Source organism: Kitasatospora sp. NPDC043950 (genome assembly GCF_056435345.1).
Map to the genome: position 1 here is coordinate 41,754 of NZ_JBWKER010000040.1, position 44,003 is coordinate 85,756.

Consider the following 44,003-nt stretch of genomic DNA (forward strand, 5'->3'; position numbering starts at 1 on the left):
GGTGGGGTTCTTTTTTGTTGGGTGCCAGGGGGGGGGGTTCCACCCCCCCTGGAACCAAGGCGACCGTCAACGGCCGAAGAGGGGGCCCCCGGGAAACGGCCCCCCCCCCCGCGGTCGATTTCGGCCCCGAACATCACAACTGATGATCTATTGAACGTGCCCCGTCAGAATTTCTGTTGACTGTTAGACAAACGCAGCTCAGAGTATGAGCACAGGCAGACGCCGTGCCCACCGCCCCCACGCGGCCAGACACGGCGCCTGCTGTGCGACCCGGCAGTGTTGCCAGGCCATCCTCCCAGTCATCCCCTGCGCACCGGGGTGCGTCGGCCGGTCCCGGCCCACGAGGGGCCGGCAGTCGCCGGGAGGCTGGCGTCGACGCCGAGAGCGACTCGGCGGCGACACCGTTTGCTCGGGACCCGCACGCCCCCACGCGGCGGCGTCCCGAGCAAGATCCGCGGGAGCGACGGGCCGGGGCCCCGCGGATCTGGCTTGTGGTGATGGAACTGTTGGCTTGTGTGCTGTGCTGTGTGCGACGACGAAGCTGGGTGCTCGGCAGTTCGGCACGACAATGTGCACAGTGAGGGAAACGCGTGTAGGGCCGCGTTGCGACATGCCGTCCCCCCGGAGGGTGAAACCCAGAACGGCTGTCGTGCTGAACCGAACGTAGCCCGGACGGTTGCTCAGAGTCAACATTGGTCTCTGAGCGTCGATCTCCCGACGGTGCCCCACCCACCTCGCGAGCGTGGTGTGCCGGGCACGTACGATGTTCCCATGTCTTTTCTCCGCCGTCGCTCCGGACAGCCCGCCGGCCCGGACTTCGACGTGCTCGCGATGGACCCGGGTGACTGGCCCGGCGACTTCGGTGCGGCCATGATGACCGGCCCGGACGGCTCCTGCCAGGGGATCTTCCTGCGCTACGACCTGTTCGGCGGCAGAGGCCCGGCGATGTTCATCGGCAACCTCCCCGAGGGCTCGCCCGCCCGGGAGACCGGCGACAGCGTGCCCTTCGAGGTGCGGCAGCTGCTCGCGGCGCTGGAGAACGACGAGCCGGTCGACTTCGTCTCGGCCGAGGACTTCCCGGTGATGCTCGGGGACGACCTGCTGATCGTGAAGAAGGTCAAGGTCAGCGAGGAGCGGGTGTTCTGCGCCCAGTTCGGGCGCAGCGACGGCGTCCAGGTCACCATCGCGTCCTGGGACCGACCGATTTCGGACGACCTGTATCAGCTGTTGAAGCCGCTCCCGGCCGACATGTTCCAGCAGGGCTGACCGGCCTCGACCAGGGCTCGGACGTAGCTTGACGGTTTCGATCACGGGTTCGTACAGTCGCGAACATGTCGTGCCGTCTCCCGCTGCTGACCCGTCGCAGCTATCTGGACCTGCGGCGCACCGCCAGCGCGGTGTGTCCGGGCCGCTGAGGGGGAATTCGTCCCCGAGGCGGCGGGCGGCCGGCCGTTCGTGGCCGGCGCCGAATCCGGGGGGCGGGCCGTGAACCGACCTCCGAGGCCGCCCGTCCGGTACCGCGCGCCCGTCCGGCGTGCCGCCCGCATCTGCCGCGCCCACGCTGCCGCCCGGAGGCCCCAGCACCATGACGACCACCGCCGCTGACCGTTCGCCCGCGGACCGCCCGTCCGACACCGCGGCCGCCGCCGTGCCCGGTGCCGCCGCGGGAGCGTCGGATTCCGGCCACCCCGCGCCCGATCCCGCGCCCGACCGCTCGGCCGTCGTCGCCGCCCTCGCCGGACTGCCCCGGGTGGTCGACCTGCTCTCCGCCCGCGCCGAGGAGCACGACCGCGACGCCACCTTCCCCTACCAGGGCATCGAGGCGGTGCACGAGGCCGGACTGCTCACCCTGACCGTCTCCCAGCGGTACGGCGGACCGGGCGGCACGCTCGCCGACACCGTCCGGGTGCTGGCCCAACTCGGGCGCGGGGACGCCTCGGTGGCCGTGGTCACCGCCTTCACGCTGCTCCAGCACGCCGAGCAGGCCCGCCGGGCGGCCTGGCCGACGGCGGGCTACCGGCGGCTGCTCACCGAGTCCCGGCGCGGGCCCGCCCTGGTCAACACGCTGCGCGCGGAGCCCGGCGGCCGGCCCGGAGCGCTGCCGGACACGGTGGCCCGGCGGGACGGCGAGGGCTGGTCGCTGACGGGCCGGAAGACGTACTGCACCGGCGCCGAGGCGCTGGCCTGGATGGCGGTGACCGCGCGGACCGACGAGGCGGAGCCGAGGGTCGGGACGTTCCTGGTCCGCGGCGAGAGCGAGGGCCTGGAGATCGACCCGACCTGGGACCAGGTCGGCCTGCGGGCCAGCGCCAGCCACGACGTGGTGCTGGAGCAGGTCCGGGTGCCGACCGAGCTCGCGCTCGGCCTCACCGCTCCCAAGGGCGGCGCGGCGGACGCGGCTGGGGCCGCCGAACTCTCCCTCGCCTGGCACGATCTGGCGCTCTCCGCGGTGGCGATCGGGGTGGCTCGCGCCGCCCAGTCCTGGCTGATCCGTTTCCTCAACCAGCGCACTCCGGCCAATCTGACCGAGCCGCTCGGCACCCTGCCCCGCTACCGCTGTGCCCTCGGCGAGATCGAGGCCCAGCTGATCGGCGCCGAGGAACTGGTCGAGGGGCTGGCCCCCCGGGTGGACCGGGGAGAGCCGAACGCGGTCGCGCGGACCGGCCCGGCCCACCTGCTGGCCACCCGGGCCGCGACGACGGCGGTCCAGCAGGCGGTCTCGCTCACCGGCAACCCCGGCCTGAGCCGGCGTCACCCGCTGGAGCGCTACCTGCGGGACGTCCTGAGCAGCCGGGTGCACCTCGCCCCGGACGAGGCCGTCCTGGAGGCCGCCGGCCGGGCCGCCCTGGAGCGCGGCGGCCGGCCGTAGCGGATTCCGGGCCCCGGGGGCTCGGGGCCCGGAGCCTCAGCGGGTGCCGACCGCGGCCCGGACGGCCCGGCGGGCGAGCGCGGCGTCGTCGTAGAGCCGGCGGATCATGATCCGCTGCTCCTCGCCGGCGCCCGGCACGTCGTACAGCCGGATCTCCCGCATCAGCACCAGCACCAGGTTGACCAGGAACGCGTCCCGGGCCAGCGTGCCGCCGCTCTGGGCGAGTTGGCTGATCTGGCGGCGCGCCGCGGTGTCGCCGGACAGCACGCTCCACAGCACCGCCAGGTCGTAGCCGGGCAGGTACCAGCCGGCCTGCTCCCAGTCGACCAGCACCGGGCCGGACGGCGCCAGCAGCATGTTGCTGAGCAGGGCGTCGCCGTGGCAGAGCTGGAGCGGGGTGTGGCCGAGGCCGTGCAGCAGGCCGCGCAGGTCGCCGGCGTCCCGGTCGGTGAGCTGGCCCACCGAGTGGTAACGGGCGATCTCCATCGGGTAGTCCATGCGTGGCTGGAACACGTCGGTCGGCGGCCGCCACAGGTTGAGCGTCCGGACGGCGGTCAGCAGCGCCCGCACCTCGCCCGGGGTGGGCGCGTTGACCGGGTGGCGCTCCCGCGCCGCCGGGCGCCCGGGAACGCGCTCCATGACGAGCACGCAGCGGTCGTGGTCGGCGGCGACCAGCCGGGGCAGCCGCACCGGCGGGCGGTGCCGGACGAACGCCCGGTAGACCGCGACCTCGTGGTGGAAGTCGGCCACCAACTGCTCGAAGTACCCACTCCGCACCGCCTGCGGCGCCAGGCACTTGGCGACCACCGGGGCCCGCCCGATGGTGCCCGCCACCAGGATGTGGCGGCTGCCCTCGCGCAGCACCTGGCGCGGGGTGAACGCGGGACATATCCGCGCGACACTCGCCAGCGCGGCCCGCACCGCCGGGGTCTGCAGCGCCGACGGGTCGATCCGTTCGGGGCCGGCGCCGACCTGGCCGGGCCGGTGCGGCGGGCGCAGCACCCGGCCGTCGGCCTGGCGGGCGAGCGGGAGCCGGCCGCCGACGGGCGGGGCCGCTTCGGGGCCGCGGAGCCCCAGCGCCGTACGGCCGGACGGGACCCGGGCGTCCGTGGACCGGCCGTCGGTGCCGTGCGGAGCCACCGGGCGGCTCGACGGGGGCACCTGCTTCGGCCCGGGGCGCCCGGCGGCTGCGGTGGGGGGGCGCAGCGCGGTGCGGGTCGCGGTCGGCGAGGGGGTCGTCGCTGAGGAGTACATGGGGTGAGGGTGGTCCCTTTCTGTCCGTCGGCAGGTGCGCCCCGCGGTGCGGGGAGGGCCGGTGCCGCGTGCTTCCTGGCGTGACGGCGGCCCTGACTCGGTGCGGTGGGTGGTGCGCGGGCGCCGGGCACGGACGCGGGGTCGATGAGACCCGGACGACGGCGGTGCTCCGGCCGTCCGCACCCTGGGGAGTACGGTCGGCCGGACTGCCGTGGCCGTGCCCGGCGCCCCCGCGCCACCCGGCCGCGCCACCCCCTCGGGTGAGGACCGGGAGCGTCCCGTGCCACGGTCGGGGGACTGCCCCGACGCCGGTGGGACGCCGCCCGACCCGGGGGCGAGGTGGCGCACCCCTACAACACACCCGCGGCGCACTGGCTTAGTAGTCTGGCGGGCCCTGGCGAACGGTGGCGAATGCTCGCCTGGCACTTGCCGGAGCCTCTAGCCTCGAATCAGCCGAGGAACCTGGGGGCTTCGTTGAGCAGGGAACCCAACACCCGACTCGCTGACTTGTTCGTCCTGACCGGTTGGTCGAAGGGCGAACTCGCGCGGCTGGTCAACCGTCGGGGTGCCGCGATGGGACAGCAGCAGCTGTCCACCGACACGTCGAGGGTACGGCGCTGGATCGAGCAGGGGGAGATCCCCCGGGATCCGGTGCCGAGGGTGCTGGCGGCCGTGTTCACGGAGCGGCTCGGCCGTGTCGTCACCACTGAGGACCTCGGTCTGGAACGACACCGGCCCACCAGGTCCGGAGCGGCGCAGTCCGCAGCAGTGCCATGGTCGCCGGATCGAACGGCCGCGGTCCTCACCGAGTTCACGGGAATGGACCTCATGCTGAACCGACGTGGATTGGTGGGCGCGGGTGCCGCGCTCACGGCCGGAACGGTCATCGCCGATTCGTTGAAGGGCTGGCTCGGGGGGGACGCGGTCGCGTACGCGGCCTCGGTCCCCGGGCCGCGCCAGGTGATCACCCAGGGCGGGGTGCGCCCCGCGGTGGACGTGTACGACGCGGGCCCGGTCGGGCTCGACGAGGTGGAGTCGCTGGAGCGCTCGGTCCTGGTGTTCCGCGCCTGGGACGCGGCGCGCGGCGGCGGGCTCCAGCGCAAGGCGGTGGTCGGTCAACTGAACGAGGTGGGAGGCCTGCTGACGCACCGACATGCCCCGGCGGTGGAGCAGCGGCTGTGGCTGGTCGCGGCCAACCTGGCGGTGCTGGCGGGCTGGATGTCGCACGACGTGGGCCTGGAGCCCACCGCCCAGCGGTACTTCATGATCGCGGCGGAGTCGGCCAAGGAGGCCGGCGACCGGCCGCGGGCCGGCGAGGCGATCTCCCGGGCCGCACGGCAGATGGTCCACCTGGGCCGGGCCGACGACGCGATCGACCTGATGTCGGCGGCCAAGGCGGCCGGCGGCCGGGTGCTGCCGAGAACGCGCGCGATGCTGAACACCGTCGAGGCCTGGGCGCACGCCTCGATCGGGCACTCCCAGGACACCTGGCGGCTGCTCGGCGAGGCCGAGGACCTGTTCGCCGAGGGCGCGCCGGAGCCGCCGCCGTCCTGGATGCAGGTGTTCGACGAGGCCGAACTGCGCGGCATGCAGGCGCTGGTGCTGCGCACGCTGGCGGAGCACGACCCCTCGGCGGCGGCGCAGGCACAGCGGCACGCGGAGCGGGTGATCACCCTGCGGGAGGGCACCGGGCAGCTGCGCTCGGCGCTGTTCGACCGGATCACCCTGGCCTCGGTGCACTGGCTGAGCGGCGAGCCGGACGCGGCGGAGTTCCAGGCCAAGATGGTGATGAACCTGATCGGCCAGAACTCCTCGCACCGGACCTGGGACCGGTTGCGCGAGATGTACCGGCTGACCGCGCGCTACCGGGGCCTGCCGGTGGTGGACGAGCTGCGGGCCGAGCTGGGGCGGGAGTTGCGGGCGGCGGACGCGAAGAAGCGGCCGAAGCGGTCCTGAGGCCCGGAGGCCCGGAGGCCCGGAGGCCTGAGCCTTGGGTGTCCTGAGCCTTGGGGGTCCCGAGGCCCGGAGGTTCTGAGGCCCCGGCGGGCCCCGGTCAGTTCGGGGGTGCCGGCCGCAGCAGCATGCGCAGGGCGGTGACGGTGCCGTCCGTGCCGAGGACGGGCTCGCCCGCGCACTCGACGCTGGCGTGCGGGGCGCCGTCGCGGCGGATCCGCAGGGTGCCGGCGGAGGTGCGGCCGTGGACCAGGGCGTCGGTCATCATCCGGCGCAGCACGGGCCGGTCGGCCTCGGGGAGGCGGTCGGGCAGCCGGTCGAGGCTGAGCGGGCCGTTGCCCGGGTCGCAGCCGAGGAGCTGGTAGGTGTCCGCGTTCCAGTGGACGCGGTCGGTGAGGAGGTCCCATTCGGCTGAGCCGATGAGGTGGTCGCGGACGCCGCCGGCGTCGGGTCCGTCGCCGAGGTCGGGGTTCTTGGACGGCTCCTGCGCCGTGCCGTCCACTCTGCCGTCCGTTCCGCTGTCGGCGTCGCCGCTCGGCTCGCCGCGCGCGCCGTCGTCCGTCGCGCTCGCCGGGGCGCCGTCCACCGTGGCGGTGTCCGGCGGGCGGGCGGCGCCTGTGGGCATCTTCATGGCGGGTCCATCGCTCGGGGGTGGCCCGCCGCGTGCGGGCCGTCGGTGGTGAGAAGACTGTGGCACAGCGCCCTCGCCCCTGCGGGCGATTTGGACATAACGCAGGCAAAATTCCCCTGGCATATGCCACTGTGGCAGCAGCCGTCGTCGCCCTGTGTGCGGAAGGTGGCGCGAGGCGGTAACCTTCGGTGATTCCGGCGCCCGGGCGCCCACCGCAGTACCGACCAGAGACCCCGGCGACGGAAATCCCGTTGCCACTACGACCGCCGCAACGGATGCTGACCTCATGTTCGAGCCAGTGATAGCACCCAGTGCCAGCCTCCTCGGCCTCCTGCAGCGAGGCCGCGGTGACGGGCAGCTCCACGCGCTGGCCGCCGACCGTACCGAGGCCATCGCCGCGCTGGAGGAGTGCGTCACCAGGGATCCGCGAGCCGACTGGCAGGTCGAGAGCCGCTCCCTCTACTACGCCCGTCTCTACATGGAGCTGGAAGCGCCCCTCGACGGCATCGAGGACCACCTCCACTCCGCCGAGGACCTCGTCAGCGACGACGAGAACCGCACCGGCCTCGCCCTCTCCGTCCTGGGCCACCTCGCCGCGTACGGCCGGCGCGACGCGCTGCTGATGCTGCGCGAGTACACCGCCACCGGTGCCAACTGGGCCTGGGCCCTCGACGAGCTCGCCCTGCGCGACGACGACCGCGGCCTGCTGCTGCTCGGCACCGCCGTCCTGGACCGCTTCGCCCCGGGCCCCGAGGGCGACGCCGAGCTGCGCGAGTTCATCCGCAACGCCTACGAGCCCCGGCCCTGGCGGCTGTGGGCGGCCTACCACCCGAGAGTGGCGGCGGCCAGCGAGCAGTCACCCTTCGACCTCTGGCAGCGCCAGCTCAACCGCGGCGGCGTCACCCCGGGCTGGTCCACCGCCGACGTCCTGGCCTGGGCCGACCAGGGGAGCCTGGGCGCCCTCGGGGCCGGCGCCTTCCTCGGCGGAGCCGACAGCCGGCCCGAGCCCGCGCCCGAACCCGCCGATCCGGCCGCGCCCGACGCCGTGGACCGCCGGGCCGCCGCCGCCGCCCGCTGCCTGACCGCCGTCGTCCGGCCCGAGGACCGCCCCGTTGTGCTGGAGGCCGCCCGCGGCGGCCTGCCCGGCGCCCGCCGGGCGGCACTGCGCTACCTGGTCGACCAGCGGGACCCGGCCGCCGTCGAGCTGATCGAGGCCGCCGCCGTCGACGTCGACGACCGGATCGTGCGCGCGGCCCTGGAACTGGTCGGCCGGATGCGCGGCCCCGAGGTCCTGGCGCAGGCCCGCCGCTGGGCCGACCCGGCCACCGGGGGCGCGGACAGCGCGCTCGGCGAGGCCGCCGTCAAACTGCTCGCCGACGCCGGGGAGCCGGCCGACGCGCCGTTCGTCGTCGACGGCCTGCGCCGCTGGGTGTCCGTCCGCGGGGTCAGCGGTACCGGGCTCGGCTCGCTGGTCGACGGTGCGGGGCGGCTGGTCGCCGCCGACGCCGTCCCCGTGCTGCGCCACATCTACGGGGAGGCCGCCTCCTCCGAACTGCGCGGCCGTGCCGCCCGGGCGCTCGCCGTGACCGATGTGCACTTCCCCGAGGGCCCCGCCGTCGAGTGCCTCTGGGACTGCGAGGAGGCCACGCGGGAGCTCGCCGCGCGCCATGTCGCCACCACGGGTGACGCGCGCGTGCTGGAGCGCCTGCGCCGGCTCGCCGCCGATCCGGCCGAGGAGGCCGAGGTCCACGCCGCCGTCCGCGGCCGGCTGACCGCCGCCCGGGAGTTCGGGCGGTAGGTCCCGGCAGTCCGGTGGCTGCCTCCCCGCTTCTGGCGAACGACGGGCCGGGACACCCCCCCGGGTGTCCCGGCCCACTGCTGTTCCGGGGGCGTGCTGGAACGCGGTCCTGGTGGAACGCGGTTCTACTTCACGACGCCCGCGTCCGGGGCCAGCACGCCGCCGGCCACCAGTCCGATGATCAGGACGCCGAGCAGCACCCGGTAGACCACGAACGGCAGAAAGCTGTGGTGCGAGATGTACTTGAGGAACCAGGCGATCGCCGCATAGCCGACCGCGAAGGCGATCGCGGTGGCCAGGATGGTCGGCCCCCAGGCCGGTGCCGGGCCCTCGCCGATCTTGAACAGCTCCAGCGCCCCCGAGGCGAGCACCGCCGGGATCGCCAGCAGGAAGGAGTAGCGGGCCGCCGCCTCCCGGCTGTAGCCGAGCAGCAGGCCCGCGCTGATCGTGCCGCCGGAGCGGGACACCCCCGGGATCAGTGCGAGCGCCTGGGCGAGGCCGTAGGCGCCCGCGTGCGGCAGGGTGAGGTCGGTGATCGGCCGGGCGTGCCGGACCGCGCGGGTGCGGTCGGCGAAGGCCAGCAGCAGGCCGAAGACGATCAGCGTGGTGCCGATGATCCGCAGATCGCGCAGATGGGTCTCGATGGTGTCCTGGAACAGCTTGCCGAGGATGCCGATCGGCAGCGTGCCGATGATCACGAACCAGCCCATCCGGGCGTCCGGGTCCGAGCGCAGCGCCGGGCGGAACAGTGACAGCGTCCAGGTCCGCACGATCGAGACGATGTCCCGGCGGAAGTAGATCAGCACCGCGGTCTCGGTGCCGAGCTGGGTCACGGCGGTGAAGGCCGCGCCCGGGTCGTCCCAGCCCAGCAGGGCGGAGAAGACCCGCAGGTGGGCACTGGAGGAGACGGGCAGGAACTCGGTGAGTCCCTGGATCAGGCCGAGGACGGCCCCGTGGAACCAGTCGATCACCAGACACCCACCGGGGGTATCCGTGGGTCGTCGTACATGTGCGGTCCTCGCAGGTCGGAGCGGGCGTGCGGGCAGGCGGGCAGGCCGCGACCCGCACGGCCCTCGGGCCGCGCACGGGCGGGCGCGCGGCCGATGGTACGGGGTGAAGATGACTATTCTTTGTTCACCTTTTGACCCGGCTTTGCCCGCCGGCGCTTCCGTGCCCCGCCGACTCGTCCGCCTGCCCTTCCACCTGCCCTTTCGCCGCTCAGCCGGCGGGTCGGACGCGGACCCAGGTGCGGTCCTCCGTCAGGTAGCTCTCGACCGTCAGACCGGCGTCCGCCAGCGCCCGGTCGAACGCGGCGGTGGTGAGCGGCCGGGAGCGGAAGGTGTGCGTCCAGCGGCCGTCCGGGAACTCGTACTCGGCGTGGACGGAGTTCACGCCGTCCCCAACCGGCGTCGAGGAGACGATGCGCGACACGCCGTCGGTGCCGAGCCTGCCCTCGCGCGGCACGTTGAGGTGCCAGTCCTCGCCCTCCCGCTGCATCAGCACGCAGCCGTCCGCGGCGACGTGGCGGCGGCAGGTCTCCAGCAGGCCCTGGCGGACCGCCTCGTCGCCCGCGTGGATCAGGAAGGAGGCGAGCAGGACGACGTCGAAGCGCTCGCCGAGGTCCAGCCGCTCGATCGGGCTGCGCACGGTGCGGATGCCCGCGCGCACCCTGGCCAGCATCTCGGCGGACTCGTCCACCGCCGTCACGGTGAAGCCGCGGTCGGTCAGCGGGTGCGTCATCCGGCCGACGCCGCAGCCCAGTTCGAGGATGGTGGCGCCGGCCGGCACCGCGGCCTCGATCACGTCCGGGGCGTCGCCGACGGGGAGCCGGGCCCAGAGCTCGACGGCGCAGCCGTCCGGGGTGATCGCGCCCGGGCCCGTTCCGTCGTGTCCCTCGCGTCGTACGTTGCCGGTGTGCGTGTCGTTACCCATGGGCGTCATCGGAACACGGGCAGGGCGGGGAGGGAAGGCACCGCAGCGGGTTTTCGGTCAGTCCGTCAGTCCGTGAGTCCGTCAGCCCGTGAGTCCGTCAGCCCGTGGGTCTCGTTGGCCCGTGGGTCCGTCAGGCCGTCGGTACGTCCTCCAGTTCGGTCAGGGTCGAGTGCAGCCAGGCGAGTTCGGCCTCGCTGGTGGCGCGGGCGATCAGCAGCAGGCCGCGGCGGAACGGGTCGGCGAACTCCTCGGCGCCGACCGGGCGGTCGCCGTCGTAGAAGAAGCTCGCCGGCTCGGAGAGGAAGGCCAGTCGGCGGCGGAGCACGGCGGCCTGGGCGGCGGGGTCGGCGAGGTGGCGCAGGAAGGCGAGCAGGGTGAACCAGCGGTTCTCGTCGCTGATGTCCAGCGGCTCGGGCGCGCGCAGCTGGTCGAGCAGTGCGGCGCGGCCGGCCTCGGTGAGGTGGAGGGTGTGCCGGGGTGCGGCGGCGCTGCCGGGCTCGGTCTCGCGGACCAGCAGGCCGTCGGTCTCCAGGCGCTTGATCGCCGGGTAGAGCGTGCCGTCGCTGATCGGGCGGACGTGCCCGGTGAGTGCGGCGAGGTGGCGGCGCAGCTGGTAGCCGTGCAGCGGGCGGTCGTAGAGGAATCCGAGGATCGCGAGCTTCAGCATGGGGCCACTCTCGCAGATTCGTCCCTCGAAGCCTCGGTATATCGGTTCCGTGATACCTCGATGTCGAGGTATGGTCTGGGCGTTCCCAGCCCCTGATGTCTCAGCCCTTGATGTCCCAGCCCCCGCTGGAGGAGGAGTCCCCGTGCTGCGCCACGCCCCCGTCACCCCGAACGGCGACCGGATCCGATGGGTCGAGCTGCCCGGAGTCGAGCCCGCCCGGCTCTACCTGCACGGCCTCGGCGCCAGCTCGCCCGCCTACTTCGCGGCCGCTGCCGCCCACCCGGGGCTCGCCGGGCGCCGCTCGCTGCTGCTCGACCTGCTCGGCTTCGGCCTCAGCGACCGACCCGCCGACTTCGGATACACCCTGGAGGGGCACGCCGACGCCGTCGCCGCGGCCCTGGCGGAGGCCGGGCTCGCCGGAGTCGAGGTGATCGGCCACAGCATGGGCGGCGCGATCGCCGTCGTCCTCGCCCACCGGCATCCGGCGTTGGTCTCCCGGCTCGTCCTGGTCGACGCCAACCTGGACCCGGTCACCCCCGGCCGCGGCCCCGGCAGCAGCGGTATCGCGAGCTTCACCGAGGAGGAGTTCCTGGCCGGCGGCCGGGACGAGGTCGCCACGTGGGTCGGCCCGTCCTGGTGGTCCACGATGCGCCTCGCCGGGCCCGAGGCGCTGTACCGCAGCGCCGTGCACCTGGCCCGGGCGACGGTGCCGACGATGCGCGAACTGCTGCTCGGCCTCGACCTCCCGCGCACCTTCCTGTACCCGGAGGCGGGCGGCGAGCCGCGCGGCGCCGACCAACTCCGGGAGGCGGGCGTCCGGTTGGCGGCCGTCTCGGACTGCGGGCACAACATCATGCTCGACAACCTCGACGGCTTCGTTTCGGCGGCCGGCCTCGAACCTCGACCGTAGGCTGGGGGAGTCGGAGAGGAGCCCGCACAATGCCCTTTGAAGTCCCGCCTGTTGAGGTCCCGCCCGGGCTGGCCGCGTCGCTGGAGCAGTCCCTCGGCCCGGACGGTCGCGCCTGGGTGGCCCGACTCCCCGCTCTGGCAGACGAGTTGCTCGACCACTGGGAGCTGCGCCTGGACGGCCCGCCCGCGCACGGCATCCACGCGCTGGTGCTGCCCGTGCGGCGCGCCGACGGCACGCCCGCGGCGCTCAAACTCCAGCCGGTGGACGAGGAGACGGAGGGCGAGCCGGTCGCCCTCCGGGCCTGGGGTGGGCGAGGGGCCGTTCGACTCCTCGGCCACGAACCGGCCTCGGGCTCGATGCTGCTGGAGCGCCTCGACCCGGGGCGTTCACTGCTGGATGTCGCGGACGACCGGGAGGCGCTGCACGTCCTTGCAGGCCTGCTCGGGGAATTGACTGAACGTCAGGTCGAAGTCCCGGACCTGCGCCGGCTGGCGGACCTCGCCGACGATCTGCTCGCGCGGGCCCCGGCAGCGGCAGCGGCCCTCGCCGACCCGGCCGAGCGGCGCTTGCTCGCCGACTGCGCCGCGGCCCTGCGCGAGGCCCGCACCGAGCCCGGCGACCGGCTGCTGCACTGGGACCTGCACTACGGCAACGTCCTCGCCCCGCCCGAAAGCGGCGGCCGCGCCCCCTGGCTCGCCATCGACCCCAAACCGCTCGTCGGGCACCCCGGCTTCGAACTCCTCCCGGCGCTGCGCAACCGCTGGGCCGACGTCCTGGCCACCGGCGACGTCGCCCGGGCGCTGCGGTGGCGGTTCGACGTCCTGGTGGAGGCACTGGAACTGGACCGCGAGGCGGCGCTCGCCTGGACGCTCGCCCGGGTGCTGCAGAACGCCGTATGGGCGGCGGAGGACGGGGAGTCGGCGCTCGACCCGGGGCAGCGGGCGGTGGCGGAACTGCTGTCGGGGCGTTGAGCGGAGCGCACGCAGCGAGCGGAAAACAGCGACCGGCAAACAGCGACCGGCAAACAATGACCAGCAAACAATGACCGGAAACAACGAAGGCAAGGAGGTCGTCGACTCTCCTTGCCACTCTCAAGGTATAGCGCGCCGGGGGGCTTGCCGCAAGGCCCCGGTCGTGCCGCAGAATGACCGGCCGAAGCCGGGATCTGCGGGCATACCTGGGGGTTTGTGATGATTGACGTGATCGTGGTCGGTGCCGGGCCGACCGGGTTGATGCTGGCCGGCGAGTTGCGGTTGCACGGCGTGCAGGTGCTCGTGCTGGAGAAGGAGACGGTGCCGCCCCTGCCGGCCCGGGCGCGCGGACTGCACGCGCGCAGTCTTGAGGTGATGGACCAGCGCGGCCTGCTGGAGCGGTTCCTCCCGCTCGGCCGGAAGTTCGCGGTCGGCGGCTTCTTCGCCGGCATCGGCAAGGAGTGGCCGGAGCGGCTGGACACCACCCAGGCGTACGTCCTGGCCATCCCGCAGGCGGTCACCGAGCGGCTGCTGACCGAGCACGCCACCGAGCTCGGCGCCGAGCTCCGGCGCGGCTGCGAACTGGTCGGGCTGAGCCAGGACGAGGACGGGGTGAGCGCCGAACTGGCCGACGGCACACGGCTGCGCTCGCGCTACCTCGTCGGCTGCGACGGAGGCCGCAGTGCGGTGCGCAAGCTGCTCGGCGTCGGCTTCCCCGGCGAGCCCTCCAGGGTGGAGACGCTGCTGGGCGACATGGAGCTGGCTGAGGAGCCGGAGACGATCGCCGCCGTCATCGCGGAGGTCCGCAAGACCCAGCTGCGGTTCGGCGCCGTTCGCGAGGGGGATGGGGGGTACCGCGTCATCGTGCCCGCAGAGGGGGTGGCCGAGGACCGTACGGCCGCTCCGACCTTCGAGGAGTTCAAGCAGCAGCTGCGGGCCGTCGCGGGCACCGACTTCGGGGCGCACTCACCGCGCTGGCTGTCGCGCTTCGGCGACGCCACCCGGCTGGCCGAGCGCTACCGGGTCGGCCGGGTGCTGCTGGCCGGCGACGCGGCGCACATCCACCCGCCGACCGGCGGGCAGGGGCTCAACCTTGGTGTCCAGGACGCGTTCAACCTCGGCTGGAAGCTGGCCGCCGAGGTCGATGGCTGGGCGCCGGAGGGGCTGCTGGACAGCTATCACGCGGAACGGCACCCGGTGGCCGCCGACGTGCTGGACAACACCCGCGCGCAGATCCACCTGATGTCCCTGGAGCCCGGCGCCCGGGCGGTGCGCCGACTGCTGGCGGAACTGGCGGAATTCGAGGAGGTGAACCGGTACCTGATCGAGAAGATCATCGCGATCGGGGTCCGCTACGACCTCGGCGAAGGGCATGAACTGCTCGGCCGCCGGCTGCGCGACGTGGAGCTGAAGCGCGGCCGGCTCTACGGGCTGATGCACGGCGGCCGCGGGCTGCTGCTCGACCAGACCGGCGGGCTCTCGGTGGCGGGCTGGGCGGACCGGGTCGACCATGTCGTCGACGTCAGCGACGAGTTGGACGTGCCCGCGGTGCTGCTGCGCCCGGACGGCCACGTGGCGTGGGTCGGCGAGGACCAGCAGGGCCTGCGCGGCCACCTGTCCAGGTGGTTCGGCGCCCCCGCCGTCTGAGTGCACCGCCGCGGCCTCGGCGGCGTGCGAACAGCCGTCGCGCCGGGAGCACCGGGCGGCGTGCGAACAGCCGTCGCGCCGGGAGCGCCGGAAGGCGTGCGGGCGGGCGCTCAGCGCTCCCGCAGCGGTACGAAGCGCACCGGCGTGCCCGGGCGTGCCTGGGCGGCCGCCGCGAGGTCGGCGGCGGGGACGACGCCGATCACCGGGTAGCCGCCGGTGGTCGGGTGGTCGGCCAGGAAGACCACCGGCCGCCCGTCCGGCGGGATCTGCACCGCGCCCAACACCATGCCCTCACTGGGTAGTTCACCCGCCCGGGCGCGGGTGACCGGCGGGCCCTCGGTGCGCAGCCCGATCCGGTTGCCGGCCGGGGAGACCAGGTACCCGTCGCGGGCCAGCCGGGTCAGCGCCGAAGGCTTGAACCAGTCCGCGTGCGGGCCCAGCCGCAGCCGCAGCACCAGTTCGGCCGGGGGAGCGGGCAGCGGCACCAGGTCGGGCCGGGGGCGGTCGGGCGGAGGCGGGCCGATCGGCAGCCGGTCGCCGGCGGCGAGCGGGGCCGGTCCGAGGCCGGAGAGCAGGTCCGTCGAGCGGCTGCCCAGGACCGGCGGGACGGCGATCGCACCCGCGACCGACAGGTAGCCGCGCACCCCGGCGGTCGCCGCCCCCACCTCCAGCACCGCCCCGGCCGGCACCGCGACCGGCGCACCCCACGCGGCCGCCCGTCCGTCCACCCGGACGGGCGAGGGTGCTCCGGTGACGGCCACGACCACCGGCCCGAGGGCGCGCAGGGCGACCCCGCCGAGCGTGGTCTCCAGCCCGGCGGCGCCCGGCTCGTTGCCGACGAGCCGGTTCGCGGCCCGCAGCGCGGGCTCGTCCAGCGCCCCGGCCCTGGGCACTCCGAGGTGGGCGACGCCGCGCCGTCCGAGGTCCTGGACGGTGGTCAACGGTCCGGGCCGCACCACCAGCAAACCGCTCAACGCCCCCACCCCGTCCACCCCGTCCCCCGCCGTCCGGGGCCCGCGCGCCGCCCGTCGTGGGCCCGCACCCCCGCTACGCCCGTTCCGCCGTGAACCGCACCCGCACCCCGGGCGCCAGCAGCGCCGCCGGCTCGCGCCCGGTGTCCCAGAGCGCGAGCCCGGTGCGCCCGATCAGCTGCCAGCCGCCGGGGGAGGAGCCCGGGTAGACGCCGGTGTACGGGCCGGCCAGGGCGACCGAGCCGACCGGGACGCTGCTGCGCGGGGTGGCCCGGCGCGGGACCTCGTAGCGGGGCGGCAGCCCGGTCAGGTAACCGAAGCCGGGCGCGAACCCGCAGAAGGCGACCACGTACTCGGGCCCGGTGTGGATCCGTACGGCGGCCTCCTCGGACACCCCCCACAGCGCGGCGACCTCGGCGAGGTCGGCGCCGTCGTACACCGTCGGCACCTCCACCAGCGGCCCGGTCGCCGCCGCGGCCGCCGACGGACGGGCCGTGCGCAGCAGGGCCGCCAGCGCGTCGACGTCCGCGACGCCGTCCAGCAGCACCGTGCGCGCGGCCGGCACGATCTCCTCGACCGCGCCGAGCGCCCCGCTCTCCTGCCGCTCGCGCAGCCATCCGTACAGCGCGGCGACCTGCGCCGTGTCGTCGAGTTCGACCAGCAGTGCCCGCTCGCCGACCCGCCGGACGGCGGCGGGCGTCACGTGAACGCCTCCACCCGGACCCCGGCGGAGGCGAGGGCGCCGCGGATCCGCCAGGCGAGCTGGGCGGCGCCGGGGGTGTCGCCGTGGACGCACAGGGAGCGGGCCTCGACGGCGATCTGTTCGCCGCCGACGGCCTCCACCGAGGCGTCCCGGGCGATGCCGACGGCGCGGGTGATCACCGATTCGGGGTCGTGCACCACGGCGTCCGGGTCGCGGCGCGGGACGAGGGTGCCGGCCCAGGTGTACGCGCGGTCGGCGAAGGCCTCGGCGACGACCGCGAGGCCGACGCCCTCGGCGACGGCGAGCAGCCGGGAGCCGGGCAGTCCGAGCACCGGCAGCGGTCCGTCGCAGACCGCCCCGGCCCGCAGCACGCCGGCCACCACGGCCTCGGCCTGTTCGGAGTCGGTGACCACCCGGTTGTAGAGGGCGCCGTGCGGTTTGACGTAGGAGACCCGGGAGCCGGCCGCGCGGGCGAAGACCTGGAGGGCGCCGATCTGGTACGCGATCTCGTCGGCGAGCTCCTCCGGGGGGACGTCCATGGCCCGGCGGCCGAAGCCGGCCAGGTCGCGGTAGGAGACCTGGGCGCCGATCCGGACGCCGCGTTCGGCGGCCAGCGCGCAGACCCGGCGCATCGTCGACGGATCTCCCGCGTGGAAGCCGCAGGCGACGTTGGCACTGGTCACCACGGACAGCAGGGCCTCGTCGTCGGTCAGCGTCCAGCGTCCGAACCCCTCACCGAGGTCCGCATTGAGATCGATCACCGCATCGGCCACGCCCGTCCGCCTTCCAGCAGCTGTTGAGCCAGATGGTAGGGCCTGCGGATGAAGGCCGTTGCCCGTGACCCGGGCCCGGGGGGCCCACCGGCGTGCGACCCCTGGTCACACGCCCTGGGGCGGCGCCGGGCGGCTCCGGCTCAGGGCGCGGCCACCGGCCCCTGGAAGGAACGTTCCAGCGGGCGCAGCGCCCGCAGCACGATCAGCAGCGGGACGACGCCGACGATTCCGAACGACATGTCGATGAATCGCCAGCTCAGGGGAATCCCCCGCAGCGGTCCGCAGACCAGGGCCAGGGGGATGACGGCGCCGCAGGCGAGCACCGCCCAGCGGATCACCCAGATGTTGCGGACCGGGTCCTTGATCGGGCCCCAGAAGGCGGCGGCGATCACCAGGTGGGCGAAGGCGAGCCAGTCGGTGCCGTAGGCCAGGAAGGGGTAGCGGTCATTGGTCTCCGCGACGCCGGTGCGGACGCGTTCGATCCAGTCCAGTGCGGCTGGGAAGCGGTCGGCCAGCGGCGCGGCCGGCCCGGTCGCGAGGTCGGCCAGCCAGCGGGTCTCGGTCTCCAGCGGGAAGGCCGTCAGGCCGCTCAGCACCAGGCAGACCACGAAGATCCAGAGCCAGTGCCGGACTCTGCGCAGTACCGCCGCGGGACCGGTGCCCGGATTGGTGTCCATGGTGCGAACCTCCATGCCGAAGAGCAGGCGGGGTCTTGTCCCGTCTGTACGGAACCGACTCTAGACCCTGCTTTTGAACGCGTTCAACTAGCCCCTGACGTGCGGGCACGCCCCGGACGCCGGGCGGGCGCGCACCCCCGGACGCCGGGCCGGCACGCGCCCCCCGGACACGCCGATGCCCGGGTGCCGGAGCACCCGGGCATCGGAACCGCCGGGACCGCGCGGTGTACGTCGGGACTACGCGGTGTACGTGAAGGTCACCGGGGCACTGGTGCCGCCCGCCGTGGTCACCGTGACGTCCACCGGGCCGGGGCCCACCGCCGCCGGGGAGGTGGCCGAGCAGAAGGACGGGCCGCAGGAGACGTGCGCGGCCGGCACCCCGCCGAACGCGACCGTCCCGTACGTCAGGTTGGTGCCCTGGAGGTACACCTGGGTGCCGCCGGCGGCCGGGCCGCCGGCGTTGGTCAGATTGCCGACCGTCGGCGCGGGCGGCGGCGGGGGCGGGGCGCCCGTGTAGTCGAAGGCGGCCGGCGCCGCGACCGTGCCGCCGGGGGTCACCACGGAGACGGGTGCGCTGCCCGAGCCGCCGGGCGTGGTCACCGTGCAGGCGGTGTCGGTGCAGGTGCCGGCCGCCGGGACGCCGCCGACCAGCACCATGCCGTGCGCCAGGTTGCCACCGCTGACGGCCACCGCAGTGCCGCCCGCGCCCGGGCCGGTGGTGGTGTCGAGGCCGTCGACCGTGGGCGGCGCCTGGACGACCGGCGCCGGGGTGGTCCCGTCGACCGACAGGGCCGTCACGTGGCCGGTCGGGTCGGTGTCGTTCGGATTGGACACGGTCACGACGATCTGGCCGGTCAGCTGCTGGGTGTAGTCGCGGCCCACGTTCAGCTTCATGAACTCGTAGCGCCCGGGCCTGCGGGTGCCGATGAGGACGGCGTCCAGGTGGCGCCCGTCGGGCGAGACGGACTCGGTGAAGGTGTAGTCGTACGGGGTGGAGAAGAACATGCCGAGCTCGGTGGTGAGCCCGGGCGGCAGGTCGACGGTGATGTGGGTCGGCCCGGTGAGGTCCTGGGTGCCGGCGGAGGTCCAGCCGACCGATAGCTTGCCCGGTCCGGGAGGGGTGGTGCCCGGCAGGAAGCCGTTCAGGGCCGCGGTCACGTGCTGCCCCTGCACGGCGGGGGCGTCGGCGGGGGCGGCCGACGAGGCGGCGGCACCGGTGGCGAGGGTGGTCACGGACAGCGCGGCGGCGAAGCCTGCTTTGACCAGTCGAGTGATCATAGGCCGATCATCACGGTGGCGACGCGCCACCTTCACGGGTTTCCCGAATATCGGTTCGGGAATGGCGGAATCCCGTCGAAACCCCGTTCTGAATTCACCCCCGACACGCCCTCCGGCCTGCCGCGCAGCCCGCCCACAAGGCCCGTTTCGGTCGATGTCGGTGCGAACCTCTAATCTTGTCCACCGTGACCGCCATCGCTGACCTGCCCACCCTGCCCGGCCCCCGGCCGCCCGCCGGGTCCGTCGCGGCGAGGCCCGCGCCCGGCCCCGCCGCCGACGAGGGCCTGGCCCGCCGGCTCAAGGCGCTGGCCTGCACCGCCCCCCTGCACGACCTGGACAACCGCAAGGTCAACCTGGCGGGCGAGTACGGCGGCTACGCGATGGCCGAGGTCGGTCTCGCCGCGATCGACCTGGTCACCCTGCACATGGACTTCGACACCGGCGCCGACCGCGACATAGTGCTCGCCCGCCTGCTGCCCCGGGTCGCCGCCCAGGCCGCCGACCGCCCCGCCGCCGAGCACGAGCGGGTCGCCCGCTGGGTGCTGGAGTCGCTGATCAACGTCGGCAGCGTCGACCGGGGCTTCCGCGCCGTCTACGGCACCTTCGGCGCGGACGGCGCGTACGTCCGGCGCGACTACGACTTCAAGCTGATCGAGGAGGTCCCCGGCCCCGACGGCGGCGTCTACCTGCGCACCACCGACGAGGCGGTCAACGTCCTGGTCGGCGCGCTCGACACCGACGTCACCTCGGCCCAGATCGCCGCCGAGGTCAAGCTGGAGGTGCTGATCCGCCGCGGCCGCCTGGCCGACGCCCAGCTCGCCGCCGAGCAGGCCCGCTACCGCACCGTCCAGTACGCCGAGACGCTGCGCCGCGCCCTCGACGCGACCCGGCGCAACGTCCGCGCCGTCGACTGGATGCGCGCCATCCCCGACCTCATCGACGAGGCGCTGGACCACATCGCCGACCGCTACCGGCACGAGAACGCGATTCTCACCAACATCCGCAAGGCCCGCGACGAGGCCGAGCCCCACACCCCCGAAGGGGCCGAGCACAAGCGCCGCGCCGCCGAGCTGCTCGACATCGTCAAGGACTGCATCCGCCGGCACACGAAGCTGCAGACCCGCCTGCTGGAGGCCGGCCCGCTGTTCCGCGCCGAGCAGGACCGGCAGGCCTTCGCCACCCCCGGCGCCCGCAGCGGCATCGACCTCTACGGCCAGCTGCTCGCCCCCGTGCTGCGGCTGCCGGTCGAGCAGGCCGTCGGCCCCACCGGTGCCTTCTTCGCCCGCGGCGCCGGCCTGCGCACCCCCGTCTCCGTCCGGGTCGTCGACCTGGTCGACCTGCTGCTCACCCCGCCGGTCGAGCGCGAGCACCTCGGCGCCGAACTGCCCGACCCGGACCTGGTCGCCACCCCGGACGACAGCCGCTTCTCCGAAGCCCAGCTGGAGGCCGCGCTGCTCCTGCTCGACCTGCCCGCCGACGCCCCCCGCCGGCTCTCCGGCCTGCTCGCCGAGGCCCGCGAGCAGGACCCGGAGCTGCCGTACCTCGTCGCCCTGCTGGCCGTCCACGCGGCCAGCCCGCCGGTCGGCACCGCCTACCGGCAGGGCGAGGAGCGGCTGCTGTTCGCCGTGGACGACGGCACCCCGCTGCGCGACCCGCAGTTCGGCGGCGCCGACCTGATCGTCGGCAGCGCCCTGCTCGACGCGGCCGGCATGGCCGCCGACCGCAAGGACGCCGGCTGACCAAGCCGCCGTCTTGACGCACCACCAGATCGCCCGTACCAGCAACAGCCCCGAGGAGCACCGCCCGTGACGACCCACCACGACGCGTCCTGGGCGGCCGAGACCGAACCCGCGGCCCCCGCCCCGATCACCCCCGGCGACGTCGCCGACGCAGCCCGGCTGGTCTCCTTCGGCCTCCAGGCCAAGCTGCTCCCCGCCCGCGACGCCGAGTACGCCGAACTCGTCCGCCGCCACCGCGAGGACCCGCCGTTCGCCCGGCTCGCCGACGCTGTCGCCACCGGCATGGGCCTGGTCGTCCTGGAGGTCTCGCCGCGCGCCGGCATGGCCGTCGCCGCCGCCGAGGACTCGGTGTTCGCCGTCCGGATGGGGGACTACTCGCGCCGCGCCGCCACCGAGTCCACCGACCGCTTCCTGCACGGCCTGGCCCACCTCGCCGTCGCCGCGATGGCCTTCCCCCGGCCCGAGGACCTCGCCGACGACGGCTACCTCGGCCGGATCACCGTCAACGGCGTCGACGCCTTCGTCCGCCAGGCCTGCCGCCGCCTGGAGGAGCAGGCCGCGACCGAGGGCGACAACACCGACCCGCAGTCCGACGCCCCCGGCCTGGAGGCCGCCTGGCGGGTGTGGGCCCGGCGCACCGCCACCGGCGCCACCAAGGACGCCCGCCGGCTCTCCGGCTCCACCATCGGCATCGTCGCCAAGGCCGTGCTGTTCCTGGTCGACTCCGGCTTCCTGCAGAAGGTCTCCGACGACGCCGGCGGCACCTACCGCACCACCGCCCGCTACCAGCTCCAGGTCCGCGACCTGGCCGGCAGCGCGGCCATGGCCGAACTGCTCGACCTCGGCATCGTCCCGGTCTCCGACGGCACCGCCAGCCTGCTGCCGCCGGACACCGGCGACGAACTGGTGGCCGACGCAGGCCTGCCGTTCCACTCGCTCTGAGCCCGAGTCCCGACCACCCCCCAGCCACGGAGAACCGCCGCACATGTACGAGCTCAACCGGGTCCGCCTCTACTCGATCGGCCCGGCCGGCGCCCGCTACGCCGACACGGTGCTCGACCTGCGCGGCGTCGGCGAGCCCGTCGCCGACCCGGCCCCGCAGCAGATCGGCCTGTTCGGCGAGGACGCCGAGGGCCCGGTCCGCCGCCCCGCCCCGGCCGGCGTGCTCTTCCTGGAGAACGGCGGCGGCAAGTCCGTCCTGCTCAAGCTGATCTTCTCGGTGATGCTCCCCGGCCACCGCAACACCCTCGGCGGCGCCAGCTCCGGCGTGCTGCGCAAGTTCCTGCTCGCCGACGACTGCGGCCACGTCGCGCTGGAGTGGCAGCACACCGTCACCGGCGAGCTGATCGTGGTCGGCAAGGTCAGCGAGTGGCGCGGCCGCCAGGTCTCCTCCGACCCGCGCAAGTTCGCCGAGACCTGGTACTCCTTCCGCCCCGGCCCCGGCCTCACCCTGGACTCGCTGCCGGTCGCCGAACGGATCAGCCTGGCCGGCGACCAGAAGGCCCGCGGCCGCCGCCGCACCATGAAGGGCTTCCGCGACGCCCTCACCGAGGCAGGCAAGGCCCACCCGCACCTCGACCTGGTCTTCGAGGACGGCCACGACCGCTGGACCGAGCACCTCGGCGAACTCGGCCTCGACCCCGAACTCTTCCGCTACCAGCGTGAGATGAACGCCGACGAGGGCGAGGCCGCCGGCCTCTTCGCGGTCAAGCACGACAGTGACTTCACCGACCTGCTGCTGCGCGCCGTCACCGACACCCGGGACACCGACGGCCTCGCCGACCTCGTCCACGGCTTCGCCGCCAAGCTCGGCCGCCGCGCCGAACTCACCGCCGAACGCGACTTCACCGCCGGCTCCCTCGACCTGCTGGAACGCATCGTCGAGGCCACCGGCGCCCGCGAGAGCGTCCGCGAGGCCCACCGCACCGCCGAACGCCGCACCCGCCGCCTCGCCCACGCCCTCACCTCCCGCGCCGCCGCCGAACGCGACCGCGCCCAGGACCTCGCCATCGAGGTCGCCGCCGCCGCGGGCGCCGTCACCGCCGCCGAGGCCGACCGCACCCGGCACACCCTCATCACCGCCGAACTCACCCACCGGCACGCCACCCTGGGCCTCGCGGCGGCCACCGCCGAGGCCGCCGCGCTGCGCCGCGAACTCATCGACGCCCGCACCCTGCACGCTGCCTGGCAGGCCGCCGAGACCGTCCTGCGCCAGCGCGCCGCCGCCGACCGGGTCACCCGGGTCGCCGCCGCCATCCGCGAGGCCGAACTCGACGCCGCCCCCGCGCTCGCCGCCCGCGCCCGCGCCGCCACCGCCCTGGCCCGCGCCCTGGAGGGCGCCGCCGCGGCCGCCGAGGCCCGCGCCGACACCGAGGAGCAGCGCGCCGGCGAGCTCCAGGACGACGGCGCCAAGGCCCAGTCCGACGCCACCGAGGCCGCCACCGCCGCCCAGAAGGCCCGCAGCGAGGTCGACCACCTGCGCCAGCGCCTCGCCGAGGTCGAGCAGGAGACCGCCGCCGCCGTCGAGGCCGGCTTCATCGACGCCGACGGCGACGTCGACCCGGCCCGCGCCGCCCTGCACGCCGCCGACGTCGAGAAGGCCGCCGGCGCCGCCCTCGCCCAGGCCCGTACGACCGCCGAGGCCTGCGCCGCCCGGCTGCGCGAGGCCGCCGCCGCCACCGGCCGCGCCGAACTCGCCGCCGAACGCGCCGGCGACGCCCGCACGGCCGCCGCCCGGGCCCTCGCCGCCGAGCAGCGCACCGCCGCCCTGCTCGCCACCGAGCAGCGCCTCTCCGACCTGCTCTCCCTGACCCCCGCACCCACCGACTGGAGCGACGACGGGTCAGGGGCCGAGGAGGACGCCGGCTTCCTCACCCCCTCCGTCCTCGACCGCAACGCCGAGTACCTGCGCGAACTCCTCGACGAGTCCATCGCCACCGCCGAACGCACCCTGTTCGACCTGCGCACCGCAGCCGCCGACGACTCCCGCATCCTCGCCGCCCTCGGCGACGGCGGACTGCTGCCGCCCGGCCCGGACGTCCTGGCCACCGTCGAGTACCTCGCCGAGCACGGCATCCCCGCCCTGCCGGGCTGGCGCTACCTCGCCCAGTCCGTCGACCCGGCCGACCACGAGGCGATCCTCGCCGCCCGCCCCGAACTCGTCGACGGCGTCGTCGTCACCGACCCCGCCTCGCTGGAGCGGGCCCGCGAGGCCTTGCAGGCCGCCGCCCTGCTGCCCCGCTCCACCGTCGCCGTCGGCGCCGCCGCCTCCCTGATCGCCCCGATCACCGACCAGCCCGCGTTCTTCCTGGTGCCGCCGAACCCGGCCATGCACGACGAGTCCGCCGCCGACGACGAGCGCCGCGAACTGCGCGCCCGGGCGGGCGCCCGCGAGGAGCACATCCGCGAACTCGCCGCCCGCCTCGGTGCCGACCGCGCCCTCGCCGCCCGCCTCGCCTCCTGGCACGCCAGCTGCCCGCCCGGCACCCTCGCCGAACTCGCCGCCGCCGCCGAGGCCGCCCGCGAGCACGCCGAGCAGGCCGCCGCCGCCCTGGCCACCCTGCGCGCCGACCACGACGAGGCCGAGACCGACCACGCCGCCGCGGCCGCCGCCCACGAGGAGCACCGCGAGGCCGCCCAGCGCGCCCGCCGCCGCGCCGACGCCCTCTCCGGCCTCGCCTTCCGGCTGCGCGAGCGCGCCAACTGGGCCCGCCGCCAGCGCGAACTCGCCGAGGACGCCGCCGAGTGCGACCGCCGCCAGGCCGTCTGCGCCGAACGCGCCCGCACCTGCGACGAGGACCGCCGCGCCGCCCAGCGCGCCGCCGACGACGCCCGCCGCACCGCCCGTACCGTGCGCGCCGAACGCGCCGAGATCCCCGCCGCCGAGCAGGCCGACGAGCCCTCCGAGACCGCCCCCGCCGCACTGCCCGCCCTGCGCGAGGCCTACCGCGCCGCCTCCCAGCTGTACGAGAAGGTCGGCGTCGGCGCCGACCTGCGCGCCGAGCAGGCCCGCGCCGAGGGTGACGAGGCCGCCGCCGCGACCGAACTCGACCGCCTCACCAACAAGGTCCGCACCCGCGCCGAGGAACTCCTCGGCAGTCCCGACGGCGCCGACGGCCCGGCCCGCCAGGCCGCGGCCGCCCGCGCCGAGGACCTGGTCGCCACCATCGAGGCCCGCTCCGCCGCCGCCAGCGAGCAGCTCGGACGCCTGCGCGGCGAGGCCGAGCGCTCCGCCCCCGCCGACGGCGAGGCGCACACCGAACTGCCCGAGGACCTCGTCCCCGCCGACCCCGAGCACGCCCAGGTCCTGCTGCGCACCGCCACCAGCCGGCTCGCCGAGCGCCGGGAGGCTTTGGACGCCGCCCGCACCGCGCACGCCGACCTGCAACGCACCTTCGACGCCGCCCAGTCGGCCGCCGCCGACTTCGACGAAATCGCCGGCCAGCTGCGCGACGGCCTGCGCGAGCAGCAGGAGGACGACGGCCAGTCCGTCGAGCCCTACCTCGGCTCGCTGCCGGAGGCACGCGGCACCGCCGCCGAGGCCCGCCGCGCCCTGCGCACCGCCGCCGGCGAGCTGTCCTCCGCCGAACTCGCCGTCCGCGACGCCTCCGACGCCCTCGTCCGGCACGCCAACGCCGCCCGCTACGAGGCCGTCCGCACTCCCGCCCGCCAGCAGATCCGCGAACTGCCCGCCGCCGCGCTGCCCGAGCACGCCGCTGCCTGGGCCGCCGCCTTCGCGCCCCGGCTGCGCGTGCTGACCGACGAACTCGCCCAGCTGGAGCGCAACCGCGGCTCGATCGTCGACCGGCTGCGCGGCCTGGTCGAGTCCTCGCTCACCACCCTGCGCGCCGCCCAGCGGCTCTCCCGGCTGCCCGAGGGCCTGGGGGAGTGGTCCGGCCAGGAGTTCCTGAGGATCCGCTTCGAGGACCCGGACCACGCCACCCTGGTCGAGCGCCTCGGCGAGGTCATCGACGAGGCCACCCGCGCCGCCGTCCGCAAGAACAGCGACCTGCGCCGCGACGGCATGTCCCTGCTGCTGCGCGGGGTCGCCGCCGCGATCGGCCCGAAGGGCGTCAGCGTCGAGATCCTCAAGCCGGACGCGGTGCTGCGCGCCGAGCGGGTCGGCGTCGGCCAGATGTCCGACGTCTTCTCCGGCGGCCAGCTGCTCACCGCCGCCATCGCGCTGTACTGCACGATGGCCGCGCTGCGCGCCAACGACCGCGGCCAGTCCCAGCTGCGGCACGCCGGCACGCTGTTCCTGGACAACCCGATCGGCCGCGCGAACGCCACCTACCTGCTGGAGCTCCAGCGGGCCGTGGCCGATGCGCTCGGCGTCCAACTGATCTACACCACCGGTCTGTTCGACACCACCGCGCTCGCCGAGTTCCCGCTGGTCATCCGGCTGCGCAACGATGCCGACCTGCGGGCGGGCCTCAAGTACATCTCGGTCGAGGAGCACCTGCGCCCCGGCCTGCCCGCCCCGCAGGACCCGGACGGCCCGGCCATCCACGGCGAGATCACCGCCACCCGGATGTTCAAGCGTCCGGCCGAGGTTCCGGTGCAGTCCGCAACTGACTAGCGTGGCGTCCATGCTGACGATCGCGCACTTCAGTGACATCCACCTCGGGCAGGAGCACCGCCGGGACGGCGGCAGGCGCGCCCTGCGGCGGGCCGGGCAGGTGATGGCGTACCTCGACGCCCTGCCCGGCCCGCTGGACGCCGTGCTCGTCACCGGGGACCTCGCCGACCACGGCCTGGCCGCCGAGTACGAGCAGGTGGCCAAGGTGCTGGACTCCCGGTACCCGGTGCTCACTTGCCCCGGCAACCACGACCGCCGGGCGCCCTACCGGGAGGTGCTGCTCGGCGAGGCCCCCGCGGACGGCCCGGTCAACCGGCTGCACCAACTGCCCGGCGCCGACGTGCTGATGCTGGACTCCTCGATCCCGGGCCGCGACGACGGCCTGCTGGACGAGGAGACGCTGGCCTGGCTGGACGCCGAACTGGCGGCCGGCCGCGCCGACCTGCCCGCGCTGGTGGCCTTCCACCACCCGCCGGCCGTCCTGCACCTGCCGAACGTCGACCCGATCCGCCAGTTCGGCGAGGAGGCGCTCGGCGCGGTGCTGGCCCGGCACCCGCGGGTGGCCGGCCTGCTCTGCGGCCACTCCCACACCGGCGCCGCCACCACCTTCGCCGGACTGCCCCTGCTGGTCGCCCCGGGTGTGGTCTCCACCGTCACGCTGCCCTGCGAGGGCGGGCCCGGCATCTCCTTCACCCAGCCGCCGATGCTCGCCTTCCACGTCCTGGACGACACGGGCCGGCTCACCACCCACTACCGGGCCGTCCCGGAGGACTGACCCGCGGCGCCGGCCGCGGGTGTCCTACGCGGCCGGCAGCCGCGGCTGACGCTGCGGCCCGCCGGGGCGGGGGAGCGGCCGGGCGGCCAGCGGGTCGGGCGCCCGGCTGCCCGCCATCGGGTGCGCGGAGCCGGGCGCGCGCTGCCGCTGGGCGGCGACCTGGCGCGAGATCAGGATCTCCAGCAGGCACCACATCGTGCCGAACACCCCGAGCCCCATCGCCATCAGCGCCGGAGTCATCAGCCAACTGTCCGCGTACGAGGCGAGCGTGGCGACGACCACGCCGACCAGCGTGAAGGACAGGCAGAGCACCGCCCGGACGGCGGCGGCGCGCACCTCGTCGGGCAGGCGGCGACGGCGGCGTGGCACGGACATCGATCGACCCCCAGGCGCGGACTCGGCGGCGGACACGGGACGGGCGCACGCGAAAAGCGCCCCCTCGCCTCACTCTGCCCCGTCGAACCAGGACTATGCGTCCGAATCCACCGAACTGCCGTCAAAGCGCGTGATCCGGGCAGCCGGCAGCGGGCGGCCCGCTGCCGGGGGAAGTCAGCCCAACTGCTGGTTGAGCTCCTCCAGGGCGCCCGCCACGATCGTCCGCATGGCCTGCTCGGCCTGGACGGCGTCCCCCGCGCAGATCGCGTCGGCGACTTCGCGGTGCAGCCGGATCGCGTACGGCTCCGGCTGATGGGGCATCAGATGGTACTCGGTCCGCCCGGTGAGCACCGCCCCCACGGTGTCGCCGAGGTGGGCGAACATCTCGTTGCCGGAGGCGCGCAGCACGGTGGCGTGGAAGTCGATGTCGTGCCGGAGGAAGGTGGTGAGGTCGGCGGCCCGCGCCGAGACGGTCAACTCCACGGCCAGTGAGCCGAGTTGGCGCCGGTCGTCGTCGCTCGCGTGCACCGCGGCGAGCGCGGCCGCGGCCGGCTCGACGGCCACCCGCAGCGAGCCGAGCGAGCGCAGCTGGGCCGAGCGGTCCGCGCCGGCCAGCCGCCAGCGGATCACCAGCGGGTCGAAGACGTCCCAGAGCGACCTGGGCTGCACGGTGATCCCGACCCGCCGCCGGGACGCCACCAGGCGCATCCCCTCCAGGATCCGCACCGCTTCCCGGACGACCGTCCGGGACACCCCGAACCGCTCCTCCAGCTCCTCGCCGCGCAGCACCGCGCCCTCGGGAATCTCCCCCGACGCGATCGCCGGCCCGAGCTCGTCAAGCAGCCGACCGGGCAGCCCCTGGATCTCCATCCGCCCAGCGTAGACGCCCACCCCGCCGCCACCACCGGCGCGTACCGGGTCCTGCGTCCTGCGATCTACCCCACAGCCCAAAAGTATGACGATTTGGTTTCCGCCACTTGAATACGTCATATCTTTGAGGCGATAGTGGCGGCCAGGCAACGAAGGAGCACCACCCATGGCTCTCAGCGTCGAGAACCACGACCTCCCGGACACCCCTCTCACCATCGTGGTGATGGGCGTCTCCGGTGTCGGCAAGACCACCCTGGCCCGCCTGCTGGCCGAACGCCTCGACCTCCCCTACGCGGAGGCGGACGACTTCCACCCGGCGGCCAACATCGCCAAGATGTCGGCCGGCATCCCGCTGGACGACGAGGACCGCGCCCCCTGGCTGCGCGCCCTCGGCGCCTGGCTCAAGGAGCGGGCCGAGGACGGTACCGGCGGCGTGGTCACCTGCTCGGCGCTGAAGCACCGCTACCGCGACACCCTGCGCGCGGCCTGCCCGGGCGCCTACTTCCTGCACCTCAGCGGCGGTCACGAGCTGGTCGAGGACCGGCTCGCCCACCGCACCGGCCACTTCATGCCGCCGTCGCTGCTCGACTCGCAGTACGCCGCCCTGGAACCCCTGGGCGCGCACGAGCGCGGCGCCGTCCTGGACGTCGGTCCGTCCCCCGAAGAACTCGTCGAGATGGCCGTGGCGCTGCTGCGGCCGGTCAATGGAGACCTCGCGTGAGTATTGCCCCCACTCTGCTCGCGGCCGCCCCACCGGCCCTGCCGCACACCAGCAGCGACTCCCAGCTGCTGATCGCGGTCCTGCTCAGCATCGGTGTGATCGTCCTACTGATCACCAAGCTGAAGCTGCACCCCTTCCTCGCCCTCACGCTCGGCTCCGGCCTACTGGCCGCCGTCGCGGGCGCCCCGTTCGACAAGCTGCTCAACAGCTTCTCCACGGGCTTCGGTTCCACCGTGGCCGGCGTCGGCCTGCTGATCGGGCTGGGCGCGATGCTCGGCAAGCTGCTCGCCGACTCCGGCGGCGCCAACATCATCGCGGACACCGTGCTGGCCCGGTCGGGCAACAAGGCGCTGCCCTGGGCGATGGCGCTGATCGCCGCCGTCCTCGGCCTGCCGCTGTTCTTCGAGGTCGGCGTCGTCCTGCTGATCCCGATCGTGCTGCTGGTCGCCCGCCGCGGCAACGTGCCGCTGATGCGGATCGGCATCCCCGCGCTGGCCGGCCTGTCCGTGCTGCACGGCCTGGTGCCCCCGCACCCGGGCCCGCTGGTCGCCGTCGACGCCCTGAAGGCGGACCTCGGCATCACCCTGGCGCTCGGCCTGCTGATCGCGGTGCCCACCCTGATCGTGGCCGGCCCGCTGTTCTCCCGGCTGGCCGAGCGCTGGGTCGGCCCGCTGGAGATCCCGAAGGCCACCGCCCCCGAGGAGACCACCAGGCCCGAGCACACGCCGTCCTTCGGCGCGGTGCTGGCGACGATCCTGCTGCCGGTCGTGCTGATGCTCGGCAAGGCCCTGACCGACGTGGTGGTCGACAACCCGAAGGCGATGGCCCAGCGGGTCTTCGACTTCATCGGTTCGCCGCTGATCGCGCTGCTCGCCGCGACCCTGCTCGGCATGCTGACCCTCGGCAAGGCGGCCGGCTTCGACAAGGCCCGGATCTCCGACACCGTCGGCAAGTCGCTCGGCCCGATCGCCGGCATCGTGTTCATCGTCGGCGCCGGCGGCGGCTTCAAGCAGACCCTGATCGACGTGGGCGTCGGCAACGCGGTGAGCGAGTGGTCCGGCAAGTGGCACATCTCGGCGCTGCTGCTCGGCTGGCTGATCGCGGTGCTGATCCGCCTGGCCACCGGCTCGGCGACGGTCGCCACCATCACCGCCGCCGGGATCGTCGCCCCGCTCGCCGCCGACATGTCCTCCACCCACGCGGCCCTGCTGGTCCTGGCGATCGGCGCCGGCTCGCTCTTCCTGTCGCACGTCAACGACGCCGGCTTCTGGCTGGTGAAGGAGTACTTCGGGATGAGCGTCGGGCAGACGCTGAAGTCCTGGTCGGTGATGGAGACGGTGATCTCGGTCGTCGCCATCGCCCTGATCATGCCGCTCAGCCTGATCATCTAGGCCGGACGGCGCCCGCCGCCGCCGACATCCGCCGAGGGGCGGTACCCGTACGGGTACCGCCCCTCGGGCGTGTCCGACGACCGGGACTCAGCCCAGCAGCCCCGACAGCACGGCCGCCGTCGCGTCCAGCAGGTCCTCCGCGGCCGCGCCGCCCGCCGCCGTCCGGGCCAGCAGCCCCCGCGCGCGGCCAGGACCACCTCGGCGGTCTGCCGGGCGGCGGTACCAGCTCGGGCAGCGCCCGTTCCAGGACGGCGGCCGGGTCCAGCCCGCCGCCGACGTGCTCCGCTCGGCCACCACGACCGCCGCCCGCTCGGCCTGGAGGGCCGGATCGGCACCCTCGCCCCGGGTGCCCACGCCGACCTCCTCCTCGTCGACGGCGACCCGCTCGCCGACCTCACCGTCCTCACCCGCCCCGACCGCCGCCTCCGCCACGTCATCAAGGCGGGCACGCCGATCTGAGCGGCCGGCCGGGAGCCCCTTCGTACCCCGCCCGCGAGCCGGGCGCACGAAGGGCGGGCACCCGGAGAACCCGGGTGCCCGCCCTTCGCGAGGCTCTGCCTAGCTGGCTGTGCCTACTGGTTCCGCGCTTCGCGAGGCTGTGCTTACTTGGTTCCGCGCTTCGCGAGGCTGTGCTTACTTGGTTCCGCGCTTCGCGAGGAAGGCCTCGACCTCGTCCCGGATCTCCGGCGTGTCCAGCCCGCGCACGGTCATCGTGGTGCGGCGCCGCAGCACGTCGTCCGCCGTGTACGCCCACTCGCTGTCGGCCGCGTAGGCGACCTGCGCCCAGACGTCCGGGCCGTCCTCGTGGATCGGCCGGCCCAGCTCCGGGTTCTCGTCGATCATGCGGGCGATCTCGAAGGACAGCGTGCCGTAGTGGCTGGCCAGGTGCTTGGCCACCAGCGGCTCCATCCGGGAGCCCGGGTCGCGGTCGATCAGCAGCCGGTGCGCGACGGCGTTCGGCGCGCCGACGCCCGGCAGCGGCACGGTCGCCGCGATCGGGGACATGTCCTCGCCGAGGCTGGTGCCGGGCACGTGCGCCAGCTTCTCCAGCACGGTGCGGCCGATGTGGCGGTAGGTGGTCCACTTGCCGCCGGCGACCGACAGCATGCCGCCCTTGCCCTCGGTGACGACCGTCTCGCGCTTGGCGGCGGCGGTGTCGCCCGGGCCGCCGGGCAGCACCCGCAGGCCGGCGAAGGAGTAGGTGATCAGGTCGCGGTCGAGGTGCTCGTCACGGATGGCGTGCGCGGCCTCGCCCATGATCTGGTCGATGTCCGCCTCGGTGGCCCGGACGTCCTTCGGGTCGCCGGTGTACTCCTCGTCGGTGGTGCCGAGCAGGACGTGGTCCTCCCACGGGATGGCGAAGGAGACGCGGTACTTGTCGATCGGGATGGTCAGCGCGGCGCGCCACGGCGAGCGGCGCTTGACGACGACGTGCGCGCCCTTGGAGAGGCGGATCGACGGCGCGGCGCCGGCGTCCTCCATCTTGCGCAGGTGGTCCACCCACGGGCCGGTGGCGTTGAGCACCAGGCGGGCGTCGATGCCGAACTCGGTGCCGTCCAGGCGGTCGCGCAGCTCGGCGCCGGTGACCCGGCCGGCGGTGAAGCGCAGGCCGGTGACCTCGGCGTGGTTGAGCACCACGGCGCCGGCGTCGACGGCGGCGCGCACGGTCATCACGGCGACGCGCGAGTCGTTCATCTGGTGGTCGCCGTAGACGGCCACCGAGCGCAGTCCCTCGGTGCGCAGCGCGGGCACCTGCTGGGCGGCGTGCGCGGCGGTGGAGACCCGGCCCATGCCGTCACGGAAGGCGGACAGCGCGGAGTACAGGAAGACGCCGGCGCCGAGCTTGGGCGCGCTGTGCGGGCCGCCCTTGTAGACCGGCACGAAGAAGGTCAGCGGGTTGACCAGGTGCGGCGCGACGTCGGTGGCGAGCGCGCGGCGCTCCTTGTGGTTCTCGGCGACGAGCTTGACCGCGCCGGTCTGCAGGTAGCGCAGACCGCCGTGGACGAGCTTGGAGGAAGCGCTGGAGGTGGCGCCGGCGAAGTCGCCGCCGTCGACCATGGCGACCTTGAGTCCGGCCTGGGAGGCGGTCCAGGCGACGGCCGTGCCGAGGATGCCGCCCCCGATCACCAGCAGGTCGTAGGTGGCCTTGCCGAGCAGCTCACGGGTCTCGGCGCGGGAGGCGGTGTGGCCGGCGGTGCGCTCGGCGCCCAGGGTCGGGATGGTTGCCATGGTGGTTGTGTACGGCGCGCGGGTCAGGCGGCGCCGTTACTCCTCTCGTGTGCGGTGCGGCCTCTGCTGAGAGGCCGGTCGGCCCGGTGCGGCGGGCCGGTGAAACGCGGTGACACCCGCTGCCGGAACGGCGGGCGGCCGGTCGGGGCTCGGGGCCCCGACCGGCTTGTCGGTCAGTCGGTCTCTTCTTCCTCCACCCACCCCATGGTGCGCTCCACGGCCTTGAGCCACTTCTTGTACTCGCGCTCCCGGGTGGCCTCGTCCATGCGCGGGGTCCATTCGGCGGCGCGGTGCCAGTTGGCCCGCAGGGTGTCGAGGTCGTTCCAGAAGCCGACGGCGAGTCCGGCCGCGTAGGCGGCGCCGAGGGCGGTGGTCTCGGCCACATACGGGCGCTCGACCGGGGCGTCCAGGACGTCGGCGATGTTCTGCATGAGCAGGTTGTTGCTGGTCATGCCGCCGTCGACCTTGAGGGCGGTGAGTTCGACGCCGGAGTCCTTCTGCATGGCGTCGACGACCTCGCGGGTCTGCCAGGCGGTGGCCTCCAGGACGGCCCGGGCCAGGTGGCCCTTGGTGACGTACCGGGTCAGGCCGGCGATCACGCCGCGGGCGTCGGAACGCCAGTACGGGGCGAACAGGCCGGAGAAGGCCGGGACGAAGTAGGCGCCGCCGTTGTCCTCGACGGTGTTGGCGAGGGTCTCGATCTCGGCGGCGGTGGAGATGATGCCGAGCTGGTCGCGCAGCCACTGGACGAGCGAGCCGGTGACGGCGATCGAGCCTTCCAGGGCGTAGACCGGGGCCTGGTCGCCGATCCGGTAGCCGACGGTGGTCAGCAGGCCGTGGTACGAGTTGACGATCTTCTCGCCGGTGTTGAGCAGCAGGAAGGTGCCGGTGCCGTAGGTGGACTTGGCCTCGCCCTCGTCGAAGCAGGTCTGGCCGAACAGCGCGGCCTGCTGGTCGCCGAGCGCGGAGGCGACCGGGACGCCGGCCAGGTCGCCGACGGCCTCGCCGTAGACCTCGGCGGAGGAGCGGATCTCCGGCAGGACGGCCATCGGCACGCCGATCGATTCGGCGATCTTCTCGTCCCACTGCAGGGTGTGCAGGTTCATCAGCATGGTGCGGCTGGCGTTGGTGACGTCGGTGACGTGCTTGCCGCCGTTGACACCGCCGGTGAGGTTCCAGATCACCCAGGTGTCCATGGTGCCGAACAGGATGTCGCCGGCCTCGGCGCGCTCGCGCAGGCCCTCGACGTTGTCCAGCAGCCAGCGGATCTTCGGGCCGGCAAAGTAGCTGGCGAGCGGGAGGCCGGTCTCGCGGCGGAAGCGGTCCTGGCCGACGTTGCGGCCGAGCTCGCGGCAGAGGCCCTCGGTGCGGGTGTCCTGCCACACCAGCGCGTTGTGGACCGGCTCGCCGGTGTTCTTGTCCCACAGGACGGTGGTCTCGCGCTGGTTGGTGATGCCGATCGCGCGGATGTCGTCCTTGGTCAGGCCGGCCTTCTCCAGCGCGCCGCGGACGACCGACTGCACCCGGGTCCAGATCTCGGCGGCGTCGTGCTCGACGTAGCCGGGCTGCGGGAAGATCTGCCGGTGCTCCTGCTGGTCGACGGCGACGATCCGGCCGTCGGCGCCGAAGATGATGCAACGGCTGGAGGTGGTGCCCTGGTCGATCGCGGCGATGTAGTTGCCAGTGGAGGTCATCAGAGGGTCCTCGGCTCAGGATTCGGGGGTTACGGGGTGGGTGGGCCCGACACAGTGGTCGGTCCCCGTGCTCGGCGGGTTCGAACCCGGCCCGTCAGAACATCGCGTTGTACAGACCGCCGGCCAGTGCGCCGCCGATCAGCGGGCCGACGACCGGCACCCAGGCGTACGACCAGTCGGAGCCGCCCTTGTTCGGGATGGGCAGCAGCGAGTGCACGATGCGCGGGCCGAGGTCGCGGACCGGGTTGATCGCGTAGCCGGTGGGGCCGCCCAGCGAGAGGCCGATGCCGACGACCGTGAGGGCCACGATCAGGGTGCTGAGGCCGCCGGCGGCCAGACCGTCGTTCTTGCCGAGGGTGAGGATCGCCATGCAGAGGATGAAGGTGCCGATGACCTCGGTGACGACGTTCTGGATCGGGTTCCGGATCTCGGGCCCGGTCGAGAAGATGCCGAGGGTGGGTTCCTCGTTGGCCTGGAACTGGCCGAGGTAGGTGAGCCAGACCAGCACGGCGCCGATCATCGCGCCGAGGAACTGGGAGCCGAGGTAGAGCGGCACCTGGCTCCAGTCACCGCTCTTGATGGCGAGCGCGACGGTGACGGCCGGGTTGAGGTGGGCGCCGGACTTCGGAGCCGAGATGTACGCGGCGATCAGGACCGCGAAGCCCCAGCCGAAGGTGATCGCCAGCCAGCCGGCGTTGAGGGCCTTCGACTTCTTGAGGGTCACGGCGGCGCAGACGCCGCCACCGAGAAGTATCAGGGCGGCGGTGCCGAGGGTTTCGCCGACGAAGACGTCGCCGTTGGAGAACGCGGACACAAAGACTCCCTTGTCCATATGGCCCGGAGGTGTGGGTGGGGGCGGCCGGCCGATCGTTGTGCGGGTGAGCGCATCGGGGGAGTGATCTTCCCGGCCATCGTTCGACAATGTCGACCGTTATGCGGAAGCTTCCTCCCCTGGTTGCCCTCACGTCAAGGCAGGGTTACGGAGCTGTGACCCTTCCCCCGAAGTTACCCAGCGGAGCGGGCCAAACCAGGGCAAAACGCCAAGGCGCGGACAGGCCGATGCCCGTCCGCGCCTCAGCGTGACGATGTGGCCGCCGGCGCGGCCTCGGGTTTCAGAAGCGCCCGGCGCCCAGATCGCGGGAGATCGCCCGTGCCGCGCTGCGCACCGAGGCCACCAGCGACGGCTTAACGAAGCCGTCCTCGCAGACCCGCTCCACCGGGCCGCTGATGCACACCGCGCCCACCGGGTTGCGCCGCCGGTCCTGGATCAGCGCGCCGATCGAGGCCACGCCCTCCCAGGTCTCCTCGATCGAGTCCGTCCAGCCGCGCTCGCGGATCAGCGCGCACTCGGCGTCCACGTCGGCCGCCTCGGTCAGCGTCCGCAGGGTGTACGACTCGTACGGCCCGTCGCCCAACTCGCCGCGCGCGACCGGGTCGTAGGCCACCAGCACCTTGCCCAGAGCGGTGCTGTGCAGCGGCTGCATCGAGCCGACCTCCAGCACCTGCCGGGTGTCGTCCGGCCGGAAGACGTGGTGCACGACCAGCACGCCCTGCTGGTGCAGCACCCCCAGGTAGACGGTCTCGCCGGCCGCCCGGGCCAGGTCGTCCGCCCAGACCAGCGCCCGTGCCCGCAGCTCGTGCACGTCCAGGTAGCTCTGCCCCAGCCGCAGCAGTTCGGCGCCCAGCTGGTACTTGCCGCTCTCCGGGTCCTGCTCGACGAACCCCTCCTGCTGGAGCGTGCGCAGGATGCCGTGCGCGGTGCCCTTGGCGAGGTCCAGCGACGTCGCGACCTCGGACAGGCCCAGGCGGCGCTCACCGCCGGCCAGCAGGCGCAAGATCGCGGCGGCCCGGGAGAGCGACTGGATCGGGCCGGGCATGGGGACCTCCGCGCTGACAGGCGGTCGACATTGTCGACCGCGGTGGTAACGGGACGAGTCTGCCAGGCCGTCGCCGGTCCGTGCACCTTCCCCCTCGGTAACCCGCGCTCGGCCGTTTGTTAACCTCCGCCCGCCCGCCGACCCGCCGCGCCGCTCACCCCCGGACGTCCCTCACTCCTCGACGCCGTTCGAGCGCCCCCGCCGCACCGCGACCTCCGCCGCCAGCGCGGCGATCCCGTCCGGCCCCACCCGGCAGCAGCCGCCCACCAGCCGTGCGCCGCCCGCCAGCCAGCCGCCCACCCGGGCCGAGCGGAACGTCGGCTCGCCGCGCCAGTCCCGGCGCGCGGCGTCCCACTCCTCCCCGCTGTTCGGGTACACCACCACCGGCTTGCCGGTCACCTCGGCCGCCAGCGCCACCGCCCGGTCCGCGTCCTGCGGGGTGCAGCAGTTCACGCCCACCGCCAGCACCTCGTCCACCTCGGCCGCCAGCGCGAACGCCTCCGCCAGCGGCTGGCCCGCCCCGGTCCGGTCGCCCGCCACGCTGAACGACAGCCAGGCCGGCACGCCCAGCTCGCGCACCAGCTCCAGCAGCGCCCGCGCCTCGTCCGCGTCCGGCACCGTCTCCAGCGCCAGCACGTCCGGCCCGGCCGCCGCCAGCGCCTCCAGTCGCGGCCGGTGGAAGGCCACCAGTTCCGCGGTGCTCAGCCCGTACCGGCCCCGGTACTCCGAACCGTCCGCCAGCACCGCCCCGTACGGCCCCACCGACGCCGCCACCCAGCGCCGCCGCCCGCCCGGCTCGGCCCGCGCCGCCTCCCGGGCCAGCTCCACGCTGCGCGCCAGCAGCCGCGCGGCCTGGGCCCGGCCCGTTCCGCGCCGGGCGAAGCCCTCGAAGCTCGCCTGGTAGCTCGCCGTGATGGCGACGTCCGCACCGGCCGCGAAGTACGCCCGGTGCGCCGCCACCACCGCCTCCGGCGCGTCCGCCAGCAGCCGCGCCGACCACAGCTCGTCGAGGAGGTCGTGCCCGGCCGCCGCCAGCTGGTTCGACATCCCGCCGTCCAGCACCAGCGGACCGGCCGCCAGCGCCGCGGCGAAGTCCGGCGGGGGAGCAGTGGGCATGGGGCCTCCTCGGGCGCGGTCGTTCCTGGTCACAGCCTAGAAGCCGGGCATCCCCGCGGACCCGGAAAACCATTTGCCGCCGGGGAACGGAATCGCTACGTTGTGCTCAGCCAGAGAACGACAGCACCCCGTACGGCGGCGAGCGCGGAGAGGAGCCGGTGATGGAAGCGGACGACCCGGCCACCCCGCCCCCGACCACGCCCGCGAGCGAGCAGGAGTGGCTCGCCGTCTACGACCCGCGCGCCTACGCCCCGATCGCCGTCACCGTCGACGTGGTCGCCCTGACCTTGCGCCACGGCGGCCTGCACGTCCTGCTCGTCCAGCGCGGCGCCCCGCCCCACCAGGGCTGCTGGGCCCTGCCCGGTGGCTTCCTGCGCGCCGGGGAGGAGAGCCTGGACGAGGCCGCCGCCCGCGAACTGGCCGAGGAGACCGGCCTGCTCGGCGGCTCCGAGGTCGAGGCCGCGCTCTGCCGCGTCCACCTCGAACAGCTCGGCACCTACGGCGCCCCCGAGCGAGACCCGCGCATGCACGTCGTCTCCGTCGCCTACCTCGCCTTCGCCCCCGACCTGCCCGACCCGCAGGCCGGTACGGACGCCGCAGCTGCCACCTGGCACCCCGTCGCCGACCTGGGCATACGGCCCTGCGGCCGACCCCGAGCCGCCGGTGCGCCCGCCGACACCCACGGGGGTGGTGTCGGCGGGCCCACCGGCCAGTCCTCCCGCACGCTCGCCTTCGACCACGCGCGCATCCTCGCCGACGGCCTCGACCGCGTCCGGGCCAAACTCGAGTACAGCCCGCTCGCCACCGCCTTCCTGCCCTACGACTTCACCATCCCCGACCTGCGCGCCGTCTACGAGGCCGTCTGGGACGAGAAGCTCCACCCCGGCAACTTCCACCGCAAGGTCCTCTCCGTCCCCGGCTTCGTCGAGAGCACCGGCGCCACCACCGCCCGCGGCGGCGCCCGCGGCGGCCCCCGGGCCCGCACCTACCACGCCGGCGACGCCAGCCTCCTGCACCCCGCCCTGCTCCGCCCCACCCGCGACGGCGAGCTCCGCTGACGGCAGCCGCGCGCACCCGGCTACCATCCGGCCATGACCACTGACGACCCGACACGCGCGGTCAACCAGCCGTTCTCCCACTGCCACTTCTGCGGCACGCCCTACCCGGCCGGCACCGACCACTGGCCCCGCACCTGCCCCGGCTGCGCCGAGATCAGCTACCGCAACCCGCTGCCCGTCGTGGTCACCCTCCTCCCGGTCACCCGCCCCGACGCCGACCCCACCCTCGTCGTCATCCGCCGCACCATCGAGCCCGGCTACGGCCAACTCGCCTTCCCCGGCGGCTACGTGGACTACGGCGAGAGCTGGCAGCAGGCGTGCGTGCGCGAACTGCGCGAGGAGACCGGCATCCTGGCGGACGCCGCCGACATCACCCTGGTCGCCACCGACTCCGACGCCAGGGGAGGCTTCCTCTGCCTCTTCGGCCTGCTCCCGGCCCGTCCGCTCGCCGACCTCCCGCCCTCGCGCCCCACCGACGAGACCGACGGCTGGCAGCTCGCCGCCCCCGACACCCCGCTCGCCTTCCCCTTCCACACCCGGGTCTCCCGCTCCTGGTTCGGCGGCGAGTTCAGCGGTGAGTCCGGCGGCGGGATCTCCGGCCGCTGACCGGCCCGGCACCCACCGGGCGGACCCTGGCGCGGCGGCCGCTCGCATGGCATGGTCTGCACCGACAGCCCAACCGGACGGGCCTGCCACAAGCACTCCCGTCCCCACCACCGGCCGGGAGACCACCACCGTGAGCACCCCACCCCAGGACCAACCGCTCTGGCGCCCCAACCCCGCTCGCGCCGCAGCCACCAGCCTGGTGGCCTTCCAGGCCTGGGCCGCCGGACACCACGGCGCCCCGGCCGCCCCGCTCGCCCCGGCCGCCGACGACCAGCAGGCCGCCCAGCGCTACGCCGACCTGCACGCCTGGTCCACCGCCGACCTCGACCGCTTCTGGACCGCGATCACCCAGTGGTTCGACGTCCGCTTCACCCAGGCCCCCGAGGCCATCCTCGCCGACCCCGCCATGCCCGGCGCCCGCTGGTTCCCCGGCGCCCGCCTCAACTACGCCGAACACGCCCTGCGCGCCGCCGAGGACCCGGCCAACGCCGACCGCCCGGCCGTCCTGCACCTCGACGAGACCACCGAGCAGCCGGCCGTCCTCACCTGGTCCGAACTGCGCCGCCAGGTCGGCTCGTTGGCCGCCGCCCTGCGCGCCCGGGGCATCGGCCCCGGCGACCGCGTCAGCGCCTACCTGCCCAACATCCCGCAGGCCGCCGTCGCCCTCCTCGCCACCGCCGCCGTCGGCGCGATCTGGACCAGCTGCGCCCCCGACTTCGGCGCCCGCAGCGTCCTGGACCGCCTCCAGCAGATCGAACCCGCCGTCCTCTTCGCCGTCGACGGCTACCACTACGGCGGCAAGGACCACGACCGCACCGAGGTCGTCGCCGAACTGCGCCGCGAACTCCCCACCCTGCGCACCGTCGTCCACGTCCCGCTGCTCGGCGCCCCCGCCCCCGAGGGCGCCCTGCACTGGGACGACCTGGTCGCCGACGACGTCGAGCCGGTCTACGAGGCCGTCCCCTTCGACCACCCGCTCTGGGTGCTCTACTCCTCCGGCACCACCGGCCTGCCCAAGGCCATCGTCCAGAGCCAGGGCGGCGTCCTGCTCGAACACCTCAAGCAGGCCGGCCTCCACCTCGACCTCGGCCCCCAGGACCGCTTCCTCTGGTACACCTCCACCGGCTGGATGATGTGGAACTTCCTACTGGCCGGCCTCCTGGTCGGGGCCACGATCGTCACCTACGACGGCAGCCCCGGCCACCCCGACACCGGCGCCCTCTGGTCGGTCGCCGCCCGCACCCGCGCCACCGTCCTCGGCACCTCCGCCGCCTACGTGATCGCCAGCCGCAAGGCCGAGCTGCACCCCGGCCGCGACCTCGACCTCTCCGCCGTCCGCTGCATCGGCACCACCGGCTCCCCGCTCCCGCCCGACGGCTTCCGCTGGATCTACGAGGAGGTCAAGGAGGACGTCTGGCTCGCCTCCGTCAGCGGCGGCACCGACGTCTGCTCCTGCTTCGTCGGCGGCGTTCCCACCCTGCCCGTCCACCTCGGCGAGATCCAGGCCCCCTGCCTCGGCGCCGCCGTCGAGTCCTGGGACGTCCAGGGCCACCCGCACACCGACACCGTCGGCGAACTCGTCGTCACCAAGCCCATCCCGTCCATGCCCACCGGCTTCTGGAACGACCCCGAGGGCACCCGGTACCACGACAGCTACTTCGACATGTATCCCGGCGTCTGGCGCCACGGTGACTGGATCACCGTCACCTCCCGCGGCACCGTCGTCATCCACGGCCGCTCCGACTCCACGCTCAACCGCCAGGGCGTCCGGATGGGCTCCTCGGACATCTACGAGGTCGTCGAGCGCCTCCCCGAGATCGCCGAATCCCTGGTCATCGGCCTGGAGGAGCCCGACGGCGGCTACTGGATGCCGCTGTTCGTCGTCCTCGCCCCCGGCGCCGAGCTCGACGAGGGGCTGATCGGCCGCATCCGCACCTCGCTGCGCACCGAACTCTCCCCGCGCCACGTCCCCGACGAGGTCATCGCGGTGCGCGGCCTCCCGCACACCCTCACCGGCAAGCGCATCGAGGTCCCGGTCAAGCGGATCCTCTCCGGCACCCCGCTGGAGCAGGCCGTCAACCCCGGCTCCGTCGACGACATCGACCACCTGCGCTTCTTCGAGCAGCTTCGCCGCGACCGGCAGAGCCCCGCCTGACCGGACACGCCGAAGGGGTGCTCCCACCGGCCCGGTGGGAGCACCCCTTCCTGCTGTTCGCCTGTCCTACTCGCCCGACAGCACCTGCTGCGCGGCGGCCCGCGCCTCCTCGGCGCTGTCCGTCGCCCGGGCCGCCTCGGCCGCCCGGCGGCACTGCGCCAGCGTGTACTTGGCCAGCGTCGACCGCACGTAGGGGATCGAGGCCGAGCCCATCGAGAGGCTGGTGACGCCCAGACCGGTCAGCACCACGGCCAGCAGCGGGTCGGCGGCCGCCTCACCGCAGACGCCGCAGCTCTTGCCGGTGGCCTGCGCTGCCTCGGCGGCCGCGGCGATCAGGTCCAGCAGCGCCGGCTGCCACGGGTCCTGCAGCCGGGCCAGCGCGCCCACCTGACGGTCGGCGGCGAAGGTGTACTGCGCGAGGTCGTTGGTCCCCAGCGAGAGGAACTCGACCTCCTGGAGGATCGACCGGGCCCGCAGCGCGGCCGACGGGATCTCCACCATCGCGCCGAACTTGGCCTCCAGCCCCGCCTCGCGACACGCCTGGGCGAAGTCCTTGGCGTCCTTGCGGTCGGCCACCATCGGGGCCATCACCTCAAGGTGCACCGGCAGGCCCTCGGCGGCCCTGGCCAGCGCCCGCAACTGCGTCCGCAGCACCTCCGGGTGCTCCAGCAGGGTGCGCAGACCGCGCACGCCCAGCGCCGGGTTCGGCTCGTCGGCCGGGGTGAGGAAGTCCAGCGGCTTGTCCGCGCCCGCGTCCAGCGCCCGGACCACGACCCGGCCCTCCGGGAACGCCTCCAGCACCTTGCGGTACGCCTCGACCTGCTTCTCCTCGGTGGGCGCCTTCGCGGAGTCGTCCAGGAAGAGGAACTCGGTCCGGAACAGGCCGACGCCCTCGGCGCCGTTCTCCAGCGCGGCCGGCACGTCCGCCGGGCCGCCCACGTTGGCCAGCAGCGGCACGCGGTGCCCGTCGGAGGTCTGCCCCGGGCCGGAGGACGCGGCCAGCGCGGCCTTGCGCTGGGCGGCGACCGCCCGCAGCTCGTCCTGCTTCTCCTGGGAGGGGTCCAGCAGCACGTCACCGGAGCTGCCGTCCACGGCGACGACGGTGCCCTCGGCGACGTCCGTCGCAGCGGGCAGCGCGACCACGGCCGGCACGCCCAACGCCCGCGCCAGGATGGCGCTGTGGCTGGTCGGCCCGCCCTCCTCGGTCACGAAGCCGAGCACCAGCGTCGGGTCGAGCAGCGCGGTGTCGGCCGGCGCCAGGTCCCGCGCGAACAGCACGTACGGCTCGTCGCTGTCCGGCACACCCGGCATCGGCACGCCCAGCAGCCGGGCCACGATGCGGTTGCGGACGTCGTCCAGGTCGGCGACCCGCCCGGCCAGGTAGTCGCCGGCGGAGGCGAGCAGGGCCCGGTAGGCGGCGAAGGCGTCGTACACACCGCGCTCGGCGCTGCTGCCGACGGCGATCCGGCGGGACACGTCGGCCATCAGCTCCGGATCCTGAGCCATCAGCGCCTGGGCCTCCAGGACGGCCTGCGCCTCGCCACCGGCCAGGTTGCCGCGGGCGATCAGATCCGCGGCGACCGCCTCGACGGCGGCCTGGGCACGGGCCTGCTCGCGGGGGGCGTCCTCGGTCGGGATCTGGGTGGCCGGGGGCTCCAGCACCGCCGTCCCCATGTGCCGCACCTGGCCGATCGCGACCCCGTGGCTGACACCCACGCCGCGCAGCGTCTTCTTCATGTCACCTGTCTCCGCTGAGAGGAGCGGCCCCGCCGGGAACCGCTGTGTGCCGGGCCGCCCCGACAGCTCCTGCGGGGCGGGTGTGTGCAAAGTAAGAGGTCAGCTCCAGCTGAACAGGGCCTCGCCGGAGACGGCCTCGCCGTCCTCCCGCAGGTCGCCGAGCGAGTCGGCGTTCGCCTCCAGCGCCACGATCGGCGAGATGGGCGACTTGCCCGCGGCCTCGACGGCGGCAGGGTCCCACTTGATGACGGCCTGACCGCGGGTCACCGTGTCGCCCTTGTTGACCAGCAGCTCGAAGCCCTCGCCGTTCAGCTGCACGGTGTCGATCCCCAGGTGGGTCAGTACACCGTGGCCCTCGGCGTCCACCACGACGAACGCGTGCGGGTGCATGGAGACGACGACGCCGTCCACCGGAGCGACCGCCTCGGTCGGCCGGCGCTCCGGGTCGATCGCGGTGCCGGGGCCGACCATCGCGCCGGAGAACACCGGGTCGGGCACGCCGGCGAGCCCGACGACCTTGCCGGTCAGCGGCGACGTCACAGTGGTCATGGTTCTGCCTCCCAAGTGAGCGGTACAGCGAGCGGCCGCGAGCAGCGGCAGGACGATCGACTGAAGCCTAAATCATGTCAACTTCGGACATCTGCTGACATTCCCGGGCGAAGACCCACACCCAGTCCGGCTCGTCGTCCGGCGGCTCACCGACCGTTTAGTGGTCTAGTCCTCTTAGTCGATGCGCCGCACTCTACAGGCATCTTGGCGAATCGGGACCATTGCTGTATATGCTCGCGAGAGCAACAAATCATGCCGCCGACCGGGTGACACCGGGAGCGCCCCGATTCGCACTCCGGCGGGTGACCCGCTATGGTTGGCCGAGTCGCCGCGACTTGGCGGTTAACACCAGATTTCAGATGCGAAAACCTCCGGTAAACGGGGCGGAAAACGTCTGGTAAGCTGGAACACGAAAGAACGAAGCGCCCGGAGGGCCCGCTGGAAGGCGGTCCGAAGGAAGTGTCCGTTCCTTGAGAACTCAACAGCGTGCCAAAAGTCA

Annotated in this window: 36 protein-coding genes; 16 read left to right on the forward strand and 20 right to left on the reverse strand. The window is 74.2% G+C overall.

What is annotated here, in order from left to right; genetic code table 11:
• The first annotated feature begins 771 nt into the window (after positions 1-771).
• Positions 772-1,266, forward strand: a complete 495-nt coding sequence (locus AC07BF_RS25485) for a hypothetical protein (RefSeq protein ID WP_063350170.1) — start codon at positions 772-774, stop codon at positions 1,264-1,266.
• A 319-nt stretch (positions 1,267-1,585) separates the two neighbouring features.
• Positions 1,586-2,869 carry an acyl-CoA dehydrogenase family protein gene (locus AC07BF_RS25490; protein WP_478333960.1) on the forward strand — a complete coding sequence of 428 codons (1,284 nt, stop codon included), beginning with the start codon at positions 1,586-1,588 and terminating at the stop codon, positions 2,867-2,869.
• A gap of 36 nt (positions 2,870-2,905) precedes the next feature.
• On the opposite strand, the gene AC07BF_RS25495 is transcribed toward AC07BF_RS25490, so the two are convergent.
• Positions 2,906-4,123: an aminoglycoside phosphotransferase family protein gene (locus tag AC07BF_RS25495; RefSeq protein WP_363586867.1), complete on the reverse strand. Its 1,218-nt coding sequence runs from the start codon at positions 4,121-4,123 to the stop codon at positions 2,906-2,908.
• Positions 4,124-4,597: 474 nt separating this feature from the next.
• Here AC07BF_RS25495 and AC07BF_RS25500 point away from each other — a divergent pair, with 474 nt between their 5' ends.
• Entirely contained in the window at positions 4,598-6,079 is a 1,482-nt protein-coding gene (locus AC07BF_RS25500; protein ID WP_363586866.1) for a DNA-binding protein NsdB, read from the forward strand.
• Positions 6,080-6,176: 97 nt separating this feature from the next.
• Here AC07BF_RS25500 and AC07BF_RS25505 read toward each other — a convergent pair whose 3' ends face one another.
• Positions 6,177-6,707, reverse strand: coding sequence for a hypothetical protein (locus AC07BF_RS25505; RefSeq protein ID WP_363586865.1), 531 nt, complete (start codon positions 6,705-6,707; stop codon positions 6,177-6,179).
• Between the two features lie 286 nt (positions 6,708-6,993).
• Here AC07BF_RS25505 and AC07BF_RS25510 point away from each other — a divergent pair, with 286 nt between their 5' ends.
• Positions 6,994-8,505: a HEAT repeat domain-containing protein gene (locus AC07BF_RS25510; RefSeq protein ID WP_363631543.1), complete on the forward strand. Its 1,512-nt coding sequence runs from the start codon at positions 6,994-6,996 to the stop codon at positions 8,503-8,505.
• A 125-nt stretch (positions 8,506-8,630) separates the two neighbouring features.
• Here the strand turns inward: AC07BF_RS25510 and AC07BF_RS25515 are convergent, their stop codons facing one another.
• The 3 genes from AC07BF_RS25515 to AC07BF_RS25525 all read right to left on the reverse strand — a co-directional run bounded on the left by AC07BF_RS25515 (position 8,631) and on the right by AC07BF_RS25525 (position 11,104).
• Positions 8,631-9,473, reverse strand: a complete 843-nt coding sequence (locus tag AC07BF_RS25515; protein ID WP_478333966.1) for an undecaprenyl-diphosphate phosphatase — start codon at positions 9,471-9,473, stop codon at positions 8,631-8,633.
• Positions 9,474-9,723: 250 nt separating this feature from the next.
• A complete protein-coding gene (locus tag AC07BF_RS25520) occupies positions 9,724-10,437 on the reverse strand; it encodes a class I SAM-dependent methyltransferase (protein WP_363631541.1) in 714 nt (237 codons plus the stop codon).
• A 130-nt stretch (positions 10,438-10,567) separates the two neighbouring features.
• Positions 10,568-11,104, reverse strand: coding sequence for a PadR family transcriptional regulator (locus tag AC07BF_RS25525; RefSeq protein WP_363586861.1), 537 nt, complete (start codon positions 11,102-11,104; stop codon positions 10,568-10,570).
• 145 nt (positions 11,105-11,249) lie between these two features.
• Here AC07BF_RS25525 and AC07BF_RS25530 point away from each other — a divergent pair, with 145 nt between their 5' ends.
• The 3 genes from AC07BF_RS25530 to rox all read left to right on the forward strand — a co-directional run bounded on the left by AC07BF_RS25530 (position 11,250) and on the right by rox (position 14,632).
• Complete coding sequence (locus AC07BF_RS25530; protein ID WP_400989191.1) at positions 11,250-12,014, forward strand: alpha/beta fold hydrolase; 765 nt, start codon at positions 11,250-11,252, stop codon at positions 12,012-12,014.
• Positions 12,015-12,043: 29 nt separating this feature from the next.
• The gene (locus AC07BF_RS25535) at positions 12,044-12,985 is read left to right on the forward strand and encodes an aminoglycoside phosphotransferase family protein (protein WP_363631540.1); all 942 of its coding nucleotides are present in this window, start codon (positions 12,044-12,046) and stop codon (positions 12,983-12,985) included.
• Positions 12,986-13,204: 219 nt separating this feature from the next.
• Positions 13,205-14,632, forward strand: coding sequence for a rifampin monooxygenase (gene rox, locus AC07BF_RS25540; protein ID WP_478333961.1), 1,428 nt, complete (start codon positions 13,205-13,207; stop codon positions 14,630-14,632).
• Between the two features lie 110 nt (positions 14,633-14,742).
• Here rox and AC07BF_RS25545 read toward each other — a convergent pair whose 3' ends face one another.
• The 5 genes from AC07BF_RS25545 to AC07BF_RS25565 all read right to left on the reverse strand — a co-directional run bounded on the left by AC07BF_RS25545 (position 14,743) and on the right by AC07BF_RS25565 (position 19,034).
• A complete protein-coding gene (locus AC07BF_RS25545) occupies positions 14,743-15,606 on the reverse strand; it encodes a 5-oxoprolinase subunit C family protein (RefSeq protein ID WP_363631537.1) in 864 nt (287 codons plus the stop codon).
• Between the two features lie 73 nt (positions 15,607-15,679).
• A complete protein-coding gene (gene pxpB, locus AC07BF_RS25550) occupies positions 15,680-16,306 on the reverse strand; it encodes a 5-oxoprolinase subunit PxpB (RefSeq protein WP_363586857.1) in 627 nt (208 codons plus the stop codon).
• Positions 16,303-17,079: a LamB/YcsF family protein gene (locus AC07BF_RS25555; RefSeq protein WP_363586856.1), complete on the reverse strand. Its 777-nt coding sequence runs from the start codon at positions 17,077-17,079 to the stop codon at positions 16,303-16,305. The genes pxpB and AC07BF_RS25555 overlap by 4 nt, the downstream gene beginning before the upstream one ends.
• Positions 17,080-17,219: 140 nt before the next feature.
• On the reverse strand, positions 17,220-17,756 hold the full coding sequence (locus tag AC07BF_RS25560; RefSeq protein WP_363586855.1) for a hypothetical protein: 537 nt from the start codon (positions 17,754-17,756) through the stop codon (positions 17,220-17,222).
• A gap of 237 nt (positions 17,757-17,993) precedes the next feature.
• Positions 17,994-19,034 (reverse strand): IPT/TIG domain-containing protein, encoded by a 1,041-nt coding sequence (locus AC07BF_RS25565; protein ID WP_478333962.1) that lies wholly within the window; start codon positions 19,032-19,034, stop codon positions 17,994-17,996.
• Positions 19,035-19,237: 203 nt separating this feature from the next.
• Here AC07BF_RS25565 and AC07BF_RS25570 point away from each other — a divergent pair, with 203 nt between their 5' ends.
• The 4 genes from AC07BF_RS25570 to AC07BF_RS25585 all read left to right on the forward strand — a co-directional run bounded on the left by AC07BF_RS25570 (position 19,238) and on the right by AC07BF_RS25585 (position 27,126).
• Positions 19,238-20,773 carry a hypothetical protein gene (locus AC07BF_RS25570; protein ID WP_478333967.1) on the forward strand — a complete coding sequence of 512 codons (1,536 nt, stop codon included), beginning with the start codon at positions 19,238-19,240 and terminating at the stop codon, positions 20,771-20,773.
• Positions 20,774-20,839: 66 nt separating this feature from the next.
• Positions 20,840-21,715 carry a hypothetical protein gene (locus AC07BF_RS25575; protein WP_363631532.1) on the forward strand — a complete coding sequence of 292 codons (876 nt, stop codon included), beginning with the start codon at positions 20,840-20,842 and terminating at the stop codon, positions 21,713-21,715.
• A gap of 43 nt (positions 21,716-21,758) precedes the next feature.
• A complete protein-coding gene (locus AC07BF_RS25580) occupies positions 21,759-26,351 on the forward strand; it encodes a hypothetical protein (protein ID WP_400989185.1) in 4,593 nt (1,530 codons plus the stop codon).
• A gap of 10 nt (positions 26,352-26,361) precedes the next feature.
• Positions 26,362-27,126 carry a metallophosphoesterase gene (locus AC07BF_RS25585; RefSeq protein WP_363586851.1) on the forward strand — a complete coding sequence of 255 codons (765 nt, stop codon included), beginning with the start codon at positions 26,362-26,364 and terminating at the stop codon, positions 27,124-27,126.
• 24 nt (positions 27,127-27,150) lie between these two features.
• Here the strand turns inward: AC07BF_RS25585 and AC07BF_RS25590 are convergent, their stop codons facing one another.
• Entirely contained in the window at positions 27,151-27,501 is a 351-nt protein-coding gene (locus AC07BF_RS25590; protein ID WP_350884255.1) for a hypothetical protein, read from the reverse strand.
• A 174-nt stretch (positions 27,502-27,675) separates the two neighbouring features.
• Positions 27,676-28,371, reverse strand: coding sequence for a FadR/GntR family transcriptional regulator (locus AC07BF_RS25595; RefSeq protein ID WP_063350185.1), 696 nt, complete (start codon positions 28,369-28,371; stop codon positions 27,676-27,678).
• Between the two features lie 166 nt (positions 28,372-28,537).
• On the opposite strand from AC07BF_RS25595, the gene AC07BF_RS25600 reads away from it, so the two are divergent.
• Complete coding sequence (locus tag AC07BF_RS25600) at positions 28,538-29,092, forward strand: gluconokinase (RefSeq protein ID WP_350884259.1); 555 nt, start codon at positions 28,538-28,540, stop codon at positions 29,090-29,092.
• Between the two features lie 2 nt (positions 29,093-29,094).
• Entirely contained in the window at positions 29,095-30,483 is a 1,389-nt protein-coding gene (locus AC07BF_RS25605; RefSeq protein WP_363586884.1) for a GntT/GntP/DsdX family permease, read from the forward strand.
• 87 nt (positions 30,484-30,570) lie between these two features.
• Here the strand turns inward: AC07BF_RS25605 and AC07BF_RS25610 are convergent, their stop codons facing one another.
• The 6 genes from AC07BF_RS25610 to mmuM form a co-directional block, all read right to left on the reverse strand.
• Positions 30,571-30,915 (reverse strand): hypothetical protein, encoded by a 345-nt coding sequence (locus tag AC07BF_RS25610; protein WP_478333963.1) that lies wholly within the window; start codon positions 30,913-30,915, stop codon positions 30,571-30,573.
• Between the two features lie 201 nt (positions 30,916-31,116).
• Positions 31,117-32,712 (reverse strand): glycerol-3-phosphate dehydrogenase/oxidase, encoded by a 1,596-nt coding sequence (locus tag AC07BF_RS25615; protein WP_363586849.1) that lies wholly within the window; start codon positions 32,710-32,712, stop codon positions 31,117-31,119.
• A 173-nt stretch (positions 32,713-32,885) separates the two neighbouring features.
• Positions 32,886-34,406: a glycerol kinase GlpK gene (gene glpK, locus AC07BF_RS25620; protein WP_363586848.1), complete on the reverse strand. Its 1,521-nt coding sequence runs from the start codon at positions 34,404-34,406 to the stop codon at positions 32,886-32,888.
• Between the two features lie 94 nt (positions 34,407-34,500).
• A complete protein-coding gene (locus AC07BF_RS25625) occupies positions 34,501-35,238 on the reverse strand; it encodes an MIP/aquaporin family protein (RefSeq protein WP_400335378.1) in 738 nt (245 codons plus the stop codon).
• A gap of 280 nt (positions 35,239-35,518) precedes the next feature.
• Complete coding sequence (locus AC07BF_RS25630) at positions 35,519-36,283, reverse strand: IclR family transcriptional regulator (RefSeq protein ID WP_363586846.1); 765 nt, start codon at positions 36,281-36,283, stop codon at positions 35,519-35,521.
• Between the two features lie 171 nt (positions 36,284-36,454).
• Positions 36,455-37,399 carry a homocysteine S-methyltransferase gene (mmuM, locus tag AC07BF_RS25635; protein ID WP_363586845.1) on the reverse strand — a complete coding sequence of 315 codons (945 nt, stop codon included), beginning with the start codon at positions 37,397-37,399 and terminating at the stop codon, positions 36,455-36,457.
• Positions 37,400-37,560: 161 nt separating this feature from the next.
• Between mmuM and AC07BF_RS25640 the strand changes: the two genes are divergently transcribed.
• Genes AC07BF_RS25640 through AC07BF_RS25650 form a run of 3 tightly spaced genes read left to right on the forward strand, consistent with a single transcriptional unit; the run spans position 37,561 to position 41,218 of the window.
• On the forward strand, positions 37,561-38,457 hold the full coding sequence (locus tag AC07BF_RS25640) for an NUDIX hydrolase (RefSeq protein ID WP_478333964.1): 897 nt from the start codon (positions 37,561-37,563) through the stop codon (positions 38,455-38,457).
• A gap of 33 nt (positions 38,458-38,490) precedes the next feature.
• Positions 38,491-39,063, forward strand: coding sequence for an NUDIX domain-containing protein (locus AC07BF_RS25645; RefSeq protein WP_363586843.1), 573 nt, complete (start codon positions 38,491-38,493; stop codon positions 39,061-39,063).
• Positions 39,064-39,109: 46 nt separating this feature from the next.
• Positions 39,110-41,218, forward strand: a complete 2,109-nt coding sequence (locus AC07BF_RS25650) for an acetoacetate--CoA ligase (protein WP_478333965.1) — start codon at positions 39,110-39,112, stop codon at positions 41,216-41,218.
• Between the two features lie 66 nt (positions 41,219-41,284).
• Here AC07BF_RS25650 and ptsP read toward each other — a convergent pair whose 3' ends face one another.
• On the reverse strand, positions 41,285-42,955 hold the full coding sequence (gene ptsP / locus AC07BF_RS25655; RefSeq protein WP_363586841.1) for a phosphoenolpyruvate--protein phosphotransferase: 1,671 nt from the start codon (positions 42,953-42,955) through the stop codon (positions 41,285-41,287).
• A gap of 99 nt (positions 42,956-43,054) precedes the next feature.
• Positions 43,055-43,504, reverse strand: a complete 450-nt coding sequence (locus AC07BF_RS25660) for a PTS sugar transporter subunit IIA (RefSeq protein ID WP_363586840.1) — start codon at positions 43,502-43,504, stop codon at positions 43,055-43,057.
• Positions 43,505-44,003 lie beyond the last annotated feature (499 nt).

Coding starts and splice junctions, on each gene's coding strand:
- AC07BF_RS25485 (WP_063350170.1), top strand. CDS start 772: ATGTCTTTTCTCCGCCGTCGCTCCGGACAGCCCGCCGGCCCGGACTTC.
- AC07BF_RS25490 (WP_478333960.1), top strand. CDS start 1,586: ATGACGACCACCGCCGCTGACCGTTCGCCCGCGGACCGCCCGTCCGAC.
- AC07BF_RS25495 (WP_363586867.1), bottom strand. CDS start 4,123: ATGTACTCCTCAGCGACGACCCCCTCGCCGACCGCGACCCGCACCGCG.
- AC07BF_RS25505 (WP_363586865.1), bottom strand. CDS start 6,707: ATGAAGATGCCCACAGGCGCCGCCCGCCCGCCGGACACCGCCACGGTG.
- AC07BF_RS25510 (WP_363631543.1), top strand. CDS start 6,994: ATGTTCGAGCCAGTGATAGCACCCAGTGCCAGCCTCCTCGGCCTCCTG.
- AC07BF_RS25520 (WP_363631541.1), bottom strand. CDS start 10,437: ATGGGTAACGACACGCACACCGGCAACGTACGACGCGAGGGACACGAC.
- AC07BF_RS25525 (WP_363586861.1), bottom strand. CDS start 11,104: ATGCTGAAGCTCGCGATCCTCGGATTCCTCTACGACCGCCCGCTGCAC.
- AC07BF_RS25535 (WP_363631540.1), top strand. CDS start 12,044: ATGCCCTTTGAAGTCCCGCCTGTTGAGGTCCCGCCCGGGCTGGCCGCG.
- rox (WP_478333961.1), top strand. CDS start 13,205: ATGATTGACGTGATCGTGGTCGGTGCCGGGCCGACCGGGTTGATGCTG.
- AC07BF_RS25560 (WP_363586855.1), bottom strand. CDS start 17,756: ATGGACACCAATCCGGGCACCGGTCCCGCGGCGGTACTGCGCAGAGTC.
- AC07BF_RS25565 (WP_478333962.1), bottom strand. CDS start 19,034: ATGATCACTCGACTGGTCAAAGCAGGCTTCGCCGCCGCGCTGTCCGTG.
- AC07BF_RS25580 (WP_400989185.1), top strand. CDS start 21,759: ATGTACGAGCTCAACCGGGTCCGCCTCTACTCGATCGGCCCGGCCGGC.
- AC07BF_RS25585 (WP_363586851.1), top strand. CDS start 26,362: ATGCTGACGATCGCGCACTTCAGTGACATCCACCTCGGGCAGGAGCAC.
- AC07BF_RS25590 (WP_350884255.1), bottom strand. CDS start 27,501: ATGTCCGTGCCACGCCGCCGTCGCCGCCTGCCCGACGAGGTGCGCGCC.
- AC07BF_RS25595 (WP_063350185.1), bottom strand. CDS start 28,371: ATGGAGATCCAGGGGCTGCCCGGTCGGCTGCTTGACGAGCTCGGGCCG.
- AC07BF_RS25600 (WP_350884259.1), top strand. CDS start 28,538: ATGGCTCTCAGCGTCGAGAACCACGACCTCCCGGACACCCCTCTCACC.
- AC07BF_RS25615 (WP_363586849.1), bottom strand. CDS start 32,712: ATGGCAACCATCCCGACCCTGGGCGCCGAGCGCACCGCCGGCCACACC.
- glpK (WP_363586848.1), bottom strand. CDS start 34,406: ATGACCTCCACTGGCAACTACATCGCCGCGATCGACCAGGGCACCACC.
- AC07BF_RS25625 (WP_400335378.1), bottom strand. CDS start 35,238: ATGGACAAGGGAGTCTTTGTGTCCGCGTTCTCCAACGGCGACGTCTTC.
- AC07BF_RS25630 (WP_363586846.1), bottom strand. CDS start 36,283: ATGCCCGGCCCGATCCAGTCGCTCTCCCGGGCCGCCGCGATCTTGCGC.
- mmuM (WP_363586845.1), bottom strand. CDS start 37,399: ATGCCCACTGCTCCCCCGCCGGACTTCGCCGCGGCGCTGGCGGCCGGT.
- AC07BF_RS25640 (WP_478333964.1), top strand. CDS start 37,561: ATGGAAGCGGACGACCCGGCCACCCCGCCCCCGACCACGCCCGCGAGC.
- AC07BF_RS25645 (WP_363586843.1), top strand. CDS start 38,491: ATGACCACTGACGACCCGACACGCGCGGTCAACCAGCCGTTCTCCCAC.
- AC07BF_RS25650 (WP_478333965.1), top strand. CDS start 39,110: ATGGCATGGTCTGCACCGACAGCCCAACCGGACGGGCCTGCCACAAGC.
- ptsP (WP_363586841.1), bottom strand. CDS start 42,955: ATGAAGAAGACGCTGCGCGGCGTGGGTGTCAGCCACGGGGTCGCGATC.
- AC07BF_RS25660 (WP_363586840.1), bottom strand. CDS start 43,504: ATGACCACTGTGACGTCGCCGCTGACCGGCAAGGTCGTCGGGCTCGCC.